This is a genomic window from Kitasatospora sp. NPDC048722 (genome assembly GCF_040650235.1).
Lineage (GTDB): Bacteria > Actinomycetota > Actinomycetes > Streptomycetales > Streptomycetaceae > Kitasatospora.
On record NZ_JBEZGX010000033.1, the window covers coordinates 57,672 to 100,599 of the forward strand.

Annotated in this window: 44 protein-coding genes and 1 riboswitch (1 of these 45 running past the window's edge); of the genes, 23 read left to right on the plus strand and 21 right to left on the minus strand. The window is 73.1% G+C overall.

What is annotated here, in order from left to right; translation table 11 throughout:
- On the minus strand, positions 1–288 hold the 5' portion of the coding sequence (locus tag AB0C76_RS23785) for a hypothetical protein (RefSeq protein WP_359968877.1). The gene continues 204 nt to the left of window position 1, outside the view; only the first 288 of its 492 coding nucleotides appear in the window; the start codon lies at positions 286–288; the stop codon falls past the left edge of the window.
- 932 nt (positions 289–1,220) lie between these two features.
- A riboswitch (SAM riboswitch) is annotated at positions 1,221–1,363 on the plus strand.
- Between the two features lie 197 nt (positions 1,364–1,560).
- Here AB0C76_RS23785 and AB0C76_RS23790 point away from each other — a divergent pair.
- Positions 1,561–2,274 carry an IclR family transcriptional regulator gene (locus tag AB0C76_RS23790; RefSeq protein ID WP_329927727.1) on the plus strand — a complete coding sequence of 238 codons (714 nt, stop codon included), beginning with the start codon at positions 1,561–1,563 and terminating at the stop codon, positions 2,272–2,274.
- A 44-nt stretch (positions 2,275–2,318) separates the two neighbouring features.
- Here AB0C76_RS23790 and AB0C76_RS23795 read toward each other — a convergent pair whose 3' ends face one another.
- The 3 genes from AB0C76_RS23795 to AB0C76_RS23805 all read right to left on the minus strand — a co-directional run bounded on the left by AB0C76_RS23795 (position 2,319) and on the right by AB0C76_RS23805 (position 5,217).
- Positions 2,319–3,572, minus strand: coding sequence for a threonine/serine exporter family protein (locus tag AB0C76_RS23795; RefSeq protein WP_359968880.1), 1,254 nt, complete (start codon positions 3,570–3,572; stop codon positions 2,319–2,321).
- Positions 3,573–3,629: 57 nt separating this feature from the next.
- A complete protein-coding gene (locus tag AB0C76_RS23800) occupies positions 3,630–4,136 on the minus strand; it encodes a DUF664 domain-containing protein (protein ID WP_359968883.1) in 507 nt (168 codons plus the stop codon).
- Positions 4,137–4,275: 139 nt separating this feature from the next.
- Positions 4,276–5,217 (minus strand): TIGR01777 family oxidoreductase, encoded by a 942-nt coding sequence (locus AB0C76_RS23805; RefSeq protein WP_359968886.1) that lies wholly within the window; start codon positions 5,215–5,217, stop codon positions 4,276–4,278.
- Between the two features lie 155 nt (positions 5,218–5,372).
- On the opposite strand from AB0C76_RS23805, the gene AB0C76_RS23810 reads away from it, so the two are divergent.
- The 3 genes from AB0C76_RS23810 (at position 5,373) to AB0C76_RS23820 (ending at position 8,049) form a co-directional block, all read left to right on the plus strand.
- The gene (locus AB0C76_RS23810; RefSeq protein WP_359968889.1) at positions 5,373–6,008 is read left to right on the plus strand and encodes a PadR family transcriptional regulator; all 636 of its coding nucleotides are present in this window, start codon (positions 5,373–5,375) and stop codon (positions 6,006–6,008) included.
- A complete protein-coding gene (locus tag AB0C76_RS23815) occupies positions 6,005–7,480 on the plus strand; it encodes an FAD-dependent monooxygenase (protein ID WP_359968892.1) in 1,476 nt (491 codons plus the stop codon). Before AB0C76_RS23810 ends, AB0C76_RS23815 begins: the two co-directional genes overlap by 4 nt.
- A gap of 71 nt (positions 7,481–7,551) precedes the next feature.
- A complete protein-coding gene (locus AB0C76_RS23820) occupies positions 7,552–8,049 on the plus strand; it encodes a DUF4265 domain-containing protein (RefSeq protein ID WP_359968895.1) in 498 nt (165 codons plus the stop codon).
- Between the two features lie 192 nt (positions 8,050–8,241).
- On the opposite strand, the gene AB0C76_RS23825 is transcribed toward AB0C76_RS23820, so the two are convergent.
- Positions 8,242–8,841, minus strand: a complete 600-nt coding sequence (locus tag AB0C76_RS23825; RefSeq protein WP_359968898.1) for an ester cyclase — start codon at positions 8,839–8,841, stop codon at positions 8,242–8,244.
- A 39-nt stretch (positions 8,842–8,880) separates the two neighbouring features.
- Complete coding sequence (locus AB0C76_RS23830; protein ID WP_359968900.1) at positions 8,881–9,606, minus strand: SDR family oxidoreductase; 726 nt, start codon at positions 9,604–9,606, stop codon at positions 8,881–8,883.
- A gap of 132 nt (positions 9,607–9,738) precedes the next feature.
- Between AB0C76_RS23830 and AB0C76_RS23835 the strand changes: the two genes are divergently transcribed.
- Positions 9,739–10,632, plus strand: a complete 894-nt coding sequence (locus AB0C76_RS23835; protein ID WP_359968903.1) for a LysR family transcriptional regulator — start codon at positions 9,739–9,741, stop codon at positions 10,630–10,632.
- Here AB0C76_RS23835 and AB0C76_RS23840 read toward each other — a convergent pair.
- Positions 10,629–11,057, minus strand: a complete 429-nt coding sequence (locus AB0C76_RS23840) for a hypothetical protein (protein WP_359968906.1) — start codon at positions 11,055–11,057, stop codon at positions 10,629–10,631. The two genes, AB0C76_RS23835 and AB0C76_RS23840, sit on opposite strands and share 4 nt — an antisense overlap.
- A 157-nt stretch (positions 11,058–11,214) precedes the next feature.
- Here AB0C76_RS23840 and AB0C76_RS23845 point away from each other — a divergent pair, with 157 nt between their 5' ends.
- Positions 11,215–12,306 carry a vWA domain-containing protein gene (locus AB0C76_RS23845; protein ID WP_359968909.1) on the plus strand — a complete coding sequence of 364 codons (1,092 nt, stop codon included), beginning with the start codon at positions 11,215–11,217 and terminating at the stop codon, positions 12,304–12,306.
- Here AB0C76_RS23845 and AB0C76_RS23850 read toward each other — a convergent pair.
- Both AB0C76_RS23850 and AB0C76_RS23855 read right to left on the minus strand, forming a co-directional pair.
- Complete coding sequence (locus AB0C76_RS23850) at positions 12,296–13,456, minus strand: HEAT repeat domain-containing protein (protein ID WP_359968912.1); 1,161 nt, start codon at positions 13,454–13,456, stop codon at positions 12,296–12,298. The two genes, AB0C76_RS23845 and AB0C76_RS23850, sit on opposite strands and share 11 nt — an antisense overlap.
- Positions 13,457–13,612: 156 nt before the next feature.
- Complete coding sequence (locus AB0C76_RS23855; protein ID WP_359968915.1) at positions 13,613–14,326, minus strand: flavodoxin family protein; 714 nt, start codon at positions 14,324–14,326, stop codon at positions 13,613–13,615.
- 133 nt (positions 14,327–14,459) lie between these two features.
- Between AB0C76_RS23855 and AB0C76_RS23860 the strand changes: the two genes are divergently transcribed.
- Complete coding sequence (locus AB0C76_RS23860) at positions 14,460–15,365, plus strand: LysR substrate-binding domain-containing protein (RefSeq protein ID WP_359968917.1); 906 nt, start codon at positions 14,460–14,462, stop codon at positions 15,363–15,365.
- Positions 15,366–15,490: 125 nt separating this feature from the next.
- Positions 15,491–15,841, plus strand: coding sequence for a MazG nucleotide pyrophosphohydrolase domain-containing protein (locus AB0C76_RS23865; RefSeq protein ID WP_359968920.1), 351 nt, complete (start codon positions 15,491–15,493; stop codon positions 15,839–15,841).
- Between the two features lie 7 nt (positions 15,842–15,848).
- On the opposite strand, the gene AB0C76_RS23870 is transcribed toward AB0C76_RS23865, so the two are convergent.
- Both AB0C76_RS23870 and AB0C76_RS23875 read right to left on the minus strand, forming a co-directional pair.
- Positions 15,849–17,063 carry an enoyl-[acyl-carrier-protein] reductase FabV gene (locus AB0C76_RS23870; protein ID WP_359968923.1) on the minus strand — a complete coding sequence of 405 codons (1,215 nt, stop codon included), beginning with the start codon at positions 17,061–17,063 and terminating at the stop codon, positions 15,849–15,851.
- Between the two features lie 322 nt (positions 17,064–17,385).
- Positions 17,386–17,550, minus strand: a complete 165-nt coding sequence (locus tag AB0C76_RS23875; RefSeq protein WP_359968925.1) for a hypothetical protein — start codon at positions 17,548–17,550, stop codon at positions 17,386–17,388.
- Between the two features lie 94 nt (positions 17,551–17,644).
- On the opposite strand from AB0C76_RS23875, the gene AB0C76_RS23880 reads away from it, so the two are divergent.
- Positions 17,645–18,160, plus strand: coding sequence for an Imm50 family immunity protein (locus AB0C76_RS23880; RefSeq protein WP_359968928.1), 516 nt, complete (start codon positions 17,645–17,647; stop codon positions 18,158–18,160).
- Positions 18,153–18,551 (plus strand): Imm50 family immunity protein, encoded by a 399-nt coding sequence (locus AB0C76_RS23885; protein ID WP_359968931.1) that lies wholly within the window; start codon positions 18,153–18,155, stop codon positions 18,549–18,551. Before AB0C76_RS23880 ends, AB0C76_RS23885 begins: the two co-directional genes overlap by 8 nt.
- A 56-nt stretch (positions 18,552–18,607) precedes the next feature.
- Here the strand turns inward: AB0C76_RS23885 and AB0C76_RS23890 are convergent, their stop codons facing one another.
- The 4 genes from AB0C76_RS23890 to AB0C76_RS23905 all read right to left on the minus strand — a co-directional run bounded on the left by AB0C76_RS23890 (position 18,608) and on the right by AB0C76_RS23905 (position 20,473).
- Positions 18,608–19,048 carry an SRPBCC domain-containing protein gene (locus AB0C76_RS23890; protein WP_359968934.1) on the minus strand — a complete coding sequence of 147 codons (441 nt, stop codon included), beginning with the start codon at positions 19,046–19,048 and terminating at the stop codon, positions 18,608–18,610.
- A 38-nt stretch (positions 19,049–19,086) separates the two neighbouring features.
- Positions 19,087–19,425, minus strand: a complete 339-nt coding sequence (locus AB0C76_RS23895) for a helix-turn-helix domain-containing protein (protein WP_359968937.1) — start codon at positions 19,423–19,425, stop codon at positions 19,087–19,089.
- On the minus strand, positions 19,422–19,883 hold the full coding sequence (locus AB0C76_RS23900) for an SRPBCC family protein (protein WP_359968940.1): 462 nt from the start codon (positions 19,881–19,883) through the stop codon (positions 19,422–19,424). The genes AB0C76_RS23895 and AB0C76_RS23900 overlap by 4 nt, the downstream gene beginning before the upstream one ends.
- Before the next feature lie 113 nt (positions 19,884–19,996).
- On the minus strand, positions 19,997–20,473 hold the full coding sequence (locus AB0C76_RS23905; protein WP_359968943.1) for a MarR family transcriptional regulator: 477 nt from the start codon (positions 20,471–20,473) through the stop codon (positions 19,997–19,999).
- 42 nt (positions 20,474–20,515) lie between these two features.
- Between AB0C76_RS23905 and AB0C76_RS23910 the strand changes: the two genes are divergently transcribed.
- On the plus strand, positions 20,516–21,418 hold the full coding sequence (locus AB0C76_RS23910) for an alpha/beta hydrolase (protein ID WP_359968946.1): 903 nt from the start codon (positions 20,516–20,518) through the stop codon (positions 21,416–21,418).
- Positions 21,419–21,425: 7 nt separating this feature from the next.
- Here the strand turns inward: AB0C76_RS23910 and AB0C76_RS23915 are convergent, their stop codons facing one another.
- Positions 21,426–22,700 (minus strand): ROK family transcriptional regulator, encoded by a 1,275-nt coding sequence (locus AB0C76_RS23915; RefSeq protein ID WP_359968949.1) that lies wholly within the window; start codon positions 22,698–22,700, stop codon positions 21,426–21,428.
- 103 nt (positions 22,701–22,803) lie between these two features.
- Here AB0C76_RS23915 and AB0C76_RS23920 point away from each other — a divergent pair, with 103 nt between their 5' ends.
- The 3 genes from AB0C76_RS23920 (at position 22,804) to AB0C76_RS23930 (ending at position 26,003) form a co-directional block, all read left to right on the plus strand.
- Positions 22,804–24,129: a sugar ABC transporter substrate-binding protein gene (locus AB0C76_RS23920; RefSeq protein WP_359968952.1), complete on the plus strand. Its 1,326-nt coding sequence runs from the start codon at positions 22,804–22,806 to the stop codon at positions 24,127–24,129.
- Positions 24,130–24,207: 78 nt separating this feature from the next.
- Positions 24,208–25,149, plus strand: a complete 942-nt coding sequence (locus AB0C76_RS23925) for a sugar ABC transporter permease (protein ID WP_359968955.1) — start codon at positions 24,208–24,210, stop codon at positions 25,147–25,149.
- On the plus strand, positions 25,146–26,003 hold the full coding sequence (locus AB0C76_RS23930) for a carbohydrate ABC transporter permease (protein ID WP_359968958.1): 858 nt from the start codon (positions 25,146–25,148) through the stop codon (positions 26,001–26,003). The genes AB0C76_RS23925 and AB0C76_RS23930 overlap by 4 nt, the downstream gene beginning before the upstream one ends.
- A 2,024-nt stretch (positions 26,004–28,027) precedes the next feature.
- On the opposite strand, the gene AB0C76_RS23935 is transcribed toward AB0C76_RS23930, so the two are convergent.
- Positions 28,028–28,972: a LysR family transcriptional regulator gene (locus AB0C76_RS23935; RefSeq protein ID WP_359968961.1), complete on the minus strand. Its 945-nt coding sequence runs from the start codon at positions 28,970–28,972 to the stop codon at positions 28,028–28,030.
- An 80-nt stretch (positions 28,973–29,052) separates the two neighbouring features.
- Here AB0C76_RS23935 and AB0C76_RS23940 point away from each other — a divergent pair, with 80 nt between their 5' ends.
- The 3 genes from AB0C76_RS23940 (at position 29,053) to AB0C76_RS23950 (ending at position 32,479) form a co-directional block, all read left to right on the plus strand.
- Positions 29,053–29,985 carry a DMT family transporter gene (locus tag AB0C76_RS23940; protein ID WP_359968999.1) on the plus strand — a complete coding sequence of 311 codons (933 nt, stop codon included), beginning with the start codon at positions 29,053–29,055 and terminating at the stop codon, positions 29,983–29,985.
- Positions 29,986–30,386: 401 nt separating this feature from the next.
- On the plus strand, positions 30,387–31,430 hold the full coding sequence (locus AB0C76_RS23945; RefSeq protein WP_359968964.1) for a hypothetical protein: 1,044 nt from the start codon (positions 30,387–30,389) through the stop codon (positions 31,428–31,430).
- 41 nt (positions 31,431–31,471) lie between these two features.
- Entirely contained in the window at positions 31,472–32,479 is a 1,008-nt protein-coding gene (locus tag AB0C76_RS23950) for a TauD/TfdA family dioxygenase (RefSeq protein ID WP_359968967.1), read from the plus strand.
- A 390-nt stretch (positions 32,480–32,869) separates the two neighbouring features.
- Here the strand turns inward: AB0C76_RS23950 and AB0C76_RS23955 are convergent, their stop codons facing one another.
- Positions 32,870–34,027 carry a competence protein CoiA family protein gene (locus tag AB0C76_RS23955; RefSeq protein WP_359968970.1) on the minus strand — a complete coding sequence of 386 codons (1,158 nt, stop codon included), beginning with the start codon at positions 34,025–34,027 and terminating at the stop codon, positions 32,870–32,872.
- Between the two features lie 907 nt (positions 34,028–34,934).
- Between AB0C76_RS23955 and AB0C76_RS23960 the strand changes: the two genes are divergently transcribed.
- The 3 genes from AB0C76_RS23960 (at position 34,935) to AB0C76_RS23970 (ending at position 37,166) form a co-directional block, all read left to right on the plus strand.
- Complete coding sequence (locus AB0C76_RS23960; protein WP_359968973.1) at positions 34,935–35,333, plus strand: hypothetical protein; 399 nt, start codon at positions 34,935–34,937, stop codon at positions 35,331–35,333.
- A 512-nt stretch (positions 35,334–35,845) separates the two neighbouring features.
- Entirely contained in the window at positions 35,846–36,001 is a 156-nt protein-coding gene (locus AB0C76_RS23965; RefSeq protein WP_359968976.1) for a hypothetical protein, read from the plus strand.
- 160 nt (positions 36,002–36,161) lie between these two features.
- A complete protein-coding gene (locus AB0C76_RS23970) occupies positions 36,162–37,166 on the plus strand; it encodes a magnesium and cobalt transport protein CorA (protein ID WP_359968979.1) in 1,005 nt (334 codons plus the stop codon).
- A gap of 162 nt (positions 37,167–37,328) precedes the next feature.
- Here AB0C76_RS23970 and AB0C76_RS23975 read toward each other — a convergent pair whose 3' ends face one another.
- Positions 37,329–37,823, minus strand: coding sequence for a hypothetical protein (locus AB0C76_RS23975; RefSeq protein WP_359968981.1), 495 nt, complete (start codon positions 37,821–37,823; stop codon positions 37,329–37,331).
- Between the two features lie 528 nt (positions 37,824–38,351).
- Between AB0C76_RS23975 and AB0C76_RS23980 the strand changes: the two genes are divergently transcribed.
- Complete coding sequence (locus tag AB0C76_RS23980; RefSeq protein ID WP_359968984.1) at positions 38,352–39,341, plus strand: aldo/keto reductase; 990 nt, start codon at positions 38,352–38,354, stop codon at positions 39,339–39,341.
- 73 nt (positions 39,342–39,414) lie between these two features.
- The gene (locus AB0C76_RS23985) at positions 39,415–39,648 is read left to right on the plus strand and encodes a hypothetical protein (RefSeq protein WP_359968987.1); all 234 of its coding nucleotides are present in this window, start codon (positions 39,415–39,417) and stop codon (positions 39,646–39,648) included.
- A gap of 111 nt (positions 39,649–39,759) precedes the next feature.
- Here AB0C76_RS23985 and AB0C76_RS23990 read toward each other — a convergent pair whose 3' ends face one another.
- A complete protein-coding gene (locus tag AB0C76_RS23990; RefSeq protein WP_359968990.1) occupies positions 39,760–40,968 on the minus strand; it encodes a hypothetical protein in 1,209 nt (402 codons plus the stop codon).
- Positions 40,969–41,207: 239 nt separating this feature from the next.
- Between AB0C76_RS23990 and AB0C76_RS23995 the strand changes: the two genes are divergently transcribed.
- The gene (locus AB0C76_RS23995; RefSeq protein ID WP_359968993.1) at positions 41,208–41,873 is read left to right on the plus strand and encodes a CHAP domain-containing protein; all 666 of its coding nucleotides are present in this window, start codon (positions 41,208–41,210) and stop codon (positions 41,871–41,873) included.
- Between the two features lie 374 nt (positions 41,874–42,247).
- Here the strand turns inward: AB0C76_RS23995 and AB0C76_RS24000 are convergent.
- On the minus strand, positions 42,248–42,928 hold a 681-nt coding region (locus tag AB0C76_RS24000; protein ID WP_359968996.1), incomplete at its 5' end, for an Hsp70 family protein.

A 42,928-nucleotide genomic window follows, 5' to 3' on the forward strand; every position in this document is an offset into this window, starting at 1 on the left:
GGCGATCGCCGCGAGCACGAGGCTGGTGGCGTGGCCCTGGCGGGCGGGGAGGCCGCGGCCGATGGCGGGGAGGGCGGCCACGATGCCGACGGCGACGAGGGCGACCATCGGGATCCAGGCGCCGGCGCCCACGTCCCAGGCGTTGCCGCTCGCCGCGTACTGGGTGAGGAGGCCCGTGGCGCCCGACTTCTCGGAAACGGTGTACCACGGGAGGAAGCTGTCGATGAACGCGATCACGCCGATGGCGGCGAGCGCTCCGGACTGGACGCTGATCTTGACGGGCTGCACGGGCCCAACCCTTCTCTGGTGGTGTTCGGTTGACGTTCTGGGGTCCTTGCCCGGGCACGACTCCGCACGGGCTCTGGTTGCCGTCGGTGAAGGAATCGGGCCCGACGAACCAGCTGCACCACGCGTAGTCCTCGGGCAGGATGAAGGTCTTCGTCTCGCCGCCGCTGGCGGGATGGAGGGGGGCTGTTCGCGGGTGGTGCTCACCGACCAGGTCCCCGTCGAGCCGGTCCGGTTCTGCGACGTCTGGGCGTCGACGTCCTCCAGCGCCGTGCCGACGTCCTTGACGTTCGTGTAGGTGTAGGAGGTCTCGCACGTCGGTGCGGGGTGGCTGCCTTGCCGGGCCCTGTTGCGGCCGACGAGCGGGGTGAGGGGCGCGACGGTCACGAGGAGCGGTGCCGAGGTCCTGCACGCCGTCGTGGGCCCGGCCCGTGCCCTGACGAGCGGGCCGCGGCGGCGCACAGTGCCACGGCGACCACCCCCGACCGCACGACCGGACCCTGGCGACCGTTCATGTGCCCGCCCTCCCGCTCGGGGACGGTCGCGATGGGGCCGTCGGTAGAACGGTAGAGCTCCGGTCGCGCCTCGGTGAGGGATATGCGAAGTCGTGGCACTGCCGCTTCGAAACCGTGACAGATGTCCGGATCCGCGGTGCGACCGGCCCGATTCGGACCGAGGTTTCGGTGATCTTCCTTATCCCCATCGTCGTGCGCGGGGCGAGGCCGGCGGCCCGTTCGAGCCGCGTCACCTCGTGCCCGTCGTCGTGGAAGCGGATGGCGCCGTCCAGGTCGCAGAGCAGGGCGTCGAACGCGAGGTCCGTCAGAGCTGGTGATCATGTCAAGCCCGGCCGGCCGGGCCCGGCCGGACCCGTGCTTCCACGAAGGAGGAGGGGGAGGTTTGGCGGGTGGGGCGGGGAGTCTTGTATCGTTCCTCGCGAATCATCCAGAGGGGTGGAGGGACCGGCCCTACGAAGCCCCGGCAACTCCCCGTTCGACCCGGCGTCCGAAGTACGCGCCGTGCCGTCCGGGATCAGTGCCAACTCCGGCCTGCCGCCAACGTGGCGCGGGAAAGATGAGGAGACACGGTGCTCTCTGTGCTGTCCTTCGCCCGGGCGCTTCCCGCCCCGGCCCTTCCGCGTACCCGTCTCGTGCCCGGCGCAGGCATTCGGCCGACTTCTCCGGCCCGTTCTCGCTGACCACCCCCCCGCTCCCCGCGGGGAGCCCCCGTGTGCCGAACCACCCGCCGGCCGCGGATTCGAGACTGGAGTACCCATCCATGGAGCTCACGAGCGGCGTCGGCGTGCTCGACAAGGCCACCGCGATCCTCGCCACCCTGGAGTCCGGCCCCACCACCCTGGCCGGACTCGCCGCCGCCACCGGCCTGGCGCGCCCCACCGCCCACCGGCTGGCCGTCGCGCTGGAACACCACCGGCTGGTCACCAGGGACCTGCAGGGCCGGTTCGTCCTGGGCCCCCGGCTCGCCGAGCTGTCGGCGGCGGCGGGGGAGGACCGGCTGCTGGCCGCCGCCGGGTCGGTGCTCGTGCACCTGCGCGACGTCACCGGCGAGAGCGCCCAGCTGTACCGCCGTCAGGGCGAGGTGCGGATCTGCGTGGCCGTCGCGGAGCGGCTCTCCGGCCTGCGTGACACGGTGCCGGTGGGGGTCACGCTCCCCATGAAGGTCGGCGCCGCAGCCCAGATCCTGCTCGCCTGGGAGGAGCCGGAGCGCCTCCACCGGGGGCTCCAGGGGGCGCGCTTCACGGCCACGGCCCTCAGCGGCGTACGGCGCCGGGGCTGGGCGCAGTCCATCGGCGAGCGCGAGCTCGGGGTCGCGTCCGTGTCGGCGCCGGTGCGCGGGCCGTCCAACCGGGTGGTGGCCGCGGTCACTGTCTCCGGCCCGATCGAACGGCTCACGCGGCACCCGGGCGCGCGCCTGTCCCAGGCCGTCATCGAGGCGGCGAACCACCTCACCGAGGCGCTGCGCCACCCGTGACCGGCCCGGCCCCGGGGCGGTCGACCCGGGGTCGGGGGCCAGGCTCAGGCCCCGGGCGCCGGTGTGAGGACCGCCGGCCGGGGAATGCGGCTGATCACCGAGCCGATCAGGGTGCCGATCGACACCCCGAAGACCGCCGAGACGGCCGCCAGCACCGACTGGGCGCCGTTGCCCACCTCGATCTGGGCGGTGTTCAGGAGGCCGAAGGAGCCCGGCACGACGATCCAGAACGCCGGCAGGTAGAGCACCTGCCAGAGCGGGCCGCCCGGCAGCCAGTGCACCAGGGTGGCGGCGACCGCTGCCGAGACCGCCCCGGCCAGGCCGCCGATCGCCGCGCCGTGCTCCGAGCTGATGACGACCTGGACGGTGACGCTCACCGCGATCACCGCGACGATCCACGGGACGGCGCCCGGCGGGGTGTTCACATTGATCACGACGCCCGCGACGGCGATCGCGAGGCCCAGCCCGATCACCCACCAACTCGGCTTGGCCACCTGGACGTTGGCCAGTGCCGAGGCGGGCATGCCGATCGCGGTGGCGGCCGCGGCCACCCCGGCGAGGAACAGCGCGAGCTGTACCGCGCCGGACACCAGCCGGGCCGTCCCGGCGCTGGCCGAGCCCGCGGCGATCTCCGACAGGCCGGTGACCAGCAGCCCGCCCGGCAGCAGGATCGCCAGCGTGGCGACAATCGTCCGCAGCGGGCCGTCCAGCAGCGAGGCCCGCGCGAGCGCCAGGACGAGCAGCGCGACGAGGAACCCGGCCGTGACGGGCAGCAGCGGCCGCAGGGACGGCAGCCGCCGCGCGAGCACGGTCAGCCCCGTGACGACCAGCGAGCCGGCCCCGGCGGCCAGCACGTTCGCCGCGGCCGGCTGCAGGAACATGCAGACCCCGACCCCGACCGGCAGCGCCCCGAGGTCCGCCACCCACGTCGGCCAACGGGCCTGCGCCCGGCGGATCGCGTCCAGCTCGGCGAGCGCCCGCGGCCCGTCGAGCCCGCCGGCGCGCAGCCGGTGCACCAGGTGGAGGACGTCGGCCGTCTGCTCGAAGCGGAGCGCGGCGCCGACGGGCCGGAACGCGGTGGCGTCGTCCGCGCCGAGCGAGACGAACAGCCCGTTGGTGAGGGCGGCGACCTGCACCTCGGGAGCCCCCAGTGCCCGCCCCAGGCCGTGGAGTTCCTCCTCGACGTCGTGGACGGGCAGACCACCGCCCAGGAGGGCGTCGCCCAGTTCGAGCAGGAGGCGGCGGAGCGGGTCGGGCGGGGCGGCGGTGCCCCGGACCGGGGGAGACGTGCTTGACATGGCACGTATCGTCCCATCCCGCCCGATTCGGTCCGACCGTGCCCTTCTTCCGGGCGCTCAGCCCCCGGCCAGCAGCCCGCGCACGTAGGCCGCCTGGCCGGCGTGCTGGAGGTCGTCGGAGATCACGCTGACCAGCCGCACCCCCAGGGTGACCGGAGGGTCCCAGGACTCGTCGACGATCCGCGCGAGGGACGGGCCGTTGAGCCTGCGCACGAAGTCGACCGTCCGGGCGTGGACGGCCTCGTGGTAGGCCAGGAGCAGCTCGGCGGTGGCGGTGACCTTGGCGACCTGGGCGGGCCGCTGCCCGTAGCCGGTGGCCGCCGCGGCGAACGGGAGGGCGTAGCGCTCCGCCCAGCCCTCCGCGGTCCACACCTGCTCGCGGTCGGCCGCGTCGGCGACGTGGTCGTCCTGGATCCTGGTGAGGTGCCAGACCAGCCAGGCGATCGAGTTGGCCGAGTCCCGCACCCGGAACGCGAGCTGCTCGGGGGAGAGGCCGTCGACGACGCCGGCGACCTCCTCCCGGATCCGGCCGAACGCGTCCACGAGAAGATCGGCGCTGGTCACACCCGTCACTGTCGCCTCCGGTCAGGGGTTCTGCGACACACCGGCGCGCCGCTCCGACGAGCATGTCCCGCGGCGGCCGTCCCAGCCACTCGGCGTCCCAGCCGCTCGGCGCCCCCGGCTGCCCCGGCACCGGAGGCCGTCACCGCCCGCGCAGTCGCCGCACCAGGTCGCGGGCGGCCTGCGGCCAGTCCGGGTGCTCGAAGGCGAAGCCCGCGTCCAGCAGTCTGGTCGGCACGACCCGGCGGCTCTTCAGCAGCAGCTCGGTCTCCGAGCGCAGCGCGAAAGCGCCGAGCTCGGCCATCCAGCGCGTGGCGGGCAGGGCGAGCGGCATGCCCCAGGCCGCCCGCAGATCGCGCATGAACTCGCGCTGGGGCAGCGGGTGCGGGGCGGCGAGGTTGACCGGGCCGGCGAGGTCGTCCCGGGTGACGAGGAATTCGACGGCGCGGACGAAGTCCCGCTCGTGGATCCAGGACACGTACTGCGCGCCGCCCGCGATCGGCCCGCCGGCGCCGAGCCGGGCCAGCCAGGAGAGCGAGTCGAACGCCCCGCCGCGCTCCGGCCCGAGGACGACTGCGGTGCGCAGCGCGAGTCGGCGGGTGTGCGGGGTGTCGGCCTCGGCCTGGGCGTCCTCCCAGGCGCGCGCGATGTCGATGCTGTACCGCCAGGACGCCGGGGCGTCGGGCTCGGCGCCGCCGATCACGCCGTCGAGTTCGTCGTTGGCCGCGTCGTGGCGGTGGGCGTAGACGGTCGCGGTGCTCATCTGGAGCCAGACGGCGGGCGGGCGGCGGGCGGTGGCGACGGCCCGGCCGATGGCCCGGGTGGAGAGCACCCGCGAGTCCATCATGGCCCGCCGGTTCTCCTCCGTGTAGCGGCAGTTGACGCTGCGCCCGGCGAGGTTGAGCACCACGTCGCTGCCGTCGACCTCCGTCGCCCAGGCCCCGAGGTGCTGCCCGTCCCACCAGACCTGGCGGGGCCCGGCGGGCCGGCGGCTGAGGACGACGACGCGGTGTCCGGCGGCGGTCAGGCGGCGGTCGAGCAGGGTGCCGAGCGCGCCGGAGCCTCCGGGAATGACGATCTTCATGAGTTCCCCCCTTCATCTCGGCTTCGAGCGTAGCGCCTCAATTGAACACGTTCAAATGTCCCGCCCCGCGCGATCGGTGGTTCATATCAGTTAGCCGGACCCGTATAGTCGGATCCGGCTAATAGAGATCGACCAGAGATGCGGTGGGCAGTCCGATGGCGAAGCGAAAGATCTCCAACACGCTGGCGCTGGCCGTGCTGGGCCTGCTGCAGGAGCAGCCGATGCACCCGTACGAAATGGCGTCCACCCTGCGGGAACGGCACAAGGACAGCAGCTTCAAGGTCAACTCCGGCTCGCTGTACGACACGGTCGAGTCGCTCGTGCGGCACGGCTGGATCGAGCCGGTCGAGACGGCGCGCGACGGCCGCCGCCCGGAGCGCACCGTGTACGCGGTCACCGGCCTGGGCCAGGACGAGTTCGTCCGCTGGATCGACGAACTGCTGCGCACGCCCGTCGCGGAGTACCCGAAGTTCATGGCCGCGGTGTCCTACCTCGGCGCGCTCGGTCCGCACGGGGCGGCGGAGGCGCTCGCCGAACGGGCGGAGCACCTGGCCCGGCGGATCGAGGAGACGGGCGCGGTGCTGGCCGACACGGTCGGCTCCGGCGGCGTCCCCCGGCTGTTCATGATCGAGGTCGAGTGCGCGCTGCACGCCTGGGAGGCCGAGCTGGCCTGGACGCGGCGGACGATCGCCGAGATCCGCGAGGGCAGCCTCGCCTGGCCCGGGGCCGAACGGACCGGGCAGGGCTGGACCTGGACCGACCCGACGGACGAGAAGGGAACCACCCGATGACCGAGGTGCTGATCGTGGGAGCCGGCCCGGCCGGGTTGTTGCTCGCGAGCGAACTGCGGCTCGCCGGCGTCGACACGGTCGTGCTCGAACGCCACCCGCGGCGGCCGGACTTCTGCCGCGGCTTCAACCTCAACGCCCGCGCCCTGGACCTGCTGGCCCGGCGCGGCCTCGCCGAACGGATGACCGCCGAGGGGTGGCCGGTCCCGCACGCCGCGTTCTCCGGCCTGCCCGTGACCCTCACCCTCGCGGGCGCCCACACCGACCACCCGTACTCGCTGGGCATCCCGCAGACCCGGGTCGAGGAGATCCTGGAGCAGCACGCTCTCGACCGGGGCGCCGACATCCGACGCGGCCACGAACTTCTCACGCTGGAACAGGACTTCGAGTCCGTCACCGCCACCGTCGCCGCGGACGGAGGCGAGTACCGCATCCGGGCCGCGTACCTGGTCGGGTGCGACGGCGGCCGCAGCACCGTCCGCAAACGGGCCGGCATCGACTTCCCCGGCACGGCGGCGACCCGCTTCTCCCTCCTCGGCGACGTCGAGCTCGCCGACCCGCAGGCGCTGCCGTTCGGCGTCACCACCGGCCCCGGCGGGAGCGTGTTCGCGATTCCCCGACCCGGCTACGTGCGAATCATCACCACCGACCGGCAGCCACCCGCCGACCAGGACACCCCGGTCACCCTCGACCTCCTGCGGACCGCCGTCGACGAGGCGCTCGGCCGCCACGTCGAACTGCGCGCCCCGCGCCGGCTGACCCGCTTCGGCAACGCCGCCCGGCAGGCGGCCGAGTACGTCCGGGGCAGGATCGTCCTCGCCGGGGACGCCGCGCACATCCACCCGCCGGCCGGCGCGGTCGGCGTCAACCTCGCCCTGGACGACGCGTTCAACCTCGGCTGGAAGCTCGCCGCCACCGTCCGCGGCACCGCGTCGGCACACCTGCTCGACAGCTACCACGCCGAACGCCACGCCGCCGGCGCGCACGTGCTGGCGAACACCCGTGCCCAGGTGCTGCTCGGCGAACCGGGCGAGCTCGGTGACCGGCTCGCCCCGCTGACCGACCTGCTCACCCGCGTCGCCCGCCACCCCGACGGAAACCGCGCCCTCGCCGAGACCGTCACCGGCCTGGACACCCGCTACGAGACGCTCCCCGACACCGGCCACCCCTGGCTGGGCCGCCTCGTCCCCGATCTCACCCTGACCACCGGCGACGGCCGCACCCGCCTCAGCGACCTGCTCGCCCCGGGGCGCGGCGTCCTGCTCGACCTGACGGGAGGAACGGACGTCCGCGCGGCGGCCGCTGGATGGGCGGACCGCGTGGACCTCGTCGTCGCGACCTGCCCCGACCACCCCGACCTCCGCGCCGTCCTCCTCCGCCCCGACGGCCACACCGCCTGGCTGCGCACCGTCGAGGACGAGGGCGAGACCGACGGGCTCCGGCAGGCGCTCCAGCACTGGTACGGAGCAGTCTGACGGCCGCACAGTCACGCGGCGGAGCCGATGTCGCGCTGTTCACCCGCCCGGAGCACGGCCATGATGGTGGCGTGACGAACAGCAAAGAGAACCACGTGAAGGTCCACTACCCGCTGGACGTGGACGAGAACGGCTGGCCGCCGGTGGGCGTCGAGAGCCTGTGGGCGGAGGATCTCGGCGACGGGACGGTCCGCGTCGCCAATGCCCCGTGGTTCGCGCAGGGCGTCGCGAGCGGGGACGTGGTCCGGGTCGAGGTCGACGACGACGGCGTGCGCTGGGCGGAGGAGACCGTCGACGCCTCGGACCACTGCACCATCCGGCTGATCGTGCTGCAGGACGGCGGCTCGGCCGAGGCTCGGAAGTCCGTGCTGGACGACTTCCAGCGGCTCGGCGCGGCCGGCGAGGGTGTCGAGCGGTTCGGGATGGTCGCCCTGGACGTCCCGCCCTCGGCCGACCTGCCGGGCATCCGCGCACTGCTGGAGCGCGGCGACGCGGAAGGCCGGTGGGACTGGGAGGAAGGCTGCGTCACCGCCGCCTGGGCCGCGCACGACGGCGCCGCCGACGACTGACCGCAGGGAACACGGCAGCGCCGTCGCCAACGCCGTCGCCCGCCGCATGGTCGCGCCCCCGCACCGCGGCGAGAACCTCAGCCACCACGTCGCCCGCCGCTGCGGCACGACCCCCAGGCCAACCGTCGCACCTTCGGAACCCCACCGGCCGACGGCTGACCCGAGGCGCTGTCGCCGGGCCGGGTGAGGTCCTCAGCCGCTGACGCCCAGTTGGGTCAGCAGCGTCTGGTTGTCCTCGATGTGCCAGTCCTCGACGATCCGGTCGGTGCCGACGTGCTGGATGTCGATGGCGTTGAAGTCGACGCTCCGGCCCGTCCCCCGGACGCCGTTGAAGGTGCCGGTGAAGTGGCCGCGGAAGACCAGCCTCGCGGTGATGCGGTCGCCGGCGACCAGGACGTCGGACAGCTCGCAGGTCAGGTCCGGCACGGCGGCGCGGAAGCTCCTCGACGCGAAGAGCGGGCCGGCCGGGCCCTGCGGGCGGCCCGCGGGCAGGGTGTTGTCCTTGAACTCCGGCGCGACCGCGGCGTCCAGGTACCTCCGCTGCCCGGTGTTCCAGAACGTGTACAACTGCTGGGCCAGGTGGACCTCCTGGGCCGCGCGCCGGGCTCCGATCGAGCGGTCCACGGTGAGCGACTTCGGCTGGACGAGGTCGGGTGAGCGGTCGATCAGGCGCTGCGGCCAGGTGGAGACGCCCGAAGGTGTGCGGCCGGAGGCGGCGGCGGTGGAGCCGCCGGCGAGGACGGCCACCGCCGCGGCGACGGCGGCGGTACGGATGAGGGTGTGTCGGTGCATGGTGCGCAGCTCCTCGAAGCGGTGGCGGGTCTCGGGTGGTCAGGCGAGGCGTCCGCCGCCGTCGACGTGCAGCACGGTGCCGGTGACGTACGGGTTGTCGACCGCGTAGAACACGGCCTTGACCAGGTCCTCCGTGCTGCCGACGCGGCGGGCCGGGTTGCGCTCGGCGACGCCCCGCAGGAACGCCTCCTTGTCGGAGCCGAGGCCGTCCCAGGAGCCGGTGTCGACGATGCCGGGCGAGACCGCGTTGACCCGGACCGGGGCGATCTCCACCGCCAGCGCCTGCACCAGGAAGGCCAGCGCGCCGTTGGTCGTGGCCATCACCGTGCGAGAGGGCGCGGGGCGCCAGGCGGCGACACCGGAGAAGAAGGTGAACGAGCCGTTCTCGGACACCTGCCCCGCCAGGTGCTTGGCGAGCAGCAGCGGGCCGATCACCTTGGCGGCGAACGCCCGCTGCACGTCCTCCAGCTGGAGGTCCTCAAGTGGGCCGTTGGCCGGCACCGCGGCGGTCGAGACCAGGTGGTCGAACCGGCCGACGGCGTCGGCGAATCCGGCGATGGACCGCTCGTCGGTGAGGTCGAGCGCGATCACCTCGGACGGCCCGGACAGCTCCCCGGCCGTCCACTCCAGCTTGCGCGGATCCGGCCCGGCCAGCACGACCGTGGCGCCGGCGGCCGATGCGGCCTTCGCCAGGGCCTGCCCGGTGCGCGAACCCGCGCCCACGACGACGAATCGCCGCCCCTGGAAGGAAGTGTCCTTGGACATGAGTGAACTCCTCTGATTCATAGGGGAATTGGCCGCCGCTTCGCATCTCCGCGCCGGCCGCACCACAACTCTCTCCCCGCCACCCACGATGAGTCCAAGGCTTGTTTTCTACCGCAGCCATAAGATCTCTTCATGACAATGCCGACGCTCAGGCAGCTCGAATACCTGGTCACCGTGGTCGACACCGGTTCCTTCACGCGCGCGGCCGAGCAGCTGCACGTCACCCAGCCCGCGCTGTCCCACCAGATCCGGGCCCTGGAGAGCACCCTCGGCGGCCCTCTCCTCGAACGCCTGCCTCGCTCGGTCCGCCTGACCCCGACCGGCCGTGCGGTGCTGCCGCACGCCCGCGCCGCACTGGCCGAGGCCGAACGCCTGAGCGCGACGGCCCGGCGCACCGCGGGCCTGGAGGAGGGCGAGCTGGAGGTCGCCGTCATCTACTCCGTCAGCCTCGGCATCCTGCCGCCCGTCCTGCGGGAATGGCGGCGACGGCACCCCGGTGTGCGCATCCGGCTGCGCGAGCACTCCCACGCCGACCGGCTCCAGGACGCCATGACGGCCGGCCGCGCCGACCTCGCCATCGGCCCCGTCCCACCCGGTTGGACCGGGCCGATCCGCGAACTCGGCGTCGAGGAGTTCACCGTCGTCCTGCCCGCCGACGACCCGCTGGCCGGCCGACCCGGCGGCACCGTCGCCCTCACCGAACTCGCCGACCGCGCCTGGGTGCACTACGCCCCCGACAACGGCCTCGCCGACCTGCTCGACCACGTCTGCGCCCAGGCGGGCTTCCGCCCCGAGGCGGCGGTCCGCGCCGAACAGACCTCGGCCGCACCCCTCCTCGCCGCCGCCGGCCTCGGCCCCGCCCTGGTCCCGGCGAACATCATCCCGCCCCACTTCGACGGCACCCTGCTGCGCCCCGACCCCCCGGTCCGCCGCACCCTCACCGCCTACACCCGCACCCGCCCCGACCCCCTCACCGTGGCCTTCACCGACCTCCTCGCCCGCCAGGCCCGGGTCGGCCCGGCCTAGAGTTCGAAGTCCTTCGCGATGCTGTCCCAGGGGAGACCGCGGAGCCCGGAACCGGCGTCGTCCGAGGGGACGCCGGGAGTCGCCTGGAACCACACGACCGTCAGCACGGAGTAATACGACACGGAACTCAGTCCGGGGTCGACCGGGCGGGAGCTGAACGACCCGACACACGTCACGGCCGGCAACAGCTCGACGGCCCCGAAACCGCCCGCCGGAAGGTCCGGCAACTCGCGGACCGGCTCGATCAGGTGCACCGGAACCGAGGGCCACTCGTCCGCAGCGCGCTTCAGCAACCGCTGCACCTTGAGATCGTTCAGCCGTCGGAACGGGTAGCCCTCCAGCATGCCGCCGTACGTCGACGACAGCCGCACGTCGGAGAGTTCGATCGAACGGCCGGAGGCGAGGGACAAGCGAGCCAGTGTCATGGCCCCCAACCTACCGACACACCTCGTCCCGCGTGCCGTCCGGCTGCAGCGGCGGAAAGCGCGGCCAGCTGACTGTCAGTGCCTCTCCGTAGTGTGGAACCAACGTCGGAGGGGCGCCGGAAAGGCGTCGGACGGGCGTTGGGAGAGGGGTAGGACCATGGCTGTGAACAGGATCAAGCACAAGGTCAACCACGTGTCGCTCGTGGTCGACAAGTCCGGTTCGATGCGGCAGCACGAGGGGCAACTCGTGCGGGTGGTGGACGAGTTCGTGAAGGGGCTCCAGGAGGAGTCGGACCGGCTCGGGCACGAGACGCGGATCAGCCTCTACGCGTTCGACCACCAGGTGCAGAACCTGGTCTGGGACATGGACGTCAAGCACCTGCCGTCGCTCAAGGGGCTCTACCAGGTCGACAACGGCGCGACGGCGCTGATCGAGGCGGCGGTGAAGTCCCTCGACGACCTGAAGAACATCTGGGAGGGGTACGGGGAGCACTCGTTCCTCCAGGTCGTCGTGACGGACGGCGAGGAGAACGCCTCCGGCTGCTCGGAGAGCGGGCAGATGCACATCCGCATGAACGCCACCAAGGGCGCCGCCGCCCTCCGCTCGTGGACGGACCGGATCCGGCAGGCGATGGACGACCTCCCGGACCACTGGACCTCGGCGATCCTGGTGCCGAACTCGCTGGCCAAGCGCACCGCCCAGGGGTACGGGTTCCCCGCCGGAAACATCGCGATCTGGGACGCGGACTCCAGCAAGGGCGTCGAGGAGGCCATCGGCACGGTCAAGTCGGCCGCCACGAGCTTCCTGCGCGGGCGTGAGCAGGGTGTGCGCGGCACGAAGAACCTGTTCACCATGGGCCAGGACCTGAGCACGGCCGACGTGAAGGCCAACCTCGACGCCCTGGACGCCGGCAGGTACACGCTGATCCCGGTCGACGAGCAGGTGCAGATCCGCGAGTTCGTCACCCGCTCCGGGCACGAGTACAAGACCGGCTGCGCCTTCTACGAGCTTTCCAAGCGCGAGAAGATCCAGGGCTCCAAGCAACTCGCCGTGGCGGAGAAGGACCCGGCCACCGGCAAGATGACGGGCCGGGTCTTCTCGGGCCCGGCGGCCCGTCAGCTCCTGGGCCTGCCGCAGTCGGAGGTCACGGTGAAGCCGGGGGAGAACCCGTCGTACACCGTGTTCGTCCAGTCGACGTCCGTCAACCGGAAGTTGGTGCCGGGCACCCGGCTGCTGGTCATCCGGTAGTCGGGCCGGGAGTCGCGTCCCCTCGGCGCATGCGGTGCGCGGTGCGCAGGCCCTGTTTGGCGGCGGTCGCGACCAGGCCGCCGAGAGTGGTCCTGGCGGGGTCGTGGGCTGCCAGGTGTTCCAGCACCGGCAGGGCGCGGTCGTCGGCGGTGGAGCCGAGGGCGCGGCAGGCCAGTGCGCGCAGGTCGGGATCGGGGTCGGTGGTGAGGGCGATCAGGCCGTCGACCACCGGCGGGCCGAAGGCGGCCACGGCCGCGGCGAGGTGCCCGGCCTTGGGGTTCCGGCGCTCCAGCACGGCCCGCCAGAGCGCGGCGAGTGCGTCGTCGCCGCCGATGTCGCCGAGGGCGCGGGCGGCCGCGGTGCGGACCAACCCGCTGTCGTCGTCCAGCCGGGTGGCGAGGGCGGGGACGGCCGTCCCGGCCCGGAGGAGGCCGAGTGCCTCGCAGGCGCCCTCGCGGGTCAGCGGGTCGGGGTGTTCAAGCAGGGCGGTGATCGGTTGAACGGCGCGCTGGAAGCCGAGTTCGGCACAGGCCAGCGCGGACCACCGCACCCCGCGGTGTCCGGTGTCGGCGAGTGCGCGCAGGAGGCCCGGTTCGAGGCTCGCGTCACCGAAGAGGGCGATCCGGTTGAGGGCCTTGGTCCAGACGGTGACATCCTGCGCGCGGTGGTCGGAGGCGACGTCGTGCAGGGTCGCGAGGGCCTGCGGGTGCCCGAGTTCGGCCCACTGCAGCAGCGCGTCGATCGCCCGCACGCGGGTCGTGCGGTTCCCGCGCAGTTCGGCCGCGTGGACGGTGACGAGGGAGGCAGGCCCGTCGGGCAGGTGGCCGAGCGCGTCCCCGAGCGCTCCGGCGAGCGGCGGTTCGAGCCCGCCCAGCCGCAGGGCCAGCGGGCCGACCCGCCAGCCGACGTCCGGGTCGTAGAGTGCGTCGCGGCACAGGTTGGCGGAGAGCTTGCCGACCGTACGGAACAACAGGAACGCACGGTCGGCGGGGTCGAGGACGTCGATCCGGCCGGACATCGCCGCGGTGACGGCGGCCTGCGGGCGACCGGTGGCCCGCAGGACCGCCTCCGCCCACACGAGCGGCTCGGCCTGCTGCTCGTACAGCAGGCGGCCCCACAGGCGGAGGACGGCGCTACGCTGGTCGGTCATCCCGTGATCGTTCCAGGTGAGGTGCTTCCCGGCCAACGGCTTTTCGTCGCGGTCGGCAGCGGGACTCCCGCACGGTGAGGTCACCCCGCGACGCCGCGTACCGGGAGTTCGACCCCGGTGGCCCCTCGCGGACGCCCGTGAGGGGCCACCGACAGGTCAGGCGTCGGCCGTCGCCCGGAGGGCGGTCGACAGGTCGCGGGCCTCGTGCTCGGTCATCCGGGGCGTCTCGTACGGCACCGCGTTGACCCAGCGCTGGGCCAGGCGTGCGATCCGCTCGCCGTAGCGTTCCGCGGTGATCAGGTCGCCGCGCGATCCGGCGTGCTCCGGGCCCAGGTCGGCGTGGCTCTGGCTCATCAGGCCGAGCCACGAGCCCAGCCGGTTGACGTCGTCGCGGGTGCCGCCGCTCCAGTTGTTGCCCGGCATGTCACCGACGCCGACCCACTGCATGCCCATCTGGGCGCCGAAGACCGCCAGTTGCTCCAGGACCGTCAGCTTGTCACCGCTCTGCGAGGCGGACATGGTGAACGCGCCGGCCAGCTTGTCCTTCCACCCCTGCGTCGTGAACGGGGTGAACGCCGCCTCCATGAACGCCTTGAACACCGCCGACACGCTGCCCATCAGCGTCGGGCTGCCGAAGACGATCGCGTCGGAGCGGTCGAGCAGCGCCATCACCTCCGGATCGCGCCAGCGGCCCGCCGTGACCTCCTCCGCGCGGATCTCGACGAGGTGCACCTGCGCGCCCGGCACCACCCGGGCTCCGTCCGCGAGGTGCTCGGCCAGCACCCTGGTGTGCCCGTGCACCGAGTGGTAGACCACGGTGACGGTGACGGTCGGTACATCGCGCTCACGGTCAACGCCATTGACTGCCATGACTGTTCACTACTTCCGTTCGTGGGGAAGCCCTGCTTGCCCCACCATCACAGCCTGCCCGCGGTACGGCATCAACGCCGAACTCCGGCATGCAGCGATCGGCTCCGCCGATCGATCGCGCTAGTCTGGTCCCGTGGACAGGATCGAACTCGAAGCATTCGTCGCGGTCGCGGAAGAACTCCACTTCGGCCGCGCCGCCGCACGCCTGCACCGCGGGCAGCCCACCGTCAGCGACGCCGTCCGGCGGCTGGAAAGTGCCCTGGGCGGCCGGCTGTTCCACCGCACCAGCCGACGGGTGGCCCTGACCGATCTCGGCGAAGCGCTGCTGCCCGACGCCCGGGCCACCCTCGCCCAGCTGCGCCGCTTCCAGCACCGCGGACGCGCCCTGGCCGCCGGCGACCGGGCCCGCACCACCCTCGTCGTCGCCCACGCCGAATACACCGGCCACCAGCTGCTGTTGCGCTGCCTGCCGCAACTGCGCGACCGGTTCCCCGACGTGACGATCGTGCCGGAGTGCATGCCGACCACGGCCCAGCTCACCGCCCTGCGCGCAGGGACGATCGGCCTGGGCATCGGCTGGGCGACCGGCGGCATCAACGGCGTCCGCGCGAGGGTTCTGTCCACCGAACGGTTCACGGCACTCGTCCCCGCCGCCCACCCCCTGGCCGGGCACGCCGAGCTGAGCGCGGCCGAGCTCTCCACCGCCGACCTGCTCACCTGGCCGCACCAGATCAACAGCGGCCTCTGCGACCGCCTCCTGGCCGCCTTCCAGATCGGCGGAGCCGACCTCCGCATCATCAGGACCGCCGACAGCGTGCAGGCCATCGCCGCCCACGTCGCGGCGGGTGCGGGCATCGGCATCACCGTCGAGTCCGCCCTCGACCACGAGCCCCCGGGCCTGCGCGTCATCCCCCTCACCGGCCCGTCGACGACCGTGGACCAGGTCGTCCTCACCCCCACCGACCCGACGGACACGGCGACAGCCCTGCGCGACCTGCTGCTCCACGCCTCGAAGGAACCGGCGCCCGCCGCTCATTGAGCCGTCGGTCCTTCGGGGGCGGTTCCCGGTGTCCGAGTCCCTGAACGGCGGGCCGGCCCGGGTTGACAACGGAGTGGCAGGCGGAGCAGGGTCGACCCCTGGCCGGGTCGACGTGGGAGAGTCCGATGGATCTCGAGGAACTGAGGCGTCAGGCGCTCCACGTCCACGACCTCTACAACGAGTTGAACCGCCGTGAGCGCGGCCGGACGTGGACGCGCAGCGACTTCATGCTCGGATTCGTCGGGGACGTCGGCGACCTGGCCAAGCTCGTCATGGCCGAGGAGGGCACGCGCGAGGTCCCCGGCGGCAGGCCGGCGCTGGAGCACGAACTCGCCGACTGCCTCTGGTCCGTGCTGATCCTCGCCCACCACTACGACGTGGACCTCGAAGCAGCCTTCCGCCGGACCATGTCCGACCTCGGCACGTCCATCGCCGGCAAGCTCGCCGCCACCGCCGAGACCGAGCAGACATCCTGACGCGACATCAGGTTCCGGTCGGCCAGGGCACCGTCGTCTCGGCCTGGGCGGTGTAGTCGGTGCCGGGGACGTCCCAGCCGTAGAGGCGGCCGACCTGGGCCCGGAACCAGGCGGTGTCGGCGAGTTCGGGCAGGGTGTCGGTGGCCGCGGCGGCCCAGTGCTCGTGGACGGCGGCCTGCACCTTGTCGTCCATCTCCCAGCCGTCGAGGCGGATCCGCTGCTGCTCGTCGAGCTGGAGCGGCGCCGCGCCGGTGAGCTGTTCCCACAGGGCGGTGGCCTGCTGCGCGGTGCTCTGGAAGCCGTCGCCGAGGACGGCGTGCAGCAGGCTGGTGTAGAGGGCGATGGACGGGATGGCGGTGGAGGCCTGGGTGACGGCTGCGCCGGCGACCACGGTGTGGGCTCGGCCGCCGAGCGGGGCGAGGTCCCGCTGGAGGCGGCGGGCGGTGTCCTCCAGGTGCTGCTTGGCCGCGCCGATGGTGCCGGCCCGGTAGATCGGCGCGGTGAGGTCGGAGCCGACGTAGGTCAGGGACACCGTGTGGAAGCCGTCCCGGACGAGGCCGCGGTCGATCAGGGCGTCGATCCACAGCTTCCAGTCGGCGCCGCCCATGACCTGCACGGTCGCGTCGCGTTCCGCGTCCGTGGCGGGCGCGAGTTCGAGCGAGCCGACGAGTGGGGTGTCGCCGTCGAACTGCAGGGTCTTGGCCCGGTAGGCGGAGCCCAGGGGCTTGATCACCGAGTGGTGGACCTCGCCGGTGCCGGGGTCGGTGCGGCGGGGCGCGGCGACGCTGTAGACGAGGTAGTCGACCTTGCCGTACCGGTCGGCGAGGTGGTCGAGCGCCTCCTCCTTGGCGGCGGCGGAGAAGGCGTCCGCGTTGAGGAAGGCGAAGTCGCCCTCCGGCCCGGAGAGCTCTGCCGCACGGGCCGTCCGGTACCAGCCTGCGGAGGCGGTGCGGCGTTCGGTCTCGGGGGCCTCGAAGGCGATGCCGAGCCCGCGCATGCCGTACGTGCGCAGCGCGGCGACGGTCGCGGCGAGGCCGTAACCGGCGCTGGAGCCGATGATCAGGGCGACGGGCCCGTCCGCGGTGGCGCGGTCGGCGGGTGCGGGGCCGACGGGTGCGGGGGCGCGCTCCCACAGCTCGTCGACGACGGCGGCGCAGCCCGCGGGGTGGGAGTTGAGGTAGAGGAAGCCACGGTTGCCGGGTTTGATCTCGCGGAGGGCCATCGGTGTCCTTCGTGCCTGGTGACGAGCGTGTTGCCTTCATCCTGTCGGGTGGGCGGGTGCGGGCATGTGGCGACATGCGCCAGGGTCCGCTCGCGAATCTTGTCGGAGCCGTCCCTACGCACGCGGCGCCTTCGTGGGCGACCGCAGCGACGGCCCGTCACCTGTGGATTCGGGTGAGGCGGTTCGCCGGAACGGCTATGCGCGGCTGATCGACTCCCCCTGGGCCGGGCGGGAGGCGGAATCGATCTGATGATCCGTCGGACTCGTCGAGCCGACGGAGGATCGCGGTGAGACGGAGCGATCCCGGGACGGGCCCGCGCCGTCACAGCTTGTCCTGGAAAGCGGCCTCGGCCACCAGGTTCGTCCCCGACCGCAGCAGCTCCTCGATGGAGCGGAAGAACGCCTCGAACGTCCGCAGGTCGAGGTCGTCGGCGGGATCGGTGCCGGCCGCGACCGTCCGCTCCTTGATCTCATCGTTCCGACTCAACGCAGACGGGCCGACGGTGGCGCTGTGGCCGGGCACGTGGGGCAGTACCATCCCAGGTCAAGACGTTGAACGAGGCATCCGGAGGGGCGTACCCATGTCGGCCGACGCATGGCCGGAGCTGTTGTCCGGCTCCGGGCCGTTGACCGGGCTCTACACCGAACTGCCGCCCCTGGAGGGCCTGGTGCTCCGGTCGGTGCAGCTGAACCCGCGCGGCGCCGGGGTGACCCTGCGGGTCGAGTTCCCGTGCTTTCCCGACCTCGCTCCGCTGGCCTGGACGGATGCGGGCTGTGACCGGTTCGAGGCGCAGATCGAGTTCACGGCGGTGGAGGAGGACCTGCGGATGCGGGGCCTGCCGGGCCGCACCGTGGTCGACGTCGAGCTGAGCCGGTACCTGCGGGACCGTGAGCGCCGGATCGCGGTCGGGGTGCGCGGGCCGGGGTTCTCGCTGGACTTCACCGCGCACGCCGCGCTCAAGGCTGGGCACCTCAACGCGTACTGCTCCGCTGAGGCGGAGCCGTACGCGGCGAAGCGGTGGTTCGTGAGCCCGGTCGACCGACGCCTGTACGGCAGCGTGCTGCCGCCCACGACCGCGAAGGTGTTCTATGGGTGACGACCGCGACTGGTCGGCGGAGTTGACGGATCCCGGGACGCTCCGCGAGGTCCTCGGCGCACCGCCGCCTCCGCTGAGCGACTACGGTCTGGAGTCCGTCCTGGTCGACGAGCGCGGGACGTCCGTCACGTTGAGGTTCTCCGCCTTCGCCGTCCCGGCCGGTGCCGCGGACCTGTGGCGGGAGCGCGGCCACAACGCGGTGGAGTTCGTGCTCGTCTGCCTCGGTGTGACGGAATTCGAGGTGGACGCGTGGTCGGGCCGGCCCACGACCCGCGCCACGCTCACGGGGAGGCGGGTCGTGCTCGGCGGGCGGGGCAAGCACGTGTCCTTCACGGCGGCCGAGATCCGTGCCGAGCCGCCGGTCGGACGGCTCTGGAGCCGGTACGAGTGACGTGCGGCGAGGACCGAGGGGCACACACCTCGGCCCTCGCCGCACGACGCGGCCGTTCAGTGCCAGTTGCTGATCCTGACGTCGCGCGGCGCGGGCGCGCCCATGCCGGTTTCGAGTGCGGACTTGAGGCTCATCAGGAAGGTGGCCCACTTGGTGCTGCAGTGGTACATGAACTCCACCGGTTCCCTCCAGTCCTGGTGCCGGAACAGCACGATGGTGTAGTCGTCCTCCTGCTTGAGGTCGAAGCGGACGCGGGTGCCGATCCACTCCTCGGGGCCGTCGATGACCTCCCAGAGGACCTGGCGGCCTGGCTCGGTCTCCAGGACCTTCATGTCGAAGCCGCCGGGGCCGAAGCGGAACCGGACCACGCCACCGAGGCCGGCGTCGCCGTCGGTGTCCTCGGTCCACCAGCTCGACAGTCCGTCGACCGTGGTCAGGGCCGTGTAGACGGCCTCCGGGGACGTCGTGACACCGATCCGGTGCAGGATGTCCGCCATGGCGGTACCTCTCTCTCGTGTGTGGTTCTCGTGCGGGCTCAGCTCTCCTGGCCGCGTTGGATGGCCTCGGCGATCCGCTTGATGCGGTGCAGGCGGGCGTCCCACGCGGCGCCGACCGACGACAGCTGGGCGACGGCGCGGGCGAGTTGGGCCTCGTCGACCTCGTAGCGGCGTTCGCGCCCGGAGGGCGTGTCGTGGACGAGCCCGACCCGGCCGAGGACGCCGAGGTGTTTGGCGACGGCCTGCCGGGTGACCGGCAGCTGCTCGCTCAGGGTGGTCGCCGTCCCGCCGTTGCCGGTCAGGAGCAGGTCGAGCATCCGGCGGCGGATGGGGTCTCCCACCGCGGACCAGAGCTCGTCGTCGATGGCGACGGTCACGGCCGCGCCACCACCCGGGCGACGTACGCGACGAGGCGGGGCAGGAAGTAGTCCCAGCCGCTGGCGTGGTCGCGGTACGCCTCCTCCAGGACGGCCGCCTCCCAGCCCCGCTCCCGGAAGCCCGTTTCGGTGAAGCGCAGCAGCGTGCCGTCGTCCGACGGGACCAGGTCGAAGGTGACCAGGAGCGAGTTGCCCGGCGCAGCGGTCCGGCCCTCGTCGCAGACCCAGCGGAAGCTGAACCGCCGCGGCGGATCGGCCTCCACCACCGTGAGTGACTCGACCTTCACGTCCGGTGTCCCCGCGCCGAAGGCGATGGTCCCGGTGGCCCCTGGGACGGGCTTGAGGTCCGCTTCGTCCGGCCACCACTCCTTCAGGTGCTCGGGCGTGCTGATGACCTCGTAGACCACCTCGGGCGGGGCCTCGATGCGGATCTCCCGCGCGATGCTGCCGTACTCCATCCCGCTCTCCTCCTAATGCAACCTTTGGTTGCGTATAACGGTAGGCCGCTCCGTCCTGATGTGCAACCTATGGTTGCCCTGGGGGTGGTGGGGGCCCGCCCGGCGTGCAGCGGTCAGCCCGTGGGCATGCCGATCTGCCGGCGTTCGAGCGCCGAGCGCAGCGTCGCGAGCGCCTGTGCGGCGGCCGCCGCCGACGCGTCGTCGAGCGTGTCGCCGATCAGCTCGGCGAGCCCCGCCGTGAACGTCCCCTCGGCCCCGGCGACGAGTTGCGCCCCGTCCTCGGTCAGGGCCAGCAGGGAGGAGCGGCGGTCCGAGGGGTTCGGCTGCCGGACGACCCAGCCCTGTTTCTCCAGGCGGTCGACGCCCTTGCTGGTCGCCCCGATGCCGATGGCGAACGCGGTGGCGAGGTCCGCCACGCGGGCTCCGGGGTGGTCGCGCAGGTACCGCAGGAACTCGAACTGCGAGGTCACGATGCCGTGCCGGGCGCGGAGCCGGTCGTTGAGCGCGTTGTAGAGCCGCGTCTCGCACCGGACCAGGTCGGCGAAGAGCTCCGGGAGGTCCACCGTCTCACCCCTCGATGTAGATTCCATGGCATATAGTGTAGCGGCAGCTACTTTCGAGGGGGCACCACCATGAGCAGGGAACAGCGTGCGCGGATCGACGCGTTGCTGCGGCAGCCGCGTCCCGAGGGGCACCGGACGGTCGAGGAGATCCGGGCCGGATTCGAGGCGCTGATGGCCGGAATGATCGTGCCCGGCACCATCCGCACCACGGAGACGGCGCTCGGCGGCCGGCCCGCCCTCAGGGTCGAGCCGGACGGCGTGCCGCGCGCCGGGACGATCCTGTACTTCCACGGCGGCGGTTGGGTGTACGGCTCGCCCCGGACGGCCCTGTCACTGACGGGCAACCTCGTGGCCAGGACCGGCGTCGGGGCGTACTCGCTGGACTACCGGCTCGCCCCGGAGCACCCGTTCCCGGCCGCGATCGAGGACGCGCTGAGCGCCTACCGGGCCCTCCTCGACCGCGGCGAGGACCCGTCGTCGATCGTGTTCGCCGGGGACTCGGCCGGCGGTGGACTCGCCGTCACCACCTGCCTCGCCGCCCGGGACGCGGGCCTGCCGCTGCCCGCCGCCGTCCTGGCGCTGTCGCCGGGCACCGACGCGACCCGCACCGGCGACAGCATGGTCACCAAGCAGGACGCCGACCCGATCTTCACCCGCGCGGACCTCGACCGCACCGGCGCCATGTACCTCGCCGGGGCCGACCCGCGCCAGCCGCTGCTCAGTCCGGCCGTCTGCGCCGATCTGACCGGCTTCCCGCCGATGCTCGTCCAGGTGGGCGCCAACGAGATCCTGATGGACGACTCCACGCGCCTGGCCGCGCGCGCCGCGGCGGCCGGCGTGGACGTCGTCCTGGACGTCACCGCCGACGCGCCGCACGTGTTCCAGGCCTTCGCCGGGGTCCTGGACGAGGCGGACGAGGCGCTGGACCGGGCGGCGCTCTTCCTCACCCAGCGCCTGCGCGGGGTAGGCTGACGGCTCGTCAGCCCGTGCTCATCACCCGCGTCGGGTCGCGGTAGACCGCGTCGAGGGCGAGCAGCGCGGCACCGCGGGTCGTGGCGGTCAGGCCGGTGCGGGAGAGGACGATCTCGCAGCCGCCGGCGTCCGGGGCCATCACGAGGTCGTGGACCTGCTCGGTGACGGTGGGCAGGAGGTGTTCGCCGAAGAAGGCGAAGTGGCCGCCGAGGACGACGAGCCGGGGGTTGAGGATGTCGACGAGGAGGGCGATCCCGGGGGCCAGGGCGTCGGCGATGCGATGGAGGGCATCGAGCGTGCGGGGGTCCCCGGCCTGGGCGCGGGCGCGCAGTTCGGTGAGGCGGCGTGCGACGTCGATCATCGGGTCCCACACCATGTCGCCGGGGTCGGCGGCGTGGCGCAGGAGGGCGTCGCGGCCGACGGCCGTCTCCCAGCAGCCGCGCCGGCCGCAGGCGCAGGGCTGCTCGGAGGGGACCAGCCGGAGGTGGCCGACCTCGCCCGCGTAGCCGCCGGTGCCGCGCAGGAGCTGGCCGCCGGCGATGATGCCGACGCCGACGCCGGTCTGGCCGGTGACGTGCACGAGGTCGCGGACGCCGTCGGCGGAGGCCGGGACGTACTCGGCGAGGGCGCCGAGCTTGGCGTCGTTCTCCAGGTGCAGTTCGGGGGCGGTCGGGCCGAGGCGCCGGCGCAGGCCGTCGAGCGCCCGGACGCCGCTCCAGCCGATGTTGGAGGCGTAGGTGACGGTGCCGGAGGCGAGGTCGACGGTGCCCGGGGTGGCGAGGGTGACGCCGACGACGCGGCCGCCGGCGCGGCGCAGGCGCTCGGCGCCGCGCGCGATCAGCCGGGCGGTGGCGTCGAGGACGGCGTCGGGCCCCGCGGCGCGGACGTCGAAGGGGACGCGCTTCTCGGCGGTGACCTCGCCCTTGAGGTTGACGGCGAGGAGGCCGACGTAGTCGACGTTGATCTCGGCGCCGATGCCGTGGACGCCGGTGCCGTCGATCTCGACGCTCTGGCCCGGGCGGCCGACGGTGGTGCGGTCGCGCTCGGTTCCGCCCTCGCGGATGAGGCCGCCGTCCAGGAGCTCGGCGGTCAGGTTGGAGACCGTCGCCTTCGGCAGGCCGGTGTCGTCGGCGATCCGGGTGCGGGTGCGGGGGCCGTCGTCGCGCAGGAGGCGCAGCACGAGGCCGAGGTTGGCGCGGCGGGACGAGGAGCGGTCGCGGGCGACGGCCGGTCCGGCCATCGCCAGGTTCCGGACGCCGGTGCCGTCGTGTGCGGATCCCATCGGTTGCTCCTCGTCCCTTGACTTCGGCCGGAGTTGGTTCAAACAATAACCGAACGAATTCGCAGTGCCCAGGTTCCCTCAGTACCTCACCGAGGAGGCGCACGTGAAGCCAAGTCCCATCACCACCAAGCTCGTTGCCGCGCTGGCCGCCGTCACCGCGTCGACCCTGCCGGCCGCCTGTTCCTCCGGATCGTCCGGCGCCGCACCGGGACCGGCGTCCGCGGGCGGCACGGTCGAGCTGGAGTTCTGGGGCTGGGCCCCGGGCTACGACCAGGTGGTCGCGAAGTTCAACGCCTCCCACCCGAACGTGCGGGTGACGTTCGGCAGGACCGCGTCCGGCTCCAAGGGCGGGTACACGAAGATGCTCACGGCGGCCAAGGCGGGCAACGCGCCGTGCCTGGCCCAGGTCGGGTACGAGACCCTGCCGAGCTTCGCCGCCGCGGGCGCCCTCACCGACGTCTCCACGTACACGGCGGAGGCCAAGTCCCAGTTCTCCGAGTGGACGTGGAACCAGGTGACGATCGGCGGGCAGACCTACGGGATCCCCGTCGACACCGCGCCGATGGCACTGTTCTACCGCAAGGACCTGTTCGCCAAGTACGGCATCACCACGCCCCCGGTCACGTGGGACGAGTACGCGGCCGACGCCGCCAAGGTGCACGCCGCCGACCCGACCGTCTACCTCGGCGACTTCGGCAACGACGCCTACAACTACGCCGGTCTCGCCTGGCAGGCGGGCGCCAAGTGGTTCGGCACCGGGAACGACCGGTGGCAGGTGAGCCTCGACAGCGCCGCCAACAAGAAGGTGGCCGGCTACTGGCAGGACCTGCTCGACAGGAAGCTCCTGAAGACGGACCCGAGTTACGACCCCTCGCTGTACGCGGACCTGACGGACGGCAAGATCCTGTCGGACGTCAACGCGGTGTGGAACGCCCCCACGCTGGCGGCGAGCGTCAAGAGCGGCGCGGGCCAGTGGGCGGTGGCGCCGATGCCCGTCTGGGACGCCGCCAACCCCGTCTACGGCAACGACGGCGGCTCGGCCACCGCCGTCCTCAAGGGCTGCGCACACCCCAAGGAGGCGGCCGAGTTCGCCACCTGGATGAGCACCGACGCCGGCAGCGTCGGCGACCTGATCACGGTCACCGGCATCTACCCGGCCGCGACCTCGGGGCTCGCCAATCCCGCGCTCGGCAAGCCCGATCCGTTCTTCGGCGGGCAGGTGATCTTCGAGGTGTTCCGGGCCGCGAGCGCGCACGTCGCCACGGACTGGCAGTGGGGGCCCACCATGACCCAGACCTCCACCGACCTCGGCGACGGGCTCGGCAGGGCGGGCACCGGCGGGGCGACCCTGCCGGGGGTGCTGGCGGACGTGCAGGGCAAGACGCTGGCCGGCATGAAGCAGCAGGGCCTCGCCGTCGCCGCCGGCTGACCACCTGTCGACTCGGCCCCGCGCCACCCCGACGGGCGCGGGCCCACCACGGTGACTCCACGAGGAGGCAGCACGCCCATGACGACTGTCCACGCCGGGCGCACGGCAGTGCGGAAGTCCGTGCGGGGCTCCAGAGGCCCGCGCCGCCACGGCCGGACGGCGGCGCTGTTCCTGGCCCCCTTCCTGCTGCTGTTCGCCACCCTCTACCTCGCGCCCATCGGCTACACCGTCCACCAGAGCCTCTTCCGGATGCGCCGCTCCGGGCTCGGCCTCACCGCCCCCACCCAGGTGTTCGCCGGCCTCGGCAACTACGCGACGGCGCTGGGCGATCCGGCGTTCCGCGGCTCGCTGCTGCGGGTGCTGCTGATCGGCGTCGTCCAGGTGCCGGTGATGCTGGCGCTGGCGCTGGCACTCGCGCTGCTCCTGGACGCCAGGTCGACCCCCTTCAAGCGGTTCTTCCGGCTGGCCTTCTTCCTGCCGTACGCCCTGCCGGGGGTGGTCGGCGCGATCATGTGGTCCTACCTGGTGGCTCCAGGGCTCAGCCCGGTCACCGCCGCGGCCGAGCACCTCGGCCTGCACCTCGACCTGACGTCCGACGGGATGCTCGGCCCCACCATCGGCAACATGCTCACGTGGGGCTGGACCGGCTACAACATGCTGATCCTCTACTCCGCCCTCCAGGCCGTCCCGCCGGAGATCGGCGAGGCCGCCCTGATGGACGGCTGCTCGGCCCTCGGCGTCGCATGGCGCATCAAGGTGCCGATGATCCGGCCGGCGCTCGTCCTGACCACGGTGTTCTCCGTCATCGGCACCGCCCAGCTGTACAACGAGCCGGCGATCCTGCACAACGTGGCGCCGAACCTGAGCAGCACCTACACGCCCATCTACGCCGCCTACAACGCCGTGGACGCCAACAACTTCAACCTCGCGGCCACCGAGTCCGTCGTCCTCGCGGTGCTCGCGTTCGCGCTCTCCTTCGGCTTCCTCAAGCTCGTCCAGCGCAGGGGGGTCGCGCGGTGAACACCACCTCCGGGCGTCAATCCGTCTCCCGCTGGCTCGTGTCGGGCGTGCTGATCCTCGCCTCCGGGTACTTCCTCGCGCCGGTGTGGTGGCTGCTCGTCGCGTCGACGAAGACCAGCAACGGGCTGTTCTCCGGCAACGGATTCTGGTTCGGCGACTTCGCGCTCCGCGACAACCTGGAGCAGGTGTTCACCCGGCAGGGCGGCATCTACTGGGAGTGGCTCGGCAACAGCGCCCTCTACGCCGTCGGCGGCGCGGGCGTCAGCACCCTCATCTCCGCCATGGCCGGGTACGCTCTGGCCAAATACCGCTTCCGGGGACGGGAGTTGACGTTCAACGGCGTGCTCGCCGCCGTGCTCGTGCCGCAGCCGCTGCTGGCCGTGCCGCTGTACCTGCTGTTCTCCCGACTGCACCTGGTCAACAGCTACTGGGCGGTGCTGCTGCCCAGCATGGTCAGCCCGTTCGGGGTCTACCTCGCGCGCGTCTACGCCGCCGCGTCCGTACCGGACGAGCTCATCGAGGCCGGGCGGATCGACGGCGCCGGCGAACTGCGGATCTTCGCCACCATCGCGCTGCGCGTGATGTCGCCCGCGCTCGTGACCGTGTTCCTGTTCCAGTTCGTCGCCATCTGGACCAACTACCTGCTCCCCGTGCTGATGCTGGCCGACGACCACCTCCAGCCGGTCACCGTCGGCGTCGTGGGCTGGCAGTCCCAGCGGGCGATCGGGCCCGGTGCGCCACAGCTCAACGTCGTCGTCACGGCGGCCATGGTGTCCGCGATCCCGCTGGTCGTCCTGTTCCTGTCCCTGCAGCGGTTCTGGCGCGCCGGCCTCACCGCCGGCAGCACCAAGTGAGGAGGCCCGCCGTGCCCGCCAGGTACCACCTGCGGTTCCAGCTCCACGCTGCGTCCGACGTCGCCGAACTGGTGGCGTTCTGCCGGGAGTCGGGGGTCGACGAGGTCGTCCTGCTGCTCGGGGCCGAGGAGTTCCATGCCGGGCACCCGTCCGGTGCCGCCGAGGACCGGCTGTACGAGACCGCCCGGGTCGCCTCGGAGGCGCTGCGGGAGGCCGGGCTCGACGTCAGCCTCAACCCCTGGGTGACGGCCGGGCACGCCGACCGGGGGCGCGTCGACCGGCTGGGCTTCGCCCCGATGGTCGGCCCGACCGGGACGGTCGCCACCGCCCAGGCGTCCTTCGCGTGCCCGCGCTTCCGCTCGTGGATCACCGCCCACTACGGGCGGTACGCCGAGCTCGGACCTCGGGTGCTCTGGCTGGAGGACGACTTCCGCTACCACAACCACGCGCCGCTGGGGTGGGGCGGCGGCTTCGAGCCGCTGATGCTCGACCGGCTGGCGGAGGCGGTGGGGGAGACGGTGACCCGGGAGCAGGCCGTCGCCGCCGTGACGGCCCCCGGCGATCCCCACCCCTGGCGCGTGCAGCTCCAACGGATCTGGCGCGAAGCTCAGTTGGACGTGGCCGAGGCGATGTCGAAGGCCGTCGCCGAACGGTCGGACGGGCGGACGCAGCTCGGGCTGATGAGCTCCGAGCCCGGCGTCCACTCCGTCGAGGGCCGCGACTGGCCGGCCCTGTTCGACGCGCTCGCCATCGACGGACGGGTCTCGCACCGGCCGCACTTCGCCCGCTACTGCGACGCGCCGGGGCGCGAACTGAGCTTCTCCGTCTGGATGCTGGAGGTGCAGCGCGCGCTTCGGCCCGCGCACGTGCGCAGCGAACCGGAGGTCGAGAACTGGCCGCACACCGCGTGGTCGAAGTCCGACACCCAGACGTGGTCCGAGCTCGTCGCCGCCCAACTCGCGGGCTCGGACGCGCTGTTCCTCAACCTCCACCCGATGCAGTCCGGCCGGGCCGGGCGCTTCCCGCACGTGGCCGAGCTGCTGCGCAGGTCGCGGCCTGCGCTCGACCTCGCGGCGTCGAAGGGGGACACCTACGGTGTGGCGCTGCCGGTGCGGCAGGACGCGGCCGCCCACGTGCGGACCGCCCGGGGCGGGGACCTCGCCGACCTGGCCGTCGACCCCGGCCCGGCGGCGGACTTCCTGCTGCGCTACGGCGTCCCGGTGACGGCCGGGGACGCGCCGGTGCGGGTGCTGTTCGGGCAGGTGGCATGGGCGTACGGCGACGCGGAGCTCCGGCGGATGCTCGGCGGGGGACTGCTGCTGGACGGCACGGCGGCGCGCATCCTCGACGAGCGGGGGTTCGGGAAGCTGCTCGGCGTGACGGTCGAGGAGGTGGTGGGGAGGGAATCGGCCTCCGCACCGGGCCCGTACGCGCTGGAGCGCCGCGGCGACGTGTTCTTGACCGTCAACGGCCAGCCCGCACTCGCCCGGCTCCGGCCCGCGGCGGACACCGAGACCTGGACGGAGATCCTGACCCCGGACCTACGGGTGTGGGGCCCGGGCCGGTGCGTCCACGCCAATGAACTCGGCGGCCGGGTCTGTGTATTGGCCGCGACGGCGGTGCACCTGCAGCCGTGCGACGACGACGGGCAGCACCTGCTGCACGCGATGCTCCGGTACCTGGAGGGCGAGGTCCCGGCCCTGCCGCTGGTGACCGGCGGCCCCCACCTGATCCCCCAACTCTCCCGCACCCCCGACGGCCTGCGCCTCGCCGTGGCCAACGGCAGCGCCGACCCGGCCCGCGTCCGCATCCACCTGCCGGACATCCCCACCGGAGCGGAGGCGACGCTACTTCGCCCGCTGGCCGCCCCGGAGTCCGTCCCGGCGGTCGTGAGCGGCAGCACCGTCGAGTTCGACGTGCCGGTGCCGCACCGGGGTTGGCTGCTCGTCGAATGGCGCCGCGAGCCGACCGACGGCGCCCGTGCCGTGCACCTGGCGGCGGAACACCTCACACTCCTGCGGCGATCACGGACCGCCCGGGGAGCCGGTGTCCGGCCGGGGCGCGCCGGTGTCCCGGGCCCGGATCGTCCCGGCGGCGCGGTGCAGTTCGGCGAGGACCGTCCGGACGGCCTTCCGCGCGGTTCGCTCGGGCCGGTGGAGCACGTCGACGTGCCGTAGGGCCTGGACTCCGCTCAGCGGTCTGAGGACGACGTCGGGGTGCGGACGGGTGGTCCAGCGCGGCATCAGGGCCAGCCCGCCGCCGGCGGCCACCACCTCGGCGACCACCGCGAATTCGTTGATGCGGTGGACGATGTCGAGCCGGCGGTTGGCGGCGCTGGCGATGGCCTCGATGGTGGCCATCAGCGGGAAGCCGTCGTGGACCGTGATCCACGGCTGGTCGGCCACGTCCTGCGGTGAGAGCCGCGGCTCGGAGGCCAGCGGGTGGTCGGCCGGCAGCGCGACGTCGAGGGGCTCGCGCAGCAAGGTGAGGGCGATCACGGTGCGCGGCCAGGGCGGAGCGTGGTCGAGGCGGTGAGCGAGTACGAGGTCGTGGTCACGGGTGAGGGCGGGGAAGCGGTCCTGGGCGACATCCTCGTCGGACAGCGCCGGACGAGGGTGACCCGCGCCGGCGAGGCCGCGCAGCAGGAGCGGGAAGAACGCCGACGCGGCGCTGTGGAACGCCGCCACCGAGACCTCGCCGTCCGGTTGTTCCACGAAGTCGGTGACGGTGTGGCGCGCCCTGGCCAGAGCGCTCTCGACCTCGATGGCCGCCACCGCCAGGGCTCGCCCGGCGTCCGTCAGCACCACCCGGCGCCCGGCGCGTTCGGTGAGCGGGACGGGAATCGAACGCTGCAGCAGCCTCAGCTGCTGCGAGATCGCGGACGGCGTCACGTGCAGCGCCTCGGCGACCGCGGTGATGCTCCCCAGTTCTCCCAGTTCCCGCAGGACCCGCAGCTGCCTCTCGTCCACGCGGACAGTGTAGGGCTGCTACAGGTTCGTTGAAGAAGTTGGTGATGGCCTTCAACTCCCTGGTCGGGCAGCGTGGGGGCATGCCCGTTGCCCGCCGCACCGATGCGGTACTCCTCCTGGTCGCACTCGTCTGGGGCTCCAGCTATCTGGCGGCCAAGACGGCCACCGCCGCGCTCCCGGTCCTGGTGGTGCTGTTCGCCCGGTACGCGATATCCGCGCTCGCCTGCGGCGCCCTGGTCGGCTTCGGCCGCCGGGCGCGGCGCCCCACCCGCGACGAGGTGCGCACCGGGGCCGTTCTGGGCGTCACCCAGGCGGCCGTCCTCGTGCTGGAGACCTACGGGGTGGCACATACGAGTGCCGCCAACGCCGGTCTGATCATCAGCCTGACCATCGTGCTCACTCCGCTGATGGACCGGAGCGCGGGCCGCCGCCTGCCCGCGACGTTCTTCCTCGCCGCCGGCCTGTGCGTCCTGGCCGTCGGGCTGCTGAGCTCAAGCACCGGACTGCATGCGCCGCGACTCGGGGACGCCCTGATGCTCGCCGCCGCGGTCGTACGGGCCGGGCACGTCGCGCTCGTCGGACGGCTGACCGCCGGACGGCCCGTGGACCCGCTCCACCTGACGAGCGTCCAGACCGCCGTCGGTTCGGCACTGTTCCTGCCGGCCGCCCTCGGCCACCTGCCCGACCTGGCCCACAGCAGTGCCACCACCTGGACCCAGCTGGTCTATCTCGCCCTGTTCTGCAGCGTGTTCGCCTTCCTCGCCCAGACCCGGGCCGTGCAACGCACCTCCGCCAGCCGGGCGAGCCTGCTGCTGGGAACCGAACCGATCTGGGCCGTCGCCGTCGGGTTCGGCCTCGGCGGCGAACGGCTCACCGCCTGGGCCGCCCTCGGTGCCGTGCTGATGATCGCCGGGACCTACTGGGGACAGGCCATCGAACGCACCCACCGCGCCACGGCGCAGACCGTGAAGGAGGCCACAGCATGCCAGACGACGACATCTGTCAGCGCCTGATCGCCCTGTTCGACACCACCGGGCGCCGACTACGCCTGACTCGCCCGACGCGCATCGGACGCATCGGCGGCCCGGCGGCCACGGGCCTTCGCCCTGCCGAGCGGGGCCACCGGTCCGGGCAGGCTCCTGCACCTGCTCGACGTGGCAGGAGCGGATGAAGCAGTCGCGCGGCCGATCGATCGCGAACAGGCCCCTTCGAGGCGGCCGGCCCGGTCTGCCCGTCCTGGTGCCGCCTCGGATGAGGCCGCAGACGCACTGGACGCCGCCGGCCGCGCTCCTGCCGGTCAGGGTTTCGTGTGGCGTGTTCCTGGCAAAGTACTTCAACCATGGGCTCATCACCGGTCGCCGGTCATCCCGCTGTCGCTGTCTTCCGTGAACCCCGAGCCGGGCGGTCAGTTCCGGTGCTCGGCCCGCGGACCGATGCCGAGGCGGGGCGGACCGCGCGCGTGCTGGCCGGGGTGGCGACCCACGACCGGCCTGTCGAGCGGGCGGTCGCGCTGCGGCAGGCCACTGCGGCTGCCGGTGAACTGGTGGCCGCGCTGTCGGCTCTGGCTCCGGCGCTGGCCGGTGAGGATGTTCCGGCGGAGTCGACCAGTCAGTCGTACTTCCGGGTCCGCGAGGTGGAGCTGTCGGATCAGCAGGCCGCCCTGCACGGCGCCATGGTCATCCACCGCGGCCTGGAGGACCTGTGCGACGCTCCGCTGTCGGGTGCCGACCTGGCGCTGGAGGTTGCGGCCATGCGGCAGTCGGTGCTCGACCTCACCGGCGCAGTACCGGGCGACGACCCCGGCTCCGTTCCGGCGGTGACTGTCCCCGACGCCGGGGACGGTCCGTCGTTGGAGACGGTGTGGAGCGCTCGGTGGCTCATCGGCCACCAGGTTCATGTCCTGTTCAACGTCTGCGCCGCGGTCGCCGTGGCCGACGCCGCCCGCCAACTGCGGCACGGGGAAGGTGATGTCGCGCTGCTGCGCCTGGCGGATGCGACGGTGTACGTCCGCGGCTTCCCAGCGGCCATGAACCACGCGAGTACGATCCCGGCCGACTACTACATGGCGGCGATACGCCAGACCATGGCGCCTCCGTCGACGGACGTCCCGTTGAGCGGGCGCCAGCACCGCGGCTACAAGCTGTTCCGGGCGGCGATGAAGGACCTGCTCGCGCTGGTGCCCGAGTCCTTCGAGCAGCTGGCGGACCGTGCCCCCGAGCTGGCAGAGGCGCGGGGTGCCCTCCTGGAGGCCGACATCGTGGACGCCGAACGGCACGTCACCCTCGCGTACTCGATGGTCCATCTGCGTCGCTCCATCGCTCAGCGGCCCGAAGGCCCCGACAATGCCGTCGCCGAACTACGGCTCATGCGCCATCGCCGTGCGGCCCAGTACGCCCCCCTGATCCGGTTCGGCGACCACTACGTCGCCGACGCCGTGACCGGCCTGCGCCACTCCTGAGTCCGCATGTCCGCCATCCGCACCCCCGGTAGGAGACCTTGATGCCCGGAACGACGCCCGGCACTGTCCAACCCACTGCGGCGGCCGACTGGGAACTGGATCCGGCCGATGCCGACGCGTGCGAGCGGCTGGCCCGCACCCTGTGTGGCAGCGGGCACGACCAGGTCGACAGCCCCCAGTGGGTGGAACGGGCCCGGGACGCCTGGGAGGACCTCCCGCTGTCGCTGCGCCGCGCGGTGCGCCGGTTCCGGAGGCACTCCGGCCCGCACGGCACCTTGGTGATCGGCGGCCTGCCCGTCGACCAGGCGGCCCTGCCGGCGACCCCGGCCGTACCCGGCTCGGTCCAGCGCCAGGCGACCGTTCCGGCCGCGGTGCTCACCATGGTGGCCTGCGGGCTCGGCGAGCCGCTCGCCTACCTGGCCGAGAAGTCGGGCGCCCTCGTGCAGGATGTCGTGCCCGTGCCCGGACAGGAGACGTTCCACGGCAACGCCGGTTCGGTGCCGCTGTCCTTCCACACCGAGAACGGATTCCATCCTCACCCACCGGACCACGTGGTCTTCCTGTGCCTGCGGGCTGACCACGACCGGATCGCCGGCATGCGCGTCGCCGGCCTTCGCGAGGCGCTGCCGCTCCTCTCCACGGCCGGCCGCCAAGCCCTGTTCGCACCGGAGTTCATCACCACGCGGCCACCCTCCTTCGGCCCCGGCACCGCCACCGGCGAGCCTGACACCGAACCCCGGCCGGTGCTGTCCGGAGCAGCCGAGGATCCCGACATCCGCATGGCCCAGCTCGTCACCACCCCGCTCACCCCTCGGGCCACCGCGGCGCTGGCCGAATTCGGGCGCGCCTGCGAGGTGAGTGCCCGCACCCTGCGCCTCACGCCCGGCGACCTGGTCGTCATCGACAACCGCGTCACCGTCCACGGTCGCACCTCCTTCCGGCCCCGTTACGACGGAGCGGACCGCTGGCTGCAACGCACCTACGTCACCACCGACCTGCGCCGCTCCCGCGACCACCGCCCCGACGACGGCCACGTACTCGCCCGCTGACGGGACGTGCAAGGGGTCGTCGCCGACCGGAGGTGCGAATCGCGAAGCCTTCCCCACGGCCTGGCGCGCGGGCCCTGCCGGAGCGGCACGGTGATTCCGCCGCTGACGACGGAGCAGGTACACCCACATCCCGTCGAGCGTGCCCCACCAGCCGATCGACCGCAGCAGGACCCAGGAGGTCGTCGTCCTGGCCGCGCGAACCGACCCTCACGACGTCGAGAGTCCGGTGCTGTTGCTCGTGGACGGGTCGGCAGGCGCGGTGCGGCGAAGGACCGAAGCGTCCCGCTGCTCGCACGGGAGCGGATGCTCGGACTCGCCTCCCCACGGGGCGTCGCACGCCGCGACCCCGACCAGCCCCACCACGGGCCGTCGATCGCATCTCGCGCGCCGTCAGTGCCAGGCCGCCAGGTCGACGACCCGGGTGAGGGCGGGCGCGTGTTCGACGGTCCGTCGGCGCTCGCCGTCGCCGACGGTGAGTATGACCAGGCCGGCGAGCGCGCTCCAGTCGGCGTGGCCGGCCGAGGGGAGCAGCACGGCGTAGGGGTGGCCGGAGACGTAGACGGGCAGGCCGCCCGCCCAGCGGTCGTCGGTGATCTGTTCGTGGGCGAGCCGGGCGGGTCGTCCGCTGTCCTTCTCCGTCCATCGGGCGGCTGCGGCCTCCAGCCGCCATCGGCGTCCGAGCGGCATGGCGGTCCGCCAGTCCTTCCCCACCGGGCGGGCGTGCCGCTCGTGCCGGCGCCGCTCGTCGCGTTCCTTGCGCTCGGTCCGGTGGCGCTGGTCGGCGTCGGCGTGCGCGGCCGCCTGCTCGACGTATCGCGGTGCGGTCCACAGCGTCCGGTGGTCGTCCTCGCCGGCGGGAATCCGGTGGGGGATGACGCGGCGGCCGAGGACCCACGCGACGAAGTCGTCCAGTGGGGCGGTGACGGTCTTCCATTCGCCGTGTCCGTGTGGGCATCGGCACTTCTTCCGGCACGGGGTGACGGTGAACCGGCTGAGTCCGCTGTCCGCGGTCCACTGGTCGCCGGCGCCGGGCCGGGGCGCCGAGACGACGATGGACGGGACGGCGCCGACCCACGTCCGGGCGGACAAGGCCACCCAACAGGCGTCCATGCCGTCGGCGGCGTACCGCTCGGTGCGCTCGCGGACCTCGTCGCGGGTGATCGGGGAGAGTTGCGCCTCCCACGCCATGCGGTGGGTGCCGTCGGAGGAGGAGGCCATGACGTCGGCCCGCCAGCTGCCGTCCGGGGCGCGGACTTCGAGGTCGGCGTACCAGCCGGCGGCCCGTGCGGCGTGTGCGAGCCGCAGCTTCACGAGGTGGTGCTCCATGCTCTCCTGCGCCAGCCCGCAGGTGGGTGCTCCGCGGTCGTGGGCGAAGAACCGCAGCCCGGCCGGCGAGACCTTCGCGTGGAGGCCGTGTCCGCACTCCGGGCACGCGAGCGGCACCCGCGGCCTCGCGCGGTGGACCGCGGTCCACGCCCATCCGCAGCCGAGGTCGTCCTGTGTCGCGTCCAGTCGGCCCCGATCTCCGTGCATCGCGGTGAACGCCACGGAGCCCTCCCCTCTTCCTCCCCCGGCGTCAGTCCTTCCCCGCCCGCGGGGAGTTCATGACCGCGCCGTCATGATCGCACGATTGTGCCAGGCGGGCGGGATCGGGTTCCGGCTCGGCCGACGCGGGACCGGGCGGAGCAGCGATGAGCTCGCCGTCCGGCCCCGACACCGTAGGGCGGGCCGGTGGCGCACCAGCGAGCCCCGGCCTCGCCGTCGCGCGGCCTCCAGGGCCGGTCAGAGGCCGAAGCCCGGAACCGCCGTCCGGGTCCGCCCGCCGCCGGGCAAGACCCGGGGCCCGCACCCCCCGCTCGTCCGTCCGCCGCTGCGGCCGTGCGCTGCGCCCGCACCGGGGGACCATGGATCTGCGGAGGTAAGTGGTCCGGCGCCGTGAACTGGCCGCGTCCGAGCGGGGCCAGGGCCGACTGGTCGAGGTGTCGCGGGTCACCGCGGAGCAGACGCTCGGGCCCGCTGTGCACCAGGAGCACCCGGGCGGAGTCGGGCCGGTCGGCCCACCAGCCGCCGTGGCCGGTGCGCTCGACGTGGGCGGCGATCGCCTCGGTGCCGGGCTCCTCGAAGGGCAGTCGGCTGGCGGAGGGCAGGAGAGGGGTCATGGCGGTAGGGGCGGACACGGCACCAGTGGCTCACCCGGTGCGGCTCCGGCGCACCCGGGTTGACGGAAGCCTGGCGCCGACGGGCCCGGCTCTGACGAAACCCTGACGCCCGTCCGGCCGTCGGCATTCGGGTGCCTGATGCGGCGCGCCGTCAAGATTTCGTTCGGATCACGCCCGTGCGCATCAGGATCGCGTCAAGAACGCGCCTCCCGTTCCCGACCGGGGCCTTTGCTGGGGAGCCGCACCGCCGGCGCCCGCCGGCCCGACGGCACGAGTGGCACGAGGAGTACCCGTCCGTGCAGATGTACTCCGCCCGGCCCGGCGGCCGCACGTACTACCCGGTGCTCCGGCGGCTGTCGCCGGGGACGTCCGTCGCCGTCACGCTCGTCGCGGGTGCCGTACTCGCGGCCGGGCTCGCCCTGGCCGCCGGAGTGCGCACGGGGTGGCCCGCCGTGGGCGCGTACGCCGCGCTCTGCGCCCTGATGGGGACCGTCTCCCGGCCGCAGGCCGCGCCACTCACGGCCATCTCGGCCTGGCTGTTCTTCGACGGCTTCACCGAACACCGCTACGCCGAACTCGGTTGGTCGGGCGCCGAGGCAGGTCATCTCGCCCTGTTCGCCGCTGTGGCGCTGGCCACCGGCCTGCCCGCCGCGTGGCCGCGACGACGGGTGCGGGTGAGGGCCCTGAAGATCTGACTGGCCGCCACATGGGCGTCAGCACCGCCGGCCACCACACCGACCGGACCGGGATCGGGGTGGTCGACCGCCGCCCCCGCATCGCCACCTGATCACCGAACCGGGCACATCGAGTACCGCCACCAGCCCTGAGCAGTGGCGACAATGCTGCGTCAAGACGGCGGCCGACCGCATCAAGGACGCGTCAGGGCGGGCCGGCGGACGTGCGGCCGCACCTAGCGTGATCTGCGAGGAAACGGTTCGCCGCCCGGGCGTGGGGCCTGGCGGTGAACCGTTTGCCGAATCCCGCCCCCGGCGGGTTCCTCCGGGGGCGGTTCGGCGGGGCCCGTGTGAAGACAGGGCCGGGGCGCGCGATGCCGGCGGGAACGCCGAGTGGTACGGCAGCCGTGGAGAACTCGGTCGCGTCGGAGACGACGAGACGGGAGACGGCCGTGCCGCTCCCCGCGCCGCGTGCCCCCGTCGCCGGCCGGGCCGTTCCTGGCGCAGCAGCGCGACGCCCTGGCCGGCGGCTGGTGAGGGATCCCGGCCACCGCCTGCTCACCCTGGCGGCCCTCGGATCGCTCCAGCGAGTGCTCGCGGTGCGCTACCGGCGGCCGGTGAACGTGCCACTGGCCGCCGCCACCCTTCTCGCGTTCGCCGGACCGGTCACCGGCCGCGCGCCGGCGTGATCGCAGCCTGCCGCGGGCGCTGCGGTGGGTGGCCGGGGCCGGCACCGGGCGCAGTGGCGGCGGCGTCACAAGGGCCGAGGGCGGGAGGTGGCTACGGCCGCCTGGACGCAGCCGGTAGGTTGGCAGGCCGACGGCGGTGGCTTCCGAAAGGTGGTGGGTGATGGTCACGCGAGCGGTGGTGGACTGCGCGCTGTACGAGGACGGACGGCGGCTGCCCGGGGCGGTCGATCTTTCGGACGTGCTGGAGCGGATCGGCGAGAAGGACGGCCGGTTCGTGTGGATCGGCCTGTTCGAGCCGTCTGCGGAGCAGTTCGCCGAGATCGCGGCGGCCTTCGAGCTGCACCCGCTCGCGGTGGAGGACGCGGTGCGGGCGCACCAGCGGCCGAAGCTGGAGCGGTACGGGGACACCCTGTTCCTGGTGCTGAAGACGATCACGTACGTCGAGCACGAGAAGGTGACGGCGACCAGCGAGATCGTGGACACCGGGGAGATCATGGTGTTCGTGGGGCCGGGGTTCGCGATCGTGGTGCGACACGGGAGCGCTCGCGCGCTGACCGGGGTGCGGCGTGGTCTGGAGGCCACGCCGGAACTGCTGGCGCTGGGGCCGACGGCCGTTCTGCACGCGGTGGCCGACCACGTGGTGGACGGCTACCTGGAGGCGGCGGACTCCTTCGAGCGGGACGTGGAGGAGCTGGAGGTGGCGGTGTTCTCGCAGGAGCGGACCGACGACTCGGCGCGGATATACCAGCTCAAGCGGGAGTTGCTGGAGTTCAAGCGGGCGGTCGCGCCCTTGGCACTCCCGTTGCAGCGGCTGTCGGACGGTTCCCTGCCGGAGGTGCCGGCCGCGATAGCCGCCTATCTTCGGGATGCCGCGGACCACCACGCGCAGGTGAAGGAGCGGATCCTGGCCTTCGACGAACTGGTCTCCAGCATCCTGGACGCCAGCATCGCGCGGTTGTCGATGCAGCAGAACACCGACATGCGCCGGATCAGTGCCTGGGCGGCACTGGCGGCGGTGCCGACCATGGTGGCGGGTGTGTACGGCATGAATTTCGACCACATGCCGGAGTTGCACTGGACGTTCGGCTATCCGGCGGTGCTGGTGTTCACCGCGACGGTCTGCGTGTTCATCTTCCGGGCGTTCCGCCGCAACGACTGGCTGTGAACCGTGCCGGCTTCGCGGGCGGTGCCCACGCCTGGACGTGATAGCCCATGATGACGGCGCGGTCGCGGGGAGTCCGGAGTGCTCGGCGGCGTCGGCGGCGTCGGCGGTGAGGTGGGAGGTGGCGAGCGGGGCGCCGGGCCCGTTGACGGCCCGCCGTCGCAGTCAGTCGAGTTGACGATCCGGCATCCTCCGCCAGCTCCCGGCCTCCAGCTCGGCCCACTCCAGCTCCTCCCGGCGTCGGCGCTCGGCCCGATGGCGGCCCACCCGGCGGACGGCGGCGACGGTGAACCCCGCGACCGCGACCAGGACGCCACCCACCACGAGCGGATTCACCCATCCCGGCACCAGTTCGACACCGCCGTCGGCGCCGCGCTCCACGCACCGCTCGCTGATCGGGAAGAGGCGCTCCCTGACGACACCGTCACGGAGGTTCAGGGACAGGCAGGCATCCTTCATGTCGAGCCAGGGCGCCGAGAGCAGCCCCTCGGTATAGGCGCAACCCGCCACCCCGGCCGCCACGAGCCCGACGACGCCCGGCATCCTCAGCGGAGCCGACCACCGGCCCGCCAGGGCGGACCGCCACAGCAGCCAGCCGCCACCCGCCAGCACGGCGACGGGCGAGACCACCACCCACAACCCCAGCAGAGTCCACGGCACCGCGTCATCCATTGCCCAGCCCCCGGCTCTCCAGTCGTTCGACATCGCTCGACACGATCACCCGCCGAACTTTGAACACGTTCAACATAGTGCATGCCGCCGGCCCGGCCGACGGGCGCCACCGTCGTCCTCCGCCGCCACCCCGAGGCGCTGCTGCGTCCGGGCCGTGACGGCGGGTTCGGATCCACGCCGGCGGACTCACGTCCGTCGAGCACGTGAACCCTCGGTCGGACGACGTCGACCGAGCCCACTCGTTCCTGACGTTGCACCGGCTCAGCTCTCGGCCCACCGTCGACCGGACGGAGCCACCCCGGTCCGGTCCGTGCCGCGAGCCGGCCCGGCGGTCGGACGAGCACGCCGGCTCACCCCGCACGGGGACCCGTGCCCCGCCGTGCCGGTCCGCCTCCGGAAGGCCTCGGCGCCGTAGGGTCCTCTCCGGGAGCACGGGGCCCGGCCGGTCGTCAGGACCGGGGCGTTCGCAAGCGCGTCGGGCCGCGGGAAGGACGAGACGAAGGGCTGGCACGTCACATGCAACAGCGCAGTCTGCGGGACCTCCAGGTGTCGGCCGTCGGCCTCGGCTGCATGGGGATGTCCGCCTTCTACGGCACGGCCGACCAGGGCGAGGGCGTCGCGACCATCCGGCGCGCCCTGGAGCTCGGCATCACCTTCCTCGACACGGCGCAGGTCTACGGACCGCTCACCAACGAGTCCCTGGTCGGCGAGGCCGTCCGGGGACACCGTGACGAGTACGTGATCGCCACGAAGTTCAACTACCGGATGGACGGCGCGGTTCCGGGCGACATGTCGACGGTGGGGCGCCAGGACGGCTCGGCCGAGCACGTCCGCAGTTCCGTCCACGGTTCGCTCGAACGGCTCGGTACCGACCGCATCGATCTGTACTACCAGCACCGGGTCGACCCGGCCGTGCCCATCGAGGAGACCGTCGGTGCGCTCGGCGAACTGGTCGCCGAGGGCAAGGTGCGGTACATCGGGCTGAGCGAGGCGAGCGCGGAGACCATCCGCCGCGCCAACGCCGTTCACCCGGTCGCCGCCGTCCAGAGCGAGTACTCGCTCTGGACGCGGGACGTGGAAGCCGAGGTGCTCCCCACCTGCCGGGAGCTCGGAATCGGCTTCGTGCCGTACTCCCCGCTGGGCCGCGGCTTCCTCGCGGGCCGCTTCAGCTCCCCGGACGAGCTGGACCGGGGTGACTTCCGCCGCACCAACCCGCGCTTCACCGAGGCCAATCTGGCGGCCAACCTCCGGCTCGCGGAGAAGGTGAAGGAGATCGCCGCGGAGAAGGGCGTCACCCCGGCCCAGCTAGCCATCGCCTGGGTACTGGCCCGCGGCGAGCACCTCGTGCCGATCCCGGGCACCAAACGCCGCACCTACCTGGAGCAGAACGCGGGCGCGGTCGACGTCGAGCTGACCGACGAGGACCTGACCCGCATCGACGCCGAGTTGCCCGAGGCGGCGGGCGAACGCTACGACGAGGACGGGATGCGGGCGGTGAACCGCTGAACGGCCACCCGCTGCCCCGGTCTCCGCATGGGTCGGATCCCGGGACGGCGCGGCCCGCCCCGGACGGTCGCCGGTGCTGTTGGCGGTCGGGGTGCCCTGCCGCGACCCGGAGGGGCCGGACTGGTCCTGCCCGTACCGGATCACCGGACACCCCGGCGTCGCCGACCGAGTGACGGCGATCGTCGGCGTCGACCCGGTGCAGGCGTTGCAGCTCGCGCTGGCCCGTCCTCCCCACGAGCTGAACGACGCGGCCGGGCTGACCTTCCTGGGCGGGACGGAGCTGATGCCCGGGGGCCACGGTTCGTGAGGACGGAAACCGGGTGAGGCGCGATGGCGGCCGGAGCGGCCGCGCCGAGAGGCGGTGCGGTCCGATCCCACGCGGATCGCTCGCGGACGGCGAGGCCTTCGCGCCGTCCCGCTAGTCGATGAGGTCGGGCCGCCAGATGGTGGGCCGGTCCGGACGCACGGACGCAGTGGGGGAGACGTTGTAGGCGGCGTCGGTCGCATCGGCGGCGACCACCCGGCCGAGGCCCTGGTAGGCGAGGGGGGTGGGCTCGCGCACGGTGGCGCAGTCGGCGGGCGGGGTGATCACGGTGGTCCCGGCGGCCAGGTCGATGACATGGGCGCCGGGCGCGCCGGGGCAGGGGTAGACCTTCCCGGCCCGGGCGAACTCGAGCCGCACCTTGGCCTTGGTGGGCACGCTCGCGCGATTCGTCACCTTGAGGGCGACGGAGACCCGGTCGGCCTCCACCCGCACGCAGACCCGCCAGGTGACGACTGCGGGACCCGGGTACGGGCCGCTGCAGCGGCTGTCCTCGCCCAGCGAGCCCTTCTCGACGCCGGGGTGCTCGGTCGGCGGCGCGGGCCGGCTCAGTGGCGGCTGCGACGCCGGGTCGGCCGGTGCGCTCGCCGCAACGGGTGTGCCGGCGACCGGCGGTGTGCTCGCGGAGGCCGATCCGCCGGCGGCCGGTGCGCCCGTCGCGGCCGACGGGCTCGCTGCGGCCGTCGTACTGGCGGTGTCGGCGGACCCCTCGGTGGTGGTGGGGTCGAGGCCGCGGCCGGCCAGGTAGACGGTGAGGGCGGCACACGCGGCCGCGACCGAGGCCGCCCCCGCGATCCGGCCGACCAACCGCCGGGTGCGCCTCGGGCCCGGGGTCGACGGCGCCCCGGGCCCGCGGTGCGGTTCGACTTCCTGCGGCCCGACCGGTCGGCCCTCGGCCTCTCCTCGTTCCGGCTCTCGCGGCTCTCGCGGCTCTCGCGGCTCGCCAGGCTCGCCCGGCTCTCGCGGCGCCGGCCCGCCGGAACGCCGGGCTGCGTCGATCCGGTCCAGGCAGCCGGCGGCCTTCTCCCAGGCGGCCACCAGTCCGCGGCACTGCTCCTCCGTGAACCTGCCGCTGCCGACCATCAGATCGAGGACGGACGCCGAGGGCAGGGTGTGACCGGACAGCACGCGGTGCCAGGTGCTCTTCCCGACCGGAGTGCCGGCCTTGGCGGACCTGCTCTGCATGGCTCGGCCCTGGAGGTCCAGTTCCGTCGTCAGGGCGGTGATCAGCTGCGTCCAGTCCTGGACGTCCGGCGGACGCGGTACCGGGATGGCTCGCCCGCGCGTGGGCCTGGGGCCGGTCATCTGCCTCCTCCTCGGCAGCCCCCCGCTGTCCCAAGTCCCCGCATCTTCGCAGGTCACAGGCGTGTGGGACAGCCCGGCGGGCGATGGGACAACTGGGACGCGCCCAGGCTACCGGCGGACCAGGACCGATGAGATCGTGATTGCCGTCGGCACTCGCCGACAGTCGCCAACTTGCCAGCCCCGTCCGGGGTTTCCTCGTCATGCCCGGACCGGGGCCGCACCCGAAGGAGTGAACTCCCGTGAACCCGAACCACCGCCGCGCCCTGCCCGTCGCGCTCAAGTCCCGCACCGCCTGGGCCCGTACCGCCGCCGCGCTCAGCACCGCCCTCGTGGTCACCGGCGTCCTCGGCGTCGGCACGGCCGGCGCTGACACCCTCCCGTCCGGCAGCCGGCACGTCGCGCGGACCGTCATCGACGGCCCCGCCACGCGGACCGCCGCCGCGCTCCGCGACCGGATCGTCTCGGTCGCCCGGGGCGAGATCGGGGTGCGCGAGGGCACGGCGGCGTGCGACAAGTACTTCCCGAACAAGAGCCACACCTGCAAGACCGGGTGGTGCGCGGCCTTCGTCGAGTGGACCTGGCGCGAGGCCGGCGTCAAGGAGGTGCCCGCCGATCTGACCGGCCGCGGCGTCGGCTACTGGGGCGAGCAGCACGGCCTGTGGCACCCGGTCGGCTCGGCCCACCCGCAGCCCGGTGACCTGGTGGTCTACGGCAAGCCGGCCAAGGAGACCCCGGGCGGCCACGTCGGCGTCGTGGTCGCCGTGCACGGCGACGGCACCCTCGACACCGTCGAGGGCAACTACAGCGACAAGGTCACCCTCCGCACCCACCTCGACCCCAGGACCGCCGTCGGCGGCGCCCAGGACCTGCACGTCGCGGGCTACGTCGCCCCGCCGACCGCCTGACCGACGCACCTCAGCCCGCCCGGAGCCGCCACCACCGGCGGCTCCGGGCCCCACCGCGTTCCGGGCCTGCCGACCCGGGACCACCGCTGGGGGAGGCACACCGTGGCCGGCCCGAAGCCGACCCGCTGCCGGGCGTGGCAGTCCGTCGGCGGGGTGGCGGCCGAGGCACCGTCACGGCCATGCTTCACCAACGGAGCCGTACCGCCGTCGTGCACGCCGGGGCCCCGGCCCTCGCCTGCCGCGCCCACGCGGCCCGGCACGCCCTCCGGCGCGCTCCGGAGCCCGGACGCCCCTGCGGAAACCTTCCGGGCCAGGTCCTGGTCGTGCTCGACGGGGAGCACGCGCGGGGCCCCGGCCCGGACCGCTGGTTCGGCTCAGCCGGCATCCGTTCTCGGCTTCTCGTCGTCGACGATCTCCGCGTCGACGACCTCCTCCTCGTCGCGGCTCTGCGTCGGGCCGGCGCCGGCCGCGGCTTGCGGACCGCCGGGCTGGGCGTAGAGGGCGGTGCCGATCTTCTGTACGACGGTGGCCGCGCGCTCCATCGAGGTGCGGATGGCTGTGGTGTCCTCGCCCTTGAGCTTGTCCTTCAGGTCCGCCAGGACCTCGTTCACCTCGGACGTGACGTCTGACGGGATCTTGTCCGGGTTGTCCTGGAGAAGGTTCTCGGTGGAGTAGACGAGGTGCTCGGCCTGGTTGCGGGTCTCGGCGGCCTCCTTGCGGCGACGGTCCTCCTCGGCGTGCTGCTCGGCCTCGCGCATCATGCGCTCGATGTCCTGCTTGGGCAGGGAGGAGCCGCCGGTGACGGTCATCTTCTGTTCCCGTCCCGTGCCGAGGTCCTTGGCGGCGACGTGCATGATGCCGTTGGCGTCGATGTCGAAGGTGACCTCGATCTGGGGCAGGCCGCGCGGCGCCGGTGGCAGGCCGGTCAGCTCGAACATGCCGAGCTTCTTGTTGTACGCGGCGATCTCGCGCTCGCCCTGGTAGACCTGGATCTGCACGGACGGCTGGTTGTCCTCGGCCGTGGTGAAGATCTCCGAGCGCTTGGTCGGGATCGT

Bases quoted from the DNA above. Each gene is read 5' to 3' on its own strand.
- AB0C76_RS23805 (WP_359968886.1), bottom strand. From the start codon at position 5,217: ATGAAGATCGTCATTCCCGGAGGCTCCGGCGCGCTCGGCACCCTGCTC.
- AB0C76_RS23835 (WP_359968903.1), top strand. From the start codon at position 9,739: ATGACAATGCCGACGCTCAGGCAGCTCGAATACCTGGTCACCGTGGTC.
- AB0C76_RS23790 (WP_329927727.1), top strand. From the start codon at position 1,561: ATGGAGCTCACGAGCGGCGTCGGCGTGCTCGACAAGGCCACCGCGATC.
- AB0C76_RS23810 (WP_359968889.1), top strand. From the start codon at position 5,373: ATGGCGAAGCGAAAGATCTCCAACACGCTGGCGCTGGCCGTGCTGGGC.
- AB0C76_RS23915 (WP_359968949.1), bottom strand. From the start codon at position 22,700: ATGGGATCCGCACACGACGGCACCGGCGTCCGGAACCTGGCGATGGCC.
- AB0C76_RS23865 (WP_359968920.1), top strand. From the start codon at position 15,491: ATGGATCTCGAGGAACTGAGGCGTCAGGCGCTCCACGTCCACGACCTC.
- AB0C76_RS23905 (WP_359968943.1), bottom strand. From the start codon at position 20,473: ATGGAATCTACATCGAGGGGTGAGACGGTGGACCTCCCGGAGCTCTTC.
- AB0C76_RS23830 (WP_359968900.1), bottom strand. From the start codon at position 9,606: ATGTCCAAGGACACTTCCTTCCAGGGGCGGCGATTCGTCGTCGTGGGC.
- AB0C76_RS23855 (WP_359968915.1), bottom strand. From the start codon at position 14,326: ATGGCAGTCAATGGCGTTGACCGTGAGCGCGATGTACCGACCGTCACC.
- AB0C76_RS23970 (WP_359968979.1), top strand. From the start codon at position 36,162: ATGGTCACGCGAGCGGTGGTGGACTGCGCGCTGTACGAGGACGGACGG.
- AB0C76_RS23815 (WP_359968892.1), top strand. From the start codon at position 6,005: ATGACCGAGGTGCTGATCGTGGGAGCCGGCCCGGCCGGGTTGTTGCTC.
- AB0C76_RS23885 (WP_359968931.1), top strand. From the start codon at position 18,153: ATGGGTGACGACCGCGACTGGTCGGCGGAGTTGACGGATCCCGGGACG.
- AB0C76_RS23950 (WP_359968967.1), top strand. From the start codon at position 31,472: ATGCCCGGAACGACGCCCGGCACTGTCCAACCCACTGCGGCGGCCGAC.
- AB0C76_RS23940 (WP_359968999.1), top strand. From the start codon at position 29,053: ATGCCCGTTGCCCGCCGCACCGATGCGGTACTCCTCCTGGTCGCACTC.
- AB0C76_RS23910 (WP_359968946.1), top strand. From the start codon at position 20,516: ATGAGCAGGGAACAGCGTGCGCGGATCGACGCGTTGCTGCGGCAGCCG.
- AB0C76_RS23880 (WP_359968928.1), top strand. From the start codon at position 17,645: ATGTCGGCCGACGCATGGCCGGAGCTGTTGTCCGGCTCCGGGCCGTTG.
- AB0C76_RS23850 (WP_359968912.1), bottom strand. From the start codon at position 13,456: ATGACCGACCAGCGTAGCGCCGTCCTCCGCCTGTGGGGCCGCCTGCTG.
- AB0C76_RS23845 (WP_359968909.1), top strand. From the start codon at position 11,215: ATGGCTGTGAACAGGATCAAGCACAAGGTCAACCACGTGTCGCTCGTG.
- AB0C76_RS23825 (WP_359968898.1), bottom strand. From the start codon at position 8,841: ATGCACCGACACACCCTCATCCGTACCGCCGCCGTCGCCGCGGCGGTG.
- AB0C76_RS23840 (WP_359968906.1), bottom strand. From the start codon at position 11,057: ATGACACTGGCTCGCTTGTCCCTCGCCTCCGGCCGTTCGATCGAACTC.
- AB0C76_RS23990 (WP_359968990.1), bottom strand. From the start codon at position 40,968: ATGACCGGCCCCAGGCCCACGCGCGGGCGAGCCATCCCGGTACCGCGT.
- AB0C76_RS23925 (WP_359968955.1), top strand. From the start codon at position 24,208: ATGACGACTGTCCACGCCGGGCGCACGGCAGTGCGGAAGTCCGTGCGG.
- AB0C76_RS23980 (WP_359968984.1), top strand. From the start codon at position 38,352: ATGCAACAGCGCAGTCTGCGGGACCTCCAGGTGTCGGCCGTCGGCCTC.
- AB0C76_RS23870 (WP_359968923.1), bottom strand. From the start codon at position 17,063: ATGGCCCTCCGCGAGATCAAACCCGGCAACCGTGGCTTCCTCTACCTC.
- AB0C76_RS23890 (WP_359968934.1), bottom strand. From the start codon at position 19,048: ATGGCGGACATCCTGCACCGGATCGGTGTCACGACGTCCCCGGAGGCC.
- AB0C76_RS23900 (WP_359968940.1), bottom strand. From the start codon at position 19,883: ATGGAGTACGGCAGCATCGCGCGGGAGATCCGCATCGAGGCCCCGCCC.
- AB0C76_RS23795 (WP_359968880.1), bottom strand. From the start codon at position 3,572: ATGTCAAGCACGTCTCCCCCGGTCCGGGGCACCGCCGCCCCGCCCGAC.